This window comes from Bailinhaonella thermotolerans (genome assembly GCF_003594875.1).
Classification (GTDB): Bacteria; Actinomycetota; Actinomycetes; order Streptosporangiales; family Streptosporangiaceae; genus Bailinhaonella; species Bailinhaonella thermotolerans.
The window spans coordinates 57,437-115,107 of the sequence record NZ_QZEY01000005.1 but is presented as its reverse complement, the minus strand read 5'-3'; the positions used below and the strand labels follow the sequence as shown (position 1 = coordinate 115,107).

Here is a 57,671-nt window from a genome sequence, read left to right as displayed (position 1 = left end):
CCCGGCCGAAGAAGGCGTCGCGGGGCAGCAAGGCCTGGTCCAGCCGCAGTTCGGACGGCGCGGGGATGCGCGGCCGATGGGCCGGCGGCAACTCGCCGGCGCGCCGGCGCAGATCGTGCAACGCGGACAGCAGCCGGCCCGTCGTCTCCTCGTCGTCGGCGTGGGTGATCTGTATCCCGACCCGGCGGTGATCGGAGTGTCCCACGTTGATCCGGTGCTGTTCGCGCAGCCAGTCGGCCACCTGATAGCCGCCCGTCCCCAGCGCGTCGACGTCGAGGAGCAGTTGCAGCGGGTCGGCGTCGAAGGCCAGGCCGTCGCCGCAGAGCTCCGCCCGGCCGTACACCCGCAGTCCGTCGATCTCCCCGATGCGAGCGCGCAGGGTCGCGGCCAGGTCCAGCGCCCGGTCGAACAGCGCGCGGCCGTGCTCGGCCATCTGGCGGCGCCAGCCGTCCAGCGCCGCGTAGATCAGCACGGACGGGCTGGTGGTGCTGAACAGGTCGGCGCGCTGCTTGAGCAGTTCGGGTGCGATGCGGTCGCCCCGGAGATGGAAGACCGAGCTCTGCTCCAGGCCGGAGCCCATCTTGTGGATGCTGGTGACGCACACGTCCGCGCCCGCGTCCATGGCCCAGGTCGGCAGGCCGGGGTGGAAGGGCAGGTGGGCGCCCCAGGCCTCGTCCACGATCAGCGGCTTGCCGCGTTCGTGGCAGACGTCGGCGAGCGCCGCGAGGTCGGCGCAGGTGCCGTACGGCGTGGGGGTGACGACGAGGACGCCCCGCGCGTCGGGGTTCGCGTCGAGGGCCCGGGCGAACGCCTCGGGGGCGGGCGCGTGGGCCAGGTGCAGGCGTTCGTCCCACTGCGGATCCACCCACACCGGGCTGATCCCGGCGAGGATCAGGCCCGCCACGACCGACTTGTGGGCATCCCTGCCGATCACCAGCTTCTCGTGCGGTCCGGCCACGGACAGCATGGCCGCCTTGACCGACAGGGAACTGCCGCAGGTGGAGAAGAACGTGTGATCGGCGCCGACCGCGTCGGCCATGAGCCGCTCGGCCCGCTCCAGCACGCCGCCGGAGGAGGTGCGGTCGTCGAGGCCGCTCACCGCGAGGACGTCGGAGCGGAAGACGTCCGCGCCCAGCACGGCGCTGACGCGGGGATCGACGCCGCGGGCCTGCTTGTGGCCCGGCGGGGTGAACGGCATCTGGCCGCTGTCGTGGTACGCCTTGAGTGCTTCCAGGATCGGTGCAGCCGAATGGTCCATTTGCCGCCTTTGCCCCACTGTTCCGACTGGAAACACGGGCCCCACCGGCCACACCGGCCCCTTCCCTCTCTCATGGGCGCGACGCGCGTACGGCGACCGGGCCCCGCTCGCCGGGAGATCGCCTCGGCCGGGCGCGCCGCCGTACGGCGTGGGCGCCGGCGCCGGGTCGGCCCGTGCGGTATCGGCCGGGCGCCGGGTCGGCGGCGCCGCGTCGGCCGGGCGCCCGGCCGGCGGCGCCGGGTCAGCCGATCCCGTGGAGGAGGGTGCGGACGACGAGGGCGGCGCGGGCGTCGAGGTCGGCGGGCTCGGCGGACTCCAGGGCCTGGTAGAGGAGGGCGTAGTAGACCTGGCGGGCCCAGGTGACGTCCACGTCGGGGCGGATCAGGCCGGCCCGCTGGACCTTGGCGAGGAGCGTGTCGCAGCGGTGGACGATCTCCTCCTGGGCCCGCGCGGCGGGGGAGCCCTCGGGAGCGGGGCGGGTCAGGGCGAAGCGCCAGCCGAGCTTGACCGCGAGCACGTTCGCGGTGATCTGGTGGAGGGCCACCTCGGGCGGCGCGGTCTCGGGCCGGCCGGCCTCGATGGCCTCCCGCACCTGGCCCAGCGCGGCCAGCGTCATGGCCTCCAGCAGCGCTTCCCGGCTGGCGAAGCGCCGGTGGATCGTGGTGCGGTTGACCCCCGCCTCCTCGGCGATCCGCTCCATGGACGCGGCGGGGTCCTGGGCGAGGACGCGCTCGGCGGCCTCCAGGATCGCGCGCACGGTGCGCTCGGCGTCGGCCCGCAGCGGTCGTCCCACCTTCGTCGTCACGGCATCTCCTTCTCTGTCCCCGTAGATGCTACATCCAGTCGCCCTTCTCACGATTATTCGCAACAAGACTGTTGCGGTTAGCGAAATTAGTGCTACTTTCGTGGTGCCGAACGAGCGATGAGTGAGGGGTTGTCATGGATCTGCGACTCAACGGGAAGACCGTCCTGATCACCGGTGCGAGCCGGGGCATCGGCCTGGCGGTGGCGCGGCGGCTGGCCGCCGAGGGGATGCGCGTGGCGGGAGCCGCCCGCACGATCACCCCGGAACTGGAGGAGGTCGCGGACGTCGCCATCGCGGCCGACCTGGCGACCCCGGACGGGGCCCGGGCACTCGTGGACGCGGCGCTGGCCGCACTGGGCGGCATCGACGTGCTGGTCAACAACGTGGGCGGCGGCGACGTCGGCGCCGAGGCGATCGGCGGCTTCCTCTCGGTGAGCGACGAGGTGTGGGAGGGGTCCTTCGCGGTGAACTTCTTCAGCGCCGTCCGGGTGGCCCGCGCGGCCCTGCCCGGCCTCGTCGAACGGCGCGGCGCGATCGTCAACGTCTCCTCCAACGCCGCCCGCCTCCCGCACGCGGGCCCGGTCCACTACACGACGGCCAAGTCCGCCCTCACCGCGCTGGGCAAGGCCCTCGCCGAGGAGTTCGGCCCGCAGGGCGTGCGCGTGAACACCGTCTCCCCGGGCCCCGTCCGCACCGCCATGTGGGAGTCGGAGGACGGCTACGGCGCCGAGCTGTCCCGCGCCATGAACGTCCCGCGCGAGCACCTGGTGGCCGGCCTCCCCGCGTCGATGGGCATGCTGACCGGCCGCCTCGTCGAGCCCGACGAGGTCGCCGGCCTCGTCGCCGTCCTGGCCTCCCCGGTGTCCGCCAGCGTCGTCGGCGCCGACTACGTCGTGGACGGCGGGGCCATCAAGACCGCCTGAGGCCGTACGGCTCCCGCCCGCCGGGCCGTACCCCGGCGCGGGCCGGCGGCCGGGAGCGGGCGGGGGTCAGCGGCCGGGAGCGGGCGGGGGGCCGCCGGGCGGCCGGGGGCCCGGGACGTGCCACGTCTCGCCGGTGGCGAGCGGTACGTCCCCCGAGCACAGCCGCACGACCGCGTCGGCGACCGCCTCCGCGCCGCCGTACGGCCCCGCGGCCACGGTGTTGACCAGGACGGCGGAGGCGGCGGGGTCCCGCGCGGCGGCGCGCGTCAGCGCGATCACGGGGGCGTGCGGGCCGGTGCTCAGGTTGACGACGCGGCCGCCGGGGCGCAGCGCGGGGATCTGGTACGTCATGGCCAGGGACGTCTCCCGCGCCGGGGCGTGGTTGACCGCCGCGTCGAGCCGGCCGAAGGCCCCGAGCGTCTGCTCGACCAGCCGCCGCAGCGACGCCGGGCCCGTGGCGTCCATCGGGACCGTGACCGCGTGGCCCCCGGCCGCGTTGATGGCGGCGGCCAGCGCGGCCAGGGCCCGGCCGTCGCGGGCGGCGAGGACCAGGCTGGCCCCGGCCGCGCCCAGCGCGCGCGACACCGCCGCCCCCAGGCCGGGACCGGCCCCGGTGACGATGGCGATGCGGCCGAGCAGCGCTGCGCGCGTCATGGGAGTCCGTCCTCGATCTCTTTCGCGGGCTTCCGGTGACGCGGCCCACGCTAGGAGAGGCGGGTTCCCGGCCGTATCGGCGAAATCGCCGGTCTCGGGGGGTTTTGAGGATTTTGTCGGAAGTCGCCGAGGGTTCCTATGCTCGACCCGTGCTGGGAAGAGACGGCGAGACCGAGCTGCTCGAATCGGTGCTGCGGAACGCCGTCGAGGGGCGCGGCGGCGGGGTGCTGCTGCAGGGGGAGCCGGGGATCGGCAAGACCGCCCTGCTGTCCCACGTGGAGGAGCGGGCCGGCGCCTTCCAGGTGCTGCGCGCCGTCGGCGTCGCGCCGGAGTCCGACCTCGCCTACGCGACGTTGCACCAGCTCCTCCTGCCCGCGCTCGACCGGATCGACGATCTGCCCGGCCCGCAGGCGCGCGCCCTGCGCATCCTGTTCGGGCGCGCGGACGGGGCCCCGCCCGACCCGTTCCTGGTGGCGCTGTCCACCCTGTCGCTGCTGTCCCTGCTGGCCGCCGAGCGGCCGGTGCTGTGCGTCCTCGACGACGCGCACTGGGCGGACCGGCCCACGCTGAAGACGCTGGCGTTCGTCGCCCGCCGCCTGGCCGACGAGCCGGTCGCGCTGGCGCTGGCGGCGCGGGCCGACGAGGGCCACGCCGCGGACCTGCCCGACCTGCGCCGCGTCCCGCTCATGGGCCTGGACAGGGACGCGGCCGAGGCGCTGATCGCCGAACGCCTCGGCGGGCGGCGCCCCGCCGACGCCGAACGGGACCGGCTGCTGGCCGCCACCGGCGGGAATCCGCTGGCCCTGATCGAGCTGGCCGGCCGGGAACTGCCGCCGGAGGGCACTCCGGAGCCGCCGGCGATGACCGACGAACTACAGCGGTCGTTCCTGGCCAAGGTCCACGCGCGGCACGCCGGATCGCTGCCGCTGCTCCAACTGATCGCCGCGAACGGCTCGGGCGGCGTCGACGTCATCGAGCGGGCGGCCGCCTCGCTGCGGGTGGACACCGGCCCGCTGCACCGCGCCGAGCTGGACGAACTCCTCACCCACGACGGGGCCAGGCTGGTGTTCCGGCACCCCCTGATCCGGTCCGCGCTCTACCACAGCGTCACGGCCGAGCGCCGCGCCGCGATCCACCGCGCCCTCGCCGGCGCCTTCGACGACCCTTCCGACCAGCACCGCCGCGCCTGGCACCTCGGGCAGGCCGCCACGGGACCCGACGAGCGGGCCGCCGAGGAGCTCGAACGCTCGGCCGAGCAGGCCGCGCTGCGCGGCGGCCCGGCCGCGGCCATGGCCGCGCTGTCCAGGGCGGCCGAGCTCACCGCGGACGGCCCCCGCCGGGGCCGCCGGCTGTGGACGGCCGCGCACGCCGCCGCCCACGGCGGGTTCACCGCGACGGCCGTGGACCTGCTCGACCGCGCCGAGCGCGAGCCCCGCCTGGCCGAGGAGGACCGCATCGCCCTGGCGGTGATGCGCGCCGTCGTGGCCGTGTTCGCCGGCTCGCCCGGGGAGGCGCTGGAGTTCATCGCGCCGTGGGTTCCGCGCGCCCTGCGGCTCGACCGGCGCCGCTTCACCCCCACCATCGCGATGTACGGCGACCTCGGCACCCGCGCCAACCGGCCCGAGGTGTGGTCGGATCTCGCCGCCTGGCTGGAGGAGGCCCCGCTCGCGGCCGACGATCCGGGCGACGCGGTGCTGCTGCTCCTGCGCGACGCCTGCCGCGCCCGCGCCGGGGTGGCCCCCGCTCAGGCCGTACGGCACGGCGCGGCGCTGGAGTCGCTCACGGACCCGATCACGATGACCCTGGCCGGGGCCGTCGCCAGGGGGCTCGGCGACCACGAGCTGAGCCGGCGGCTGTACCGCGCCGCCGAGCGGATCGCGCGCGGCGGCGGGTCGCTCGGCGCGCTGGCGTGGAACCTGGAGTACCAGGCCGCCGACGAGATCGGGCGGGGCAGGCTCGGGCTCGCCGAGGCGTGCGCCGAGGAGGGCTACCAGTTCGCCGTGGAGGTCGGCCAGCTCAGCACGGCCTGCCGCAACCGGGGCCTGCTGGCGCTGTGCGCGGCCGTCCGGGGCCGCCCCGGCGCGGGCGAGCTGGCCGCCGGGGTGCTGGCCGAGGCCGGCGAGCGCGGGCTGCCCGACGCGACGACCTACGCGCGGCGGGCGCTGGGCCTGGCCGAGCTGGGCGCCGGCCGGTACGGCGAGGCCGTGCGGCACTTCGAGGCGGCCGGCGAGTGGGACACCGACGAGCCCGCGAGCCTGGTCATGGGAGTCGTCCCCGACCTGGTCGAAGCCCTGGTCCGCGTCGGCGAGCACGAACGCGCGGCCGCCGCCACCGCCCGCTACGTCCGGTGGGCCCGGCACACCGTCTCACCCGAGCTGGGCGCGCTCGCGGCGCGCTGCCGGGCGCTGGTCGCCGGCGACGGCGACGCCGACGCCCTCTTCGCGGAGAGCCTGCGGCTGCACGCCGCGGCCGACGCCCCGCTGGAGCACGCCAGGACCGAACTGCTGCTCGGCGAGCGGCTGCGGCGGGACCGCAGGCGTTCGCCGGCCCGGCGGCACCTGCGCGGCGCGGCCGAGACCTTCCACCGCATCGGCGCGCTCCCCTTCGCGGACCGCGCGCTGGGCGAGCTGCGCGCCACCGGGGAGTCGGCGGGGGCCCCGGAGACCGGGGTGCTGAGCACGCTCACCCCGCAGGAGCTGCGCATCGCGCTGGCCGTCGGGCAGGGGCTGACCAACCGCGAGATCGCCGCCCAGCTCTTCCTCAGCCCGCGGACCGTGGACTACCACCTGCGCAAGGTCTTCCAGAAGGCCGCCATCACCTCGCGGGCCGAGCTCATGCGCCTGGTCCTCGCCGAACGCCCCGCCTGAGACCCCGCCCACCTGAGACCCGCCCGCGTGAGACCCGCCCGCCTGAGACCCGCCCGCCTGGCGCTTCGCCGCGTTCGCCGCCCTGAGCGGCGAGACCGGCGAGTTCACTGATTCGGCGGTCCGCCGGTCCTTCCTAGCGTTGTCGGCGTCAGCCACCCCACCTCGGCGAAGGACGCTCTCATGTCATCCCCGGATATCGCCGCCGGCCAGCGCGCCGGTCTCCGGCAGTGGGCAGGCCTGGCGGTGCTGGTCCTGCCCGCCATGTTGCTGTTCATGATGCTCACGGTCCTGTTCCTGGCCATCCCCCAACTGGCCGCGGAGCTGCGGCCGACCAGCACCCAGACGTTGTGGATCATCGACATCTACGGCTTCCTGATGGCCGGCCTGCTCGTCACCATGGGCACGCTCGGGGACAGGATCGGCCATCGCCGCCTGCTCATCGCGGGAGCGGCCGTCTTCGCCGCCGTGTCGGTGGTCGCGGCGTTCACCTCCGACCCGGTCCTGATGATCGTCTGGCGCGCCGTGCTCGGCGTCGCCGCCGCCACCCAGATGCCCGCCACCCTCGGACTGATCTTCTCCACGTTCGCCGACCCGCGGCAGCGCGGCATCGCGGTCGGCGTCTGGTCGGGCGCCATCTCCGTCGGCACCGGCCTCGGCCCGGTCATCGGCGGCGCGCTGCTGGAGGCGTTCTCCTGGCGCGCGGCCTTCCTGATCGCGGTGCCCGTCATGGTCGTCGTGGCGATCGGCGCCCCGCTGCTGCTGCCCAACCCCCGCAACCCCGCCGCCGGTCGCGTGGACGTGTTCAGCGTGCTGCTGTCGCTGGCCACGCTGCTGCCGATCGTCTACGGCGTCAAGGAGCTCGCCCGCCCGGACTCGCTGCTCCCGGCCCTGGCCGGCATCGTGGCCGGTCTGGTGTTCGGCGCGTGGTTCGTGCTGCGGCAACTGCGCCTGCCCGAGCCGCTGCTGGACGTCCGGCTGTTCGCCAACCGCACGGTCAGCGGCGCGCTCGGCGTCTTCCTGCTGGCGGCGACCGCGCTCGGCGGGGTGTACCTGCTCTTCACGCAGTACCTGCAGCTCGTCGAGGGGCTCTCCCCGCTCAAGGCCGGGCTGTGGGTGCTGCCAGGGGCCGCCCTGCTGGTGGTCGTCTCCACCCTCTCGCCCGCGCTCGTACGGCGCGTGCGCCCCGGTCACCTGATCGCGGCCGGGCTGGCCGTACAGGTGATCGGGTACCTGATGCTCACCCAGGTCGACGCCGCCGGCGGGCTGCCGCTGCTGGTCGCGGGCTTCATGGTGCTCTACCCGGCCGTCGCGCCGTCGATGGCGCTGACCACGAACCTGGTCGTCGGCTCGGTGCCGCCGCAGAAGGCGGGCGCGGCCTCCGGGCTGGCCACCACCTGCAGCGACCTGGGCATCTCGCTCGGCATCGCCGTCATCGGCAGCATCGCCGCCGCCGTCTACCGCGCCCAGGCCGCGACCGGGATCCCCGACGGGCTGCCGCCGGGGGCCGCCGCGGCCGGCCGCGAGAGCCTGGACGGCGCGGTCTCGGCCGCGCGGGGCCTGTCGCCCGACGTGGCCGGCTCCCTGCTCGCCCCGGCCCGGGAGGCCTTCACCGGCGGGCTGAACATCGCCGCCGTCACCGCCGCGGTCATCGCCCTCGCGGCGGTGGTCCTGGCGGTCGCCACCCTCCGCCACGTCCCGGCGACCGGCCGAGCCCCCGGGTCCGGCCCGTCCGCCGGCTGACGGAGCCTCCACCCGGCCGGGGCCGCGGCCCACGCCCGCCGCCCCGGCCGGGTCCAGGACGCCCAGCGCGGGTGTTCCTCGCGGCCGGGTCGGCCTGTCCTCCGGCGTCAGGTCCGGCCCCCGGCGAGGGCCACGTCCGCCTCGGCTTCGCCACCGCGCCCGCCCGACCGGCCGAGGCCCTCGCCCGGATGGCGCTCACTCCCCGGCCCCGCGTCAGGCGCGGAGGGCCCGGCGCCGCCTGCGGCGCTCGCTCAGCCGTACGGCGGCGAAGACCGCCACGGCCAGGGCGACCAGGGCTGTGACGACGTTGGTGCCCAGGCCGACATAGGTCTCCACCAGCGACCAGTTCTCGCCCAGCGTCCATCCGGCCAGCACGAAGACGGTGTTCCAGAGGAGGCTCCCGGCCGTGGTCAGGAGCGTGAAGGCGCCCAGCGGCATGCGCTCCACCCCGGCCGGCACCGAGATCAGGCTGCGGAAGATCGGGATCATCCGGCCGAAGAACACCGTCTTGCGCCCGTGCCTGAGGAACCACGCCTCGGTCTTCTCGATGTCGGAGACCTTGAGCAGCGGGAGGCGGGCGGCCAGGGCCAGCGTGCGCTCGCGGCCGAGCAGCGCGCCCACCCAGTACAGCGCCAGCGCCCCGATCACCGAGCCGGCGGTGGTCCACGCCAGCGCCGCGAGCAGGCTCATCTCGCCCCGGGAGGCCGTGAAGCCGGCCAGCGGCAGGATCACCTCGCTGGGGAGCGGCGGGAAGAGGTTCTCCAGCGCGATCGCGATCCCGGCCCCGGGCGCCCCGAGTGTTTCCATCAGGCGAATCAGCCATTCCGTCATGCCCCCGAGACTAGGAACGACCAGGTCGCGTCCACCATGAGGAGCACGGCCGTCCCAGCCTGCGGAAAACCACAGCCCCGGGGCGTACGGCGGGCCGCCGTCACGGGCCCGGGACGGCGGGACCGGGCCGGGGGCGAGGCGGTGGGCTGGGGCTAGGGTCGGGGTCTGATCGTTCAGGAGGACTCGTGCGCATCGGATTCGCCGGCCTGGCCACCAGCCACCCCTTCAGCGACGCCCGCACCCTCGCGCGGCACGGCGAGCTGGTCGTGTGGGAGGAGGACGCCGAGCGGCTCGCCCGGTTCACCGCCGAGCATCCGGGGGCCGTGGTGGCGCCCACGCTCGGTGGCCTCATCGACGCCCGCCCGGACGGCGTCGTGCTCACCGTCCCCACGCCGCGGGTCGCCGCGGCGCTGGCGCCGGTGCTCGACGCGGGGGTCCCGGTGTTCGTCAACAAGCCGGCCGCCGCCACCCGCGAGCAGCTCACGGCGCTCGACGCGCTGGTGGCGCCGGCCGCCCACCGGGTGCTGTCCACCTCCGTGCTCAGGTTCGCGCCCGCGTTCGCCGGCCGCGCGGTGGACCCGGCCGAGGTGCTGGCGGTCCGCGCGACCGTACGGCACGACGTGGGGCTGTGGGCGACCGGCTACAACCCCTGGCAGGACACCCCGGGCGAGGGCGGCGGCACGATGGTGACGATGGGCATCCACGGGGTGGAGCTGCTGGTCGCGCTGCTCGGCCCCGGCGTGCGGCTGTCCGGCGCGGCGGGTTCGGTCCGCCGGCACGCCGGGCTGCGCTCGGAGGACACCGGGGTGATGGCGCTGCGCTGGGACGGCGGGATCACGGGGACGGTGGAGATCCTGGGCGTCACGGCCGAGGAGTCCTACACGGTCGCCGTGCACACCCGCGAGGCGACCGAGACGATCGTCATCGAGGCCGGCGCCGACCCGCTGAAGGGGCTCGGGTACGAGGGCACGGTCGAGGCGTTCCTCGCCATGGTCGGCGGCGCCCCCAGTCCGGTCCCCTGGGAGCAGACCCGCGCGATCCTCGACGTCCTCGTCACCGCCCGCGAGGCCGTGCCCACCGCCTGACGCCACGTCCGCCCGTCCCTCCCGCCGCGCGATCGCGGGGGCGGCTCCGCCGTGCCCATTGACATCCGAACCATGGCAAAGTTACGGTCTGGACCGTAAATGAGCGGACGGAGGGCATCGGGGTGCGGACGGAAGCGGAACTGGAGGAGCGCCTGGCGCGGCCGAGCGCCGGCCTCGTCGAGGACATGGCCAAGCTCGACGGCGACATTCTCGTCCTCGGCGCGGGCGGCAAGCTCGGCCCGAGCCTGGTACGGCTGGCGCTGAACGCCTCCGGGGGATCGCGGCGGGTGATCGCGGTCTCGCGGTTCTCCGAGCCCGGCCTCGCCCAGGCCCTGGAGCGCGACGGCGCGACCGTGATCGCCGCCGACGTCGCCGACGACGACGCCCTGCGCGCCCTGCCCGACGCCGCGAACGTGGTGTTCCTCGTCGGCGCCAAGTTCGGCACCCAGGGCCGCGAGCACGCCACCTGGTTCACCAACTCCTACCTGCCCGGGCGGGTCGCCGACCGGTTCCGCGGCAGCAGGATCGCCGCGCTGTCCACCGGCAACGTCTACCCGCTCGTCCCGGTGACGAGCGGCGGCTGCGCCGAGGACCACCCCACCGGCCCCGTCGGCGAGTACGCGATGAGCTGCCTGGGCCGCGAGCGCGTGATGAGCCACTTCGCCGAGACGCACGGCACGCCGCTGGCGCTCGTCCGGCTCAACTACGCCGTCGAGCTGCGCTACGGCGTGCTCGTGGACCTGGCCCAGAAGATCCTGGCCGACGAGCCGATCGACCTCACGACCGGCCAGGTCAACGTCGTCTGGCAGGGCTACGCTAACGAGGTCACCCTCCGCGCGCTGCCGCTCGCGGGCGTCCCGCCGTACGTGCTCAACGTCACCGGGCCCGAGCTGATCTCGGTACGGCAGGCCGCGGAGGCGCTCGGGGCGGCCCTGGGGCGGGAGCCCCGGTTCACCGGCGAGGAGGCCCCGACGGCGCTGCTGTCCAACGCCTCCCGCTGCCACCGGCTCTTCGGCTACCCCGAGATCACGCCCGCCGAGATGATCGAGCACACCGCCCGCTGGGTGGCGGGCGGCGGGCACCTGCTCGGCAAGCCGACCAAGTTCGAGCGGCGCGACGGCCGGTTCTGACGGACCCGCGCGAAGTCCGACCAATCCGACCTGTCCACTTGGGGGGATGTCACGTGCTCAGAACCGTGCCCGGGGAGCAGACCTCGGTCCGCGACCTGTTCCGGCGGGGCCTGGTGATCCCCGCGCATCCGCTGGCGCTCACCGAGGAGCGCCGGCTCGACGAACGGCGGCAGCGCGCGCTGACCCGCTACTACGTCGAGGCGGGCGCGGGCGGCCTGGCGGTGGGGGTGCACACGACCCAGTTCGCCATCCACGGCACCGGGATGCTGCCGCCGGTCCTGGAGCTGGCGGCCGAGACCGCGCGCGGGTACGACCGGGAGGTCGTGCTCGTCGCCGGCGCCACCGGGCCCACGGAGCAGGCGGTGGCCGAGGCCGAGCTGGCCGCGTCGCTGGGCTACCACATGGTGCTGCTCAGCCCGTTCCGCGAGCTCGACGAGGACGCCCACGTCGAGCGGGCGCGCGCGGTGGGCGAGGTGCTGCCGGTCATCGGCTTCTACCTCCAGCCCGCCGTCGGCGGCCGCATCCTGTCCCGGGACTTCTGGACCCGGCTGGCGGAGATCGAGTCCGTCATCGGGATCAAGGTCGCGCCGTTCGACCGCTACGGGACCCTGGACGTGCTGCACGGCGTCTGCCGGGCCGGGCGGGAGAACGACCTGGCCCTCTACACCGGCAACGACGACCACATCCTCGCCGACCTCATCACCCCGCACCGGGTCGTGGTGGACGGGCGCGAGGTCGAGGTGGAGTTCGTCGGCGGGCTGCTCGGCCAGTGGGCCGTGTGGGTACGGCGGGCCGTGGAGCTCCTGGAGGACGCGCGGCGCGCGCGCGGCGGCGACGACGAGGCGGTGCGCCGCCTCCTCACGCTCGACGGCCACCTCACCGACGCCAACGCGGCCATCTTCGACGCGGCGCACGGCTTCCACGGCTGCATCCCCGGCATCCACGAGATCCTCCGCCGCCAGGGCCTGCTCGCCGGCCGCTGGTGCCTCGACCCGGCCGAGGAGCTCTCCCCCGGCCAGCTCGCCGAGATCGACCGCGTCTGGGCGGCCTACCCCTGGCTCCGCGACGACGACTTCGTCGCCGAGCACCTCGCCCGCTGGCTCTCCTGACCCCGCCGATCTCCGTCGCGGCGCCCCTTCCCCCCGCGAGCCGTCCCGGCGCCCCCGGGGGCTCGCGGCCGCGCGGGCCGTACGAGACGAGGAACCCAGGAAACAGGATGAGGAAGAGCGAGACGGGCCTCCGCGGGACGACCCCGCGGACGCCGCGGGTCTCACAGGGTCAGGCGGTAGAGGGTGAGCGGGCGGCCGCTGCTGCCGCTGGTGAGGTTGCCGGTGCGCTCGGCCAGGCCGGCGAGCTCCAGGCGGTGGAGCATGCGGCGGGCGGTGCGCTGCTGCACGGCGAGGCGTTCGGCGATCTCGCGGGTGGTCAGCGGCTCGCCGGCGGCGGCCTCGCGGGCCTCCAGGAGCTTCTCCAGGGTCGCCACGGACAGGCCGACGCGGCGGGCGATCACGGCGAGGTTCTGCTCGCCGGGCGTCGCGGCGGCCACCGACTCCAGCACGATGTCGGTGTCGGCGCGGAGCGAGAGCACCGCGGCGACGTCGCCGATGCGGCGCGCCCGGGCGAGCGCGCGGCGCGCCAGGCTCTCGGCCTCGGCGGCGCTCCGGCCGAGGCCGAACCCCACCCGGACGACCCGGTTGTGCGCGGCCAGCCGGGCCAGCATGGGCAGCCCGGAGAAGCCGCCGGTCGCGTCGTGCAGCGGCCCGCGCGTGGTCACGAGCAGGTGCGTCCCGCCGCGGAAGGCGGCGACCGTGCCGCCGAGCGCGGTGGCCTCGCGGAGCAGCCCCTCCTGGTTCTCGACCTCGACGAGGCCGAGCGCGATCTGGGCGTCCTCCTGCGCCTGCCCCTCGGCGGTCAGCAGGAGCTGGCGCAGCGCGACCCGCACCGAGTGCACGGACGGCGCCAGGCGCAGGACGTGCATGTCGTCGCGCAGTTCCTCGTAGACCGAGCTGAGGCAGGTGATCACCGGATGCCTGGCCCCGCGCCGGTGGAAGGCGGCCGCCTTCATGGAGGTCATCTCCGGCCGGTAGGGCAGGACGCGCAGGTCCTCGGTGGGCAGTCCGGCCTCGGCGAAGGTGGCGGTGACGTCGGCGGCCGGGAGGGTGTCGATCGACAGCCGGGTGACGTCCTGGCCCTCCCGCTGGAGCCGTACGAGCGCGCTGAGCAGGGTCGCCCCCGTGTAGTCCACGAACGCCGCGGGCCGGGTCAGCACGTCGGCGCCCCGGGCCAGCATGTAGGGGACGATGCCGGTGAACAGCCAGCCCTCGACCGACGGCGAGTGCGCCTCCACGATCGCCGGGGCCTGCGACTCGTGGTCGTAGTCGAGCCGCAGCGCGCTGACCCCGGGCTGCTCCTCGCAGGTGGCGGCCACGTCGTCAACCAGATCGTGAGGCCCGACGACCCCGATGACGATTCCCACCGACATCTCCCTGTTCCGTATTACGGTCGAGACCGCAATCCTATCTCGCGAGGTGCCGCATGAGTCCGCACTTTCCCAGCATGGCCGAGCCCGGAGGGCGCACCCTCGGCGACGAGGAGGTGGCCGCCGCCGAACGGGTCATCCGCTCGGGCATGCTCAGCGCCGTCTGGGGGACCGAGGCGCGGGCGCTCGAACGCGAGATGGCCGAGCTGTACGGCCGGCGCCACGCCATCGCCTGCAGCTCCGGCACCGCGGCCCTCCACCTGGCGGTGGTCGCCGCGGCCCCGGATCCGGGTGACGAGATCATCACCACGCCGATCACGGACTTCGGGACCGTGGCCCCCATACTGGCGCAGAACGCCGTCCCTGTCTTCGCCGACGTGGACCCGGAGACGGGCAATCTCGACCCCGCCGCCGTCGCCCGTCTGATCGGGCCGCGCACCCGCGCGATCATGGCCGTCCACCTGTTCGGCGCGCCCGCCCCGGTGGACGAGCTGCGCGCGCTGGCCGACGAGCACGGCCTGGTCCTGCTGGAGGACTGCGCCCAGGCCTGGCTCACCGAGCTCCCGCCGCTCCCGCCGCGCCCGGCCACCCCGCTCGCCGCCGTCCCGCGCCCGGCCGCCCCGCTCGCCGCCGCCCCGCCGGGGGACGCGGGAGTACGGCTGGCCGGCACGGCGGGGGCCGTCGGCTGCTTCAGCCTCCAGCAGTGGAAGCACGTGACCTGCGGCGACGGCGGGCTCGTCATCACCGACGACGACGCGCTCGCCCGGACCATGCGGCTGTTCTCCGACAAGGGCTGGGACCGAGCCGCCGGCCGGTCGCACGCGAGCTTCGGCCTGAACTACCGCATGACCGAGTTGCAGGCCGCCGTCGCCCGCGCCCAGCTCGCGAAGCTGCCCGGCGTCGTCGAGGCCCGCCGCCGCACCGCCGTACGGCTCCTGGAAGAGCTCGGCGGGCTCGACGGGGTACGGCTGCCGCGGCCTGAAGGGCACGCCTGGTGGCTGTTCCCGCTGGTCCTGCCCGGCGGAGGCGCGCGGGAGATGGCGGCGGCGCTCGCGGGGGAGGGGATCCCGGCGCGGGCGGGCTACCTGGAACAGCCCCTCAACCGGGCGCCGGTGTGGTCGGGGCCGGTCTACGGGACGTCGCGGTTCCCCCTCGACGGGGCGGACGCCGGCCGCGGGCCCACCGCGGCGTGCCCGGAGGCCGAGCGGCTGGTCGCCGACACGCTGCTGGTCATCGACTGGAACGAGAACTACACCGACGCGCACGTGACCGCCGTCGCGGACGCCATCAGGAAGTATCGGCCCCGTCCGTAGTTACGGTCCTATTTCAGGGATTGACGGGCTGTACCCCCACCACGCTAGGTTTCGGTCGGGACCGGTATTACTGCAAGGGAAAGGATGGCGCCGATGAGGAAGCTAGCGGCAGCCGGCCTCGCGGCCGCCCTGGGAGTCGTGCTCGCCGGGTGCGGATCCGGTGGTTCGGACTCCGGGCCGGGCAAGAGCACCGTGACGATGTGGATGTACCCGGTCATCGGCGACCAGGCCAAGAGCCAGGCGTTCTGGGCGAAGGTCGAGAAGGACTACGAGGCGAAGAACGCCGGCGTGGACGTCAAGATCGACATTCAGCCCTGGGAGAGCCGGCAGGAGAAGGTCACCACGGCGCTGGCCGCCAAGAAGGGCTTCGACCTGGCGGTGCTCGGCCCCGACCAGATCCCGCAGTTCGCCCAGCAGGGCACGATCGAGGCCCTGGACGACGTGGTCGCCCCGGCCAAGGCCTCCTTCCTGTCCGGCGCGCTCACCGCGCTCACCGTGGACGGCAAGCTCTACGGCGTCCCGATCTACCAGACGATCACCGCGCCGCTGTACAACAAGAAGCTCTTCGCGGAGGCGGGCGTCACCGAGATCCCCGACACGCTCGCCGAGCTCAAGGAGGCCGCGCCCAAGCTGGCCGCCAAGAAGATCGCCGTCCTGGACTACCCCGGCAACCCCAAGGTCAGCCTCAACCAGAGCTTCTACCCGCTGCTGTGGGCCAACGGCGGCACGGTCTTCGCGCCCGACGGCAAGAGCGTGGCGTTCAACGGCCCCGAAGGCGTGGCGACCCTGCAGTTCCTGCTCGACCTCAAGAAGGCCGGCGGCCTGCCCGAGAACACCGCGAGCAAGGGCAACGAGATCGAGGGCGGCGCCCTCGCGGGCGGCAAGAGCGCCATGTACCACGCGGCGACCGCCCTCCAGGCCCCCCAGCTCGGCGCGGCGATCGGCGCCGAGAACGTCGGCGTCGGACTGCCGCTGGAGGGCACGAAGCGGGTCGCGTTCGGCATCGCCGGCGGCCTGGTGCTGGCCAAGCACTCCGAGAACAAGGACGCCGCCAAGAAGTTCGCGGCGTACGTGGCCTCCCCGGAGGTCGCCGCCGCCCTGGCCAAGGAGTCCGGCTTCTACCCCGCGCGCACCGACGCGCGGATCGAGGGGCAGGACGAGGTGTCCAAGCAGTTCGCCAAGGCCCTGGAGTTCGCCTTCCACGGCGACACCCACCCCAAGGCCCGCCAGGTCATGGCCGTGCTCGCCACGCAGATCCAGGCGGCGCTGGTCGGCGAGAAGGACGCCAAGCAGGCCCTCGACGCGGCCGCCAAGGAGGCGAACGCGCTGCTGGGCGGGGCCTGATCAGGACCGGTCCCGGCCTCCCCGCTACGGTGCGGGGAGGCCGCGCCCCGCCCGGGCGGAAGGGCACGCCCCGCCTCAGCGGAGGGGCACGCCCCGCCCGGGTGCGAGGGCGCGCCGCACGTGCGCCGGAGGGCGTGTTCGGAAAGGTGTGAACCCGTGCGTCAACGCTTGCGGGACCCGATCACGGGCCTGCTGTTCGTCCTGCCGATGCTCGTGCTCTTCCTGATCTTCCGGATCTTCCCCACGCTCGGGGCGGCGGGCATGAGCCTGACCGACTGGAAGATCAGCGGTGAGTGGAGCTTCGTCGGCGCGGACAACTACGCCCGGCTGCTGGACGACCCCAACTTCCTGGCCAGCCTGCGCGTCACGCTGGTCTACGTGGCGGTCTACGTCCCGCTCGTCGTGCTCGCGGCGCTCGGCACCGCGCTGCTGCTCAACGCGGTCGTGTTCATGCGCGGGCTGTTCCGCGGCATGCTCTTCCTCCCCTACGTGACGAGCTTCGTGCTCGCCGGGGTCGTCTGGAAGTGGATCTACGAGTACAACGGCCTGCTCAACGGGCTGCTGGCCAAGGCGGACGTCGCCCCCGTGAAGTTCCTCGAAGAGTCGTCGCTCGTGCTGCCGGCGCTGGCGCTCGTCTCGGCCTGGAAGGGGTTCGGCTACTCGATGCTGATCCTGCTGGCCGGCCTCAAGTCCATCCCCGGCTCCTACCTGGAGGCGGCCCGCGTCGACGGCGCGAACGCCTGGCAGCGGTTCCGGCGGATCGTGCTGCCGCTGCTCAGGCCCGCGCTGTTCTTCGTGCTGGTCATCGAGACGATCACGGCGTTCCAGACGTTCGACACGATCTACGTGATGACCGGCGGCGGGCCCGCGAAGGCCAGCTACACGCTCATCTACGGGATCTACGACCAGGGCTTCAAGTTCTTCGACTTCGGCTACGCGGCGACCCTCGGCATCGTGCTGTTCGCGCTCGTCCTCGTCGTGTCGCTGATCCAGCGCCGCCTGCTCGACCGGGGGGAACGATGACCGAGCGCACCGGAGTCCTCGACCGGCCGGGGACGGGCCCCGCCGTACGGCGGGCGCCCGCCCGGACGTCGCCCCGGCGGCCGCGCGGCGCGGTCGCGCGCAGGGCGGCCCTTTCGGTCCTGCTCGGGCTGCTCGCCCTGCTCACCGTCAGCCCGTTCGCCGCGATGTTCGTGGTCGCGCTGTCCCCCGCGGGGAAGCCGACCGTGCCCGCGGCCTGGCCGTCCTCGCTCACCCTCGACAACGTCGTCCGGGTGGTGTCGGCGTCGGGCTTCCTCACCTGGACGTTCAACTCGCTCGTCTACGCCGTCGTCTCCGTGGTGATCATCCTGCTCACGGCCTCGATGGCGGGGTACGCGTTCGCCAAGAAGCGCTTCCCCGGGCGCGACGCGATGCTGTGGACGTTCCTGGCCACGATGATGGTGCCGTTCCAGGCGACGCTGATCCCGATGTTCGTGCTCATCTCCGACCTCGGCGGGGTGGACACGTTCTGGGGGCTGATCGTGCCGACCCTGGCCAACTCGCAGGCCGTGTTCCTGATGCGGCAGTTCATCAGGGACCTGCCCGACGAGCTCTTCGACGCGGCCAAGGTCGACGGGGCGCCCGAGTGGGTCGTCTACTGGCGGATCGTCGTGCCGCTGACCCGGCCGGTCCTGGCGACCCTGGGCGTCTTCGTCTTCCTGTGGCACTGGAACGACTTCCTGTGGCCGCTCGTCATCGCCCAGAGCGACGAGATGCGGACGCTCACCGTGGGCCTGACCACGTTGCAGACCGAGGAGATCCAGCTCTCGATGCTGATGGCCTCCGCCGCCGTCTCGGTGGTGCCGTGCCTGCTGGTCTTCTTCGTGCTCCAGCGGTACCTGGTCAACAGCATCGCGATGACGGGCCTCAAATAGGCTGCCTCAGGTGGACATATCCGCCCAGAAACTGCGAGACCGCCTGCGCGGGCGGCTGATCGCGGCCGCCGCGACCCCCATGACCGCCGCGGGCGAGGTGGACCTCGACGTCGCCGAGACCTACTTCCGCCGCCTGACCGCCTCCGGCGCCGACGCCCTGGCGGTGCTGGCGCACACGGGCCGGGGGCCGTACCTCACTCCGGACGTCCGCGCCGGCCTGATCGCCCGCGCCGTCGCCACGGGCGTCCCCGTGATCGTCGGCGTCGGCGGAACGGCTCCCGCCGCGCCCCCCGGCACCCCGTCCCCGGGTACGGCGGCGCCGGGCGCCGGCGCGGTCTCCCCGGGCGCGGCGGGGGAGACGGGCGAGCGGGCGCGGGTGGCGGAGCAGGCGCGCGTGGCGGCGGAGCTGGGGGCCGACGGGGTGCTCGTGTTCCCCTCGGCAGGCGACCGCGTGGTGCTGCACGAGGCCGTCTGGCGTGCGGCGGGGCTCCCGATGATCGCCTTCGACCTCTACACCCTGCCCTGCCCTCCGGACACGCTGCGGGAGATCGTGCGGCATCCGGGGGTGGCGGGGCTCAAGACCGCGCTGCTGTCGGACGCGATGGGCTGCCAGGAGACGATCGCGCTCACCCGGGAGGCGGGCCGGCTGGCGATCACCGGCGAGGACCGCATGTTCGGCCCGTCCCTGCTGTGGGGGGCCGAGGCGGCGCTCGTCGGCATCGCGGCGGCCCGGGTCGAGGTGACGGCCGGAGTCCTGCGGGCGTTCGCCGGATCCGACCTGCGCGCGTTCGAGCGGGCCTCGGCCGAGCTGGACGCGCTCGCCGCGGTCACCTTCACCGCGCCGATGGAGGGCTACGTGCGGCGCATGCTGTGGCTCGCCGCCGCCGAGGGCCTCATCCCGGAGACCCACGCCCACGACCCCTTCGGCCCGCCCCTGGGGGAGCGGGAGCACGCCGCCCTCGCGGCCGTTCTCCCCTGACCCACGCCGCCGGCCCTCATGCCGACGGCCCTCATGCCGACGGCCCTCATGCCGCCGGGCCTCATGCCGCCGGGCCTCGCGTCATCGGCCCTCGCGCCATCGGGTTCCGCGTCCGCCGTCCGCGTCTCGCCCGGGCGGCGGACGCCGGGCGGCGCCGCGGGGGTGGCTGTGCCCCGTCGCGCCGCCCGGGCCCGGGTCAGATCGCGATCCTGACCAGGTTGCGCCGCCGGATCGTGTAGAGGGCGTCGGCATCGATCGCGAGCTTGGGCTCGCCGCCGAACCACTCTCCCGCCAGCCCCTCGGCGATCTTCTCCGCGGTGAACCGGCGCAGGTCGATCCGGTACACCGCGTCCAGGTCGCTCGTGTACGCCCGCCGGCCCCGGATGATCAGATCGCCGCCGCGGGCGCTCACCTTGAGCGTCCGCGTGACCTCGCGGGACCTGAGGTCGTACTCGAACAGGATGCCGGTGTTGGCGATCCCGTAGACGGCGTGCGGCGTGGTGGCCAGGCCGGAGATGTAGCGCGCCCCGGGCACCGGCTCCAGCTCCCACAGCTTCCTGCGCGCCCGCAGGTCGAACGCGGCCAGCCGGGCCGTGGCCGTGACCGGCGGCAGCCCCAGCCCCTCCTGGATGAGCGTGCCGAGGTACGCCGTGCCGTTCCGGGCCGCGACGCTGTAGACCGTCTGGCGCTCCACGACGGGCCGGAGGGTCTGGTGCGTCCCCGTGCGGCGGGAGTAGAGCGTGAGCGCCCCGTTCATGTGGCCGGGCTCCGGCTGCGACGGCATGATCACGAGACCGGTCCGGGAGTCGTACGCCAGGTCGCGGGGCCGGTCCTGCTGGTTGCCCGCGCGCAGGAGCAGCTCGGCCTCCTTGTCGCCGCCCCGGTGCGAGTAGAGCGCGGCCTGCGTGTAGACCCCGATGTAGGTGGTGCCCTCGACGGTGAGCAGCGTCTTCGGCTCGCCGGCGATCGCCAGCCTGGTCACGTCGCCCGAGGCCAGGTCGTGCAGGTCGGCGCCGCTCTTGCCGCCGACGTAGACGCGTGCGCCGTCGGAGTGGACCGACATGGGCTCCTCCGGCGCGGCCCGGAACCCGCGCTGCACCATGTTCCGGTACTCCAGCGCTCCGGTCGCGGGGTCGTAGACGAAGACCGCGTTGTCCTGGATCCCGTAGACCTTCCCGCCGTGCGCGAGCAGCCGGTGGGTCGCCGCCTCGAAGTACGGCACGCCGACCGCCTCCAGTTCCCCGCTGTCGAGCCGGTAGCGGTAGAAGGTGCCCGAGGGCCGCCCGGCGAAGTAGACCGAGCCGTCGTGGATCAGGACCGAGACGATGTACTTCTCGCCGGGCGCCGTGGCCTTGACGATCCGGTACGCCGAGGGGTCGGCCTTGGGCATCACGATCAGCTCGGCGAGGGGGTTCAGCCCCGCCGCGATGTGCGTGCCGGAGACCGACATGCTCGCCACCCAGTCGCGGTCCACCGCGGCGGGGAGCAGGTCCTTCTTCTCGCCCGTCCGCCGGTCGATCGCGACGAGGTGGGCGTTGGCGCCGACGCCGCAGTAGACGTACGCGTCGTCGGCCTGGATGGCGCGGACGTACGCCTCGCCGGGCGCGGGCTGCCCCAGGTCGCGGCTGCGCCCGGTGGCCGGGTCGTACTCCCAGACCCGGCCCGGCTCGGAGCAGCCGAGGTAGACCTTGCCGTCGGGGGAGGCGGCCATGGTCCAGATGAAGTGGTCGGGGTACTGCGCGACCCTCGTCACGGTCCCCGCCACCGTGTCGATCCGGTAGAGGTCGGACCGGGAGTGGGTGCCCGCGTAGACGTCGGTGCCCACCACGCACATCGCCCAGATCCCCACGCCGGTGGGATGTCGTGGTGCGCGGTGACGGCGTCCTTCCCGAGGTCGTACGCGCCGACCACGTTGGGCGACAGCCCCCGGGAACCGGCGTAGAGCACGTCGCCGACGAACTCGCCGTTGCCGAGCGGGCTGGCCACGCTGGCCGGCCCGAGGTCGGTGATCGTGCCCGCCGCCGGGCCGTACGCCGCTCGCGCGGCGGCGCCGGACGAGGAGGCGGCCGCGGGCGGGGACGCGACGGCGGGCAGGGACGCGGCGGCGCCGGTGACGGCGGCGGCCTGGAGGAATCGGCGGCGGGGGATCATGGGGCTCCTCTAGGTCGTGGTGAGGTCCAGGTCGAAGAGCTCGGCGGCGTTGCGCCAGGCGACCCGCTCGGCCGTCTCACCGGTGAGCCCGGCCGCGGCCACCGCGCCGAACGCCGACGCCGGGTCGATGAGGGTGGCGTCGGTGCCGAAGAGCAGCCGCCGGTCGTCCACCGCCGCCGCGACCTCGGCGAACCGGCCCGCAGGGGCGTGCGACCAGCAGGGTTCGAGGTAGAGGCGGTCGCAGGCGCGGGCGGCCTCGATGGCGTGCCGGTGGCCGTCCGCGCCCATGTGCCCGGCGATCGCGCGCAGCCCGGGTACGGCGAGGCAGGTCTCGGCGAGGTCCAGCACGGTGCGGCCCCAGGTGTGCACGAGCGCGGGGCGGCCGAAGGACGCGACGAGTTCGAGCGCCTCGCGCATCTGGGGGGAGGTCACCGGCGAGCCCGTGTAGTCCGTATGGATCTTGACGCCGACGAAGCGGCCGGTGGGGAGGTATTCCCGCAGGTCGCGTTCGGCCTCCTCCAGCCGGCGCGGGTTGACCGTGACGTAGCCGTAGAGCCGGTCCTGCCCCTCCAGCGCGGCGGCGAGCGCCCGGTTCCCCGCCGGGGCGTCGTAGATCACCGCCTCGGTCGCCGACACGATCGCCAGGTCGATGCCGTAGCGGTCCATCGTGGCGAGGTTCGCGCGGGCCACGTCCATCGTGAAGAACCACGGGCCCCAGTGGGCGTGCACATCGATGATCACGTCAGCAGCCTCCTCGCGTTACCCCCGGCCACGGCCTCGATCTCGGCGGGTTCCAGCCCGCTCGTGGCCAGCCGCAGCAGCGGCACGACGGTCTCGGCGTGCGGGGTGCGCGAGCCGAACAGCAGGCGCTCGGCCCCGATGCGCGCGGCGGCGGTCTCCACCGCGTCCGGGGAGTTGAGCAGCCGCGTCGAGGTGTGGAACCCCGGCTCGTCGGCGGCCGCCACCAGGAAGTCGCCGAGGTGGTAGAAGTGCGTGTCCAGGAAGACCACGGACCCGCCCAGGCCGGTGAACGGCCGCCAGAACCGGCGCACGTCGCCCCCGGTCAGCACGGTCAGCCCGAGCGCGGCGGCCCGCCGGGCCACGTGGCGCACCGAGGGGAAGTCCGCCTCGGCGCCCTGCTCGTCGGGGAACAGCCGCACCCCGCGCACCCCCGCGGCGGCCAGCCGTTCCAACTCGGCGGCGGACCCGAGGGGGTCGCGCAGGTCGACCGCCCCGATCGGCACGACGGCGTCCGAGGCGCGGGAGAGCGCGAGCACCTCGTCGTTGCCGGAGACCATGTCGAAGAGCGCCGCGCGCAGGCTCGCCACCGCCCCGGCCCGGACGCGGTGCGCGCCCAGGACGCCGAGCACCGACTCGGGCGTGCCGGGCGGCCCGTCGCGGTCGGGGTAGGCCCCGACGAGCACGTCGGCGTCCAGGGTCACCGTGAGATCCCCGGTCAGGGCCCCGGCGTCGAACGCGGACACGGCGCTCCTCCCTTCTGATGATGAATAGCGGTCCTGACCATAATCCTGGTCTGAGTCATGTTCAAGCCTGGTTTCCATTGACTTCCCCTGATCGAGTACTTACGGTCTGAGCCAAAATTGGCCAGCCCCCAGGAGGTACGGCGTGCGTCCGCGCCTGGCAGTTCTCGCAATCATGGCCGGGCTGGTCCCGGCGCTCCTCACGCCCCCGGCCTCCGCGGCGGCCGGCCCCGCCCCGCCCTCCGCTCTGGCGCCCGGATCGGCTTCCGGATCGGCACCCGCGTCGGCGCCCGGATCGGCTGCGGCATCGGCTTTGGCCGTACCGGCTCGGGCGGACTGCTCGGGGCCCGGCTACGAGACCTTCGGCCCCGCCTCGGTGACCGGCGCGATCGTCGGCGCGACCGTCCACGAGGGCCGCGCCTACGTCGTCACCCGCGGTCTCAAGCCCCCGCTGCTCGCCGAGATCGACCTGGCCACGCGCAAGGTCGTACGGCACGTGCGGCTGCCCGACGGCCCCGCGGCCGGCGAGCCCGAGGGTGGCTGGGCGACGACCGTCGCGGGCGGCAAGATCTACGTCGGGACGTACCCCTCGCCCGACCTGTACCGCTTCGACCCCGCGACCGGCCAGGTCGAGCACCTGCGCTCCTTCGGCCGGTACGGCGGGTTCGTCTGGAGCCTGGCCGCCGCGCCCGACGGCACCGTCTACGCCGGCACCTACCCCGACGGCCGGGTCTGGGAGTACGTCCCCGCGACCGGCGCGGTGCGGAACTTCGGCGTCCTCGTGCCCGGCGAGCGGTACGTCCGCGCCGTCGCCGCCGACGCGACCACCGTGTACGCCGGCCTGCTCGACAAGGGCAGGCTGATCGCCATCGACCGGGCCACCGGGGCCAAGCGCGAGCTCGCCCAGGGGCCGACGGGCGTCGGCGTGGTCGAGCTCCACGGCGACCGCGTGCTGGCCGTGAGCGGGACGCAGCTCATCGACGTCAAGAAGGACGGCACGGACCCGCGGCGGATCGAGGCGCCCTCGGGCAGCTTCGACGCCCTCACCTCCACCGCCGACGGCACCGTCTACGCCACCTCCCGCCCCGACGGGACCGTGTACCGCTACCGCACCGGCGACGCCGCCCTGACCAAGGTCGCGGACCCGCCGTCAGCGGGCGACGAGACCCGCCGGATGGTGCTCACCGGCCCGGACACGCTCGTCGGCTTCTCCGGCAGCGGCGGCATGTGGTGGCTGAACCCGCGGACCGGGAAGTCGGAGTTCGCCGACCTGATCGAGGCCGGCCTGCCGCCCGGCCCCGAGCGGCCGCAGAGCATGCTGCTCGTCCCCAACCGCGCGGTCTACATCGGCGGCCACTTCTCGATGGACGTGCGCGACCTGCGGACCGGGGAGAAGCGCCGCTTCCGCGTGCCCGGCGAGCCCAAGGACATGGTCCGGCGGGGCAACAAGATCTACGCCGCCATCTACCCCAGCGGCCAGATCGTGTCGATCGACATGAAGACCGACGAGGTGCGCGACCTTGGCTTCCTCGGCCACGGCCAGCAGCGCCCGTGGGACATCGAGTACGACGAGCGGACGGACAGGCTCCTGGTCGCCACGGCCCCGCTCGGCGCGAAGCTGGAGGGCGCCCTGGCGATCGTGGACCCCGACACGGGTGAGAAGGAGGTCCACGTCGGAGTGATCCCCGGCCAGAGCCTGATGAGCCTGTCCCTGGACTCCGCGCGCGGCGTCGTCTACCTCGGCGGCGACGTGCTGGGCGGGGGAGGCACCCCGCCGACGAAGACCTCGGCCTCCGTCGCGGCGTTCGACCTGGCGACCCGCAAGGTCCTCTGGCAGACGGACCCGCTGCCGGGCCACCGCACCTTCCAGGACGTCAAGGTCCACGGGGGCCTGCTCTACGGCGTCTACAAGCGGGAGTCCGGAACCTGGATCGCCCTCGACCTGGCCACCAGGACGGTACGCCACCAGGGCAGGCTCTCCGGCTACGGCGAGCTGACCGTCCACCGAGGAAAGGTCTTCGCCGCCACGTTCTTCGGCGGCGGCAACGCCTACGAACTGAACACCGAGGCCAAACCCCTGGCGACCGGCCTCGGCGACGACTGGTACACCAACCCCCAACTCCACTTCGAACCCGGCACCTGGACCGCCTGGACCCTCATAGGCCGCAACCTGGCCCGCGTCCGCCTGAACCCCCACTGCCCCCCGACAACCCTCCCACCCACCCCTGACCACACCCCCGCGAATCCCTTCAAGACAACCTGAAGCCTGCTCCACCCAGGACCTCACCCGAACGTGCTCCGGCTCACGCCCGAGCCGGGGCACGCAAGGACACCCAGCAAGCAGAGCCAAACAACCAGGAAAGTCCGCGAGGACAGCACCCGGAATTCCGCCGCATGCGCGAGCTCTGCCTCCATCGCGGCGAAGACAACCAGGCCGTGGTGCTCATCCCGCTCGCCGTGGACGGCTCCTCCATCGTCTCGATGCCCATCCAGCTGGTCACCGGTACTGCTCGCGGTCATTCTCGTGGAACTGCTGGCCTTGGGAGCGAGCTCGAATAGCATTTCGAGCTCGCCGATTTCAGCTGGGCAGCGGGTGGCGCGGGCGTAAGCGTTCCTCCTGGAGTGGAAGCTCGACTCTCCTGGATCTTCGCTTGCCCGCTAGCTCGCCACACTTGGCTTCTGAGGACTCGGGCGGGTAGGTGACTTCGGTCTCAGATTCGCTGGAGGCGGCGGTGGACGTGGGTGAGGTCCAGGCCACAGTGGGCCGCGAGCGCTGCCTGGACCGCTTTCTCGGCTGCTGACACGGTGATGCCGTCCTGCTCGGTGACGATGACGAGCGGTCTTTCAGGCATGGTGACCGCTTTATTGAGGGCAGCCCAGATGAGGTCTCGGAAGGTGTTGGGACGGCCCCAGCAAACGTAGCGTGACGTGTCTCCGTTTGCCGCCAGACAGTGCATGGGCTTGTCGTCCACGCTGTTGGAGACAACGATCCACTCGGGCCCGAGCGCCTGCCGGATCAAGACATCGGGTCCAGGGAAGCGGCTGCGGGCGTACTTGGCGGTGCTACCGAAGCCCTCCTGCGCCCGGGCGTACTCCTTCATCGGTGTGTCCTTGATCCACGTGCCCATCCGATGATCGTCGTAGAAAGCCCGGAGCACGCCGCCAACCCTGGGGTCTTCGATCCACTTCTGGTATTGGCGCTTCTTCTCACCCGCGCTGAGCAGCTCCCAGTTCAGCTCGTCCGCCTGGCGGTAGAGCTCGGTGATGACTTGCTCGCGGATCGCTTCGGGAATCTCGGACACGGTTACCAACCAGGGAGGACGAACGGATCGGGAAATTGGAGACGAGCGTCATCGTATGCGGTCTCCAAGGACGCGGCGTCCTTGATCCATTCGTTCATGAGGGAGTCGACTCGCTGATCGGAGAACTTGATGGAGGAGCGACCGAGGTCGGCGATTACCTCGATGTCGTCGGCTTCGAGCTCGCGACGGAGGTGGAGGGCGGCAGCGATGCGGCGCAGGTCGCTGACGAAGTCGAGGACGGCGACGCGTTCTTTGCCCTCTCGTAGGCGCAGTCCTCGTCCTAACTGCTGGACGAAGATGCGCCGGCTGTGTGTCACTCGGGCGAAACAGAGGATGTTGACATCTGGTACGTCGACGCCTTCGTTGAGGACGTCGACTGAGGTGAGGATGGGAACCTGGCCGGACCGGAAGGCCAGCAGGCGGGTCTGGCGTTCGCGCTTAGGCAGCCCAGCATGAATGGCCAGGACCTTTGGCCACGGGGCGTTGCGGCGCAGGAGATCAGCTAGTCGCTCGGCGTGTTCGATGGTGCGGCAGAAGACGAGCGCGCGAGGGCGTGGGACGCTTCCCCAAACGGACGCCAGCTCGTCGCGGATCGCCTCATCACGCTGCGGTAGAAAGAGCCTGGCGTTGAGATCACCGATGCTGTACGAGTTCCTGCTGGCGTCGTGGACCGCGTCCCAGTCGATATTGTCGACGAAGAGCCGGTAATCCACTTGAGCCAGGTAGCCCTGGCGCATGCCTTCCTCAATGCCAAGGGTGAATGACGCTTCGCCGAAGCGGTGCGTGATGTCGTATTCGTCGCCGCGCCAAGGTGTCGCGGTGACGCCGAGCTGGCGGGAGTCGGCGAGAGTGTCGAGTAGTTGGCTGTATTGGCCGTTCTCCCCGACATGATGACATTCGTCCACGACGATCAGGCCAGGTCGGTAGCCGCGCCGTACGGCGTAGAGCGCGCTGGCGAGCGTCGCGCAGGTGACCCCAGAGAGGTCGTCCGGGCGCTCCTCGCCGGTAAGTAGCCGGGTCTTCACGCTCTTGGGCAGGTGTCGCCAGAGCGCTCGCTCCAACTGGTCCACCAGGTCCTTGGTGTGCGCGACGACGAGGATCTGGTCACAGGGGAACTGCTGGAGATGCTCGTTGATGACTTCACCGCTGACCACCGTCTTCCCCATCCCGGTGGCGAGGATGAGCAGAGCGCGACCAGTCTCGTCGAGTGAGCGGTTCAGCGCCTGGCATGCCTCGGCCTGGTACGGGCGCAGGCGGATCTCAGTGAAACGGTCAGGGGCTTTGCCGAAGGCCTGTTGCAGGGTCAGTCCTGGCCAGAGGTTGATCCGTGGAGCGAGCAGAGCGAGCTGATCGATCCGGCGGATGGCGTCGGCGCTGATCCGCGTGTTGGTGACGACCGCAGCTTTGGCCGCGCGGTAGGCGTCACGGGCACGCGCCACTTCATCGACGGCGGCCGCGCCGACCGCGCCGTTCTTCTTCCACTTGCACTGGAGCACCCAGTCCTCGGTGCCGCGCCTGCCGAGAAGATCGCCGCCCTCGTCGCCGGAACCGTCGATGTTCGCGACATCCGTGAAGCCGAGGTGCCAGAGCAAGCGTTCGATCTGTCTCGGGAACTGGTTCGGCCCGAGCTCCAGCAGGAAGGGAGGATCGAGGAAAGAGGAACCCGTCATTGGCGGCCTATTCCGTATCGCCGAGGTCGGCTTCCACGAGCAGGCAGCTCAGCTGGACGCGCTTGAGCTCGATGGTGCCCAGCCGGGGCTGGCGTTCCATCAGAGCGAGGTCGCTGACGTAGCCCACCAGACGCGAGACAATGAGCGAACGAGAAGTGTCGTCCGTCAGCTTGACGTAGGGGCGCTTGAATACTTTGCCGTCTAGGAACGCGTCGGGGCGCTTCTCCAGGAGGCGGACTAGCGCGCTTGCAGGAAGATAGAGGACGAAGTCGCCCGATTCGACGACGGTCTCCCACGGGGTGTCGCCGGCTTCGATCGCGAAACGCTGCTGCGTAAGCGTCCGCTCCGACTCTTGAAGCATATCCCAGTACGCCGAGGGCGCCCCTTTGATCTCGCGCTGCATGGCGTCGCGCAAACGGTCGAGGAGTCGGCCCGCGCGGCTGGCGAGGATAGCGGGGGTGAGCTTCTGATCGACCGCTCTGCTCTTGATTTCGAAGAGCGCAGCGGTGAGCGGCTTGGGGTCTCGGCCAGCGGGCGCGCCTCGGACCCGCATGTACTCCGCGACTTCGATCATCGCGAGGTCCCGCGCCTCGATGCCGTAGTCCGTAAGTAGCGGGTGGTTGGTCGCGATGAAGATCTCCAATTGGGGGGCGCGCGTCATCTGGCGGAAGACAGGGACCACGTTTCCGGCGGGGTCGGTGAGTTCTCGTTCGCGTACTGCCCAGACGGTCAGCTCCACAGATCCGAGGTCAGGAGCCTCGTAACGACCTGATAGGTCGACGATCTGGGTGGCGTTGCTCCTGTAGCGCTCTAGCCGCTGATCGAGTGTCTCCACGGGATCTGGTGGCGTCGGCGTGGGGTCGGGCGCAGGCGTGGTGGATCCACCCGTGGATTCACCCTGCTCTTCAGAGCCGGCCTCGATGGGATCACCGAGTCCCATCTCTTCGAAGGGGTCCGCGGGCTTGTTCGTGGGCTCCGGGACTACCGGATGATCATGCTGATAGGCGGCGTCGTACCAGATTTGGTCTGTCTGGTAGTCGGGGTGACCGTCGCGGAACTTCTTGGCCCACTCGACGGCCTTGTCGAACAACGCCTGCCGACCGTCGCCAGGGACCAGGTATTTTAGCCCTGGGTCTTCGCGGCGATATCCCGTGAAGAGCTTGGCGAGTGGGCTTTCGTTCTGAGGAAGGCCGAGTCGCTTAGCGATCTTTTCGCGGAGCGGACTATCCCCTCGGATGGTGCGGACAATCCTGCGCCACTCGGGACTATCGTACTCGAATGCGTTTTTCTGGTAGTTCACCTGGACGTGGTCGCAGTGGATCTCGCCGATGATTCGGCCGCGTCCACGCTGGGAGTCTATGGGGTACTCCAGCTCCTCTTCGAGAGTGTCTGGGTCTTCCCAGAAGAAGGGGCGTTTGCTCCTAATGAGGATCTTGCGGCCGTTGCGGAGAAAATCAATCCCGTAGTCGCTCTTGTGGAGGTAGCGCTGCACGCCGATCCAGCCCCAGATCCGCCGACCACGGAGTTCGAGGCGGGTGCTCTGGCAGTCATCGCACTCGTCGACCCAGTCCTTGTTCCAGCGGCCGCAATCCATGCACGCCTTGGCCGGAGGAAGCGGCTCGTCGATCCTGATGACCGCCGGGATCTCAACGCCGCTCCTGATGACCGTCCGGGACTCATCCCAGACGCACGGGAGGCGCGGGGCGACCTTCTTGCCGTTCACGGTGATGACGAATCCGTGCTCCCGCAGGAGGTAGCTATAGACGTCGCCGAGCTGCTCGCGGATCTTGATTTCCTGCTTGGAGAGCGCTTGCCGCTGATCCGGCTTCAGCTTGCCGATGATGATCTGCGTGCCGTGTTCGCCAATGTCGTCCTTTGGTTCGTGTCGTACCGGCACCAGGTAGTCGTCGCCGCTGGCCAGCTGATCTAGGTTCAGGGTGATGACCGTCCATGACGGATCGCCCGCGCGGGTGGTCTTGATGGTCGTCAGCCGCCCGAGGCGGGCCGTCGCGATATTGAAGCCCATGCCGTATAAGCCGAGTGAACCGTAGCGGCTGTTGCTAGTCCACCCCGCGCGTACGGCATTGGTAAGCGTTTCGAGGTCCATGCCCCGCCCGTTGTCACGGATCCAGACCTCGGCAGTGCGCACCTCGCTGTTCCGCCCAGGCAGTGACACCGTGACAGTCGGGCGTTCGGAGACATAGGCATCCGAGCCCTGAGAGAGGAAGTCGTCGAAGGAGTTGTCGATCAACTCGGCGAGGCACTGCCACTGAGAGAACTCGATGTCACCCAAGACAGACAAGATCCTGCCGTGTGGGCGCACGTTGACCTGAAGCGACACCGGGTCTCCCTCGTAAGCGGAAGGTGCTGATGACGTGCGCTCGCTCCGGCGGCTCGTGTCCCGGCCCGCAGGGCAATCGCGAGGTCCGACAAAAATTGCCTATCAATAGGGTATCAATAGGGGTCTCCGTGCCTCCAGAGATTCCCGCTACCCTCTCGGCCATGACCCTTCCCCCGCTGGCTTCGACGGACATACGTCCGAAGTTCGATCCGCTGAACCTCGACCAGCTGAGCCGGAATCTGCGTGAGGCGCTGGACGGCCAGCGCAGAGAGCCTCTGGAGTCCTTGGAGGAGTTCCCTGGCGCAGGACTATATGCCTTGTACTACAAAGGGGATCATCCGCTCTACGCCGAGCTCAAGAGTAAGGATGTCCCGATCTATGTGGGCAAAGCGGAGGCCGGCAACAGCAGCTATGGTGATCCTCCGGATGAGACCAAGCCTGCCCTCTTCGCCCGGGTCGGTAAGCACGGGGCGAGCATCGCCGAGGCTTCCTGCAACCTCGCGGTGACCGACTTCGACATCCGTCTCCTTCCCCTGGATGACGTCTGGATCGTGCTCGGGGAGCGGGCACTGCTGAGAGCCTACGCCCCCGTCCTGTGGAACACGTTGATGCCGGGATTCGGCGCCAATCCGGCGGGGACCGCGCGGGACAACGCCAGGTCCATCTGGGATTCGATCCACCCGGGGCGCCCGCGCGCGAAGGGACTGCTGTGCAACAGACGATTCACTCGCGCGGAGATGGAGGCCCGGATTCGCGCCGGGATCGCGGTCTTCTCGCTGGAGGAGAGCGATCCGTCGAGGGAGACAGAGCTGAGACGGCTCCGTGGCCAGCGGGCGAACATGATCTGGTCGCCGGCCAAGAAGGGAGCGGCCGACCGACGGCTGCGCGTCTACCGACCGGATGCGTTTCTGTCGGAGAACGCGGCCTTCGGGCTAGACCTGACGGAGGTGCGATGGGTCGCGGTGGGGGACACGTCAGACGCGCTCCCCGATCCCGAAGAGGTCGCGGAGGTGAACACCCTGGCGGCCGAGCAGAGCGGCGTTTGACTTAGCTTGACGGAAGCTAGTCTCGAACTGATTTCCGAAAGCCCTTGAAGATCACAAAGTCCGCGGTACACTTTGAGGATGTCTGAACAGCCAGAAGGCCTCGAACAGGATCGCACGGCGGTCGAACTGTTCGCGGGTGGTGGTGGCCTGGCGATGGGTGTCCAGCGTGCGGGCTTCCGCCCCTTGCTGTTCAACGAGTTCGCCAAGCGGGCGTGTGAGACTCTCGCCATCAACGGGGAGAAGCCGATCCCTGTGGACATCGAGGCCGCTGAGACCGAGGGTGACTCTGACTGTCTCTGGATTCCTGGGCCGGGCGAGCGGCCCCCGCTGGCCGTCGGTGACATCCGGAAGGTCCGGTTCTCGTACCTAGAAGGCAAAGTGGACGTTCTCGCGGGCGGCCCGCCGTGCCAGCCGTTCAGCTTGGGTGGAATCGCTAAGGGGGACGAGGACAAGCGAAACATGTTTCCCGAGATGTTCCGCGCGATCCGCGAGATGAAGCCGAAAGCGGTCATCTGCGAGAACGTCCGTGGTCTACTTCGCCCCTCCTTCAAGCCCTACTTCGACTACATCGTGCGCGAGATGGAGCTCCCCTTCGAAGAGCGGGGCGGCGACGTGCTCTGGCAGGAGCACGATGAGGTGCTTCGGCGAAAGCTCGCCGAAGGGACCGTTGATCCGGCTCAGCGCTACCAGGTCGTGGTGACCCAGGTGAACGCGGCGGACTACGGCGTCCCGCAGGTACGGCAACGCATCATCATCGTTGCCTTCCGGGCGGACCTGAATGTCGATCTGGAGGCGTTCCAGTACAGGGTGCGGCCTACACACTCAGAGGACGCGCTCTTCCAGTCGATGCTCGACGGGACTTATTGGGAGCGCCATGAGGTACCCGCTGGCGTTCGCAAACATGTCATGGCTCGGATTCCCAACACGATCTCACGGGCGGACAGGCTCCAGCCGTGGCGGACCCTGCGGGACGCGATTAGAGGCATCGAGGAGAACGAGGGCAAGCCGTTGCCTCCCATCCCGCCGGAATTCCTCGACCGCAGAGAGCGCAATCTGGGCAACGTCACTGATCACATCGGCTGGCCGGGTGCCCGCATCTACGCGGGCCACACTCCCAACGAGCTTGACCGCCCGGCCAAGACGGTCAAAGCTGGCGTCCACGGGGTCCCAGGCGGCGAGTCGGTCATGCTTCTCGACGATGGGACACACCGCTACATGACCGTACGCGAAACGGCCCGGGTCATGACCTTTCCCGATAGCTGGCGACTGGAAGGCCCTCGTGGTGAGCAGATGCGGCAACTGGGCAATGCCGTTCCGGTCCGGCTGGGCGAGGTCTTCGCGAAGGCGGTAGCGGAAACGTTGCGTGAGTCTGAGGCACGAGGATGACCTCAGGAGAAGGGCGATGGAAGGACAAGCCGCCTCCTCCACGGGCCTGGAAGGGGCGTGCCCGCACCCGTGAGGGACGCTCGGCGGAGCAGGACCGTGCCGCTGGTGGCCACGAGGCGCGGTATGTCGATCTCGGTGATGGGCGTCGCGCGTGCGCCTCCATCGAGCTCAAGGTCTACACCAAGACTCGTCGTATTCGCGCCTATCTCCGCTGGTCGGACAAGGGCAAGTCCCCGGCTCTCTATGTGGGCGAGGTCGATCACGAAACCCGCGCGGAGAATCTCGCCGCGGCGTGGCGGGCGGCGCATGCCCAGGGGCTGCTCGCGCCGCCATCGGCGTCACCAGTGGAGTTCTCCTGGGCATCCAGTCCAGCTGTTCGGCAAGCGATGAAGGCCAACCGGAGCCGAGACACCAGACCCGAGCGTCGGCTACGCTCCGCCGTACATGCTCTCGGCCTGCGCTACCGGGTCGCCCGCCGACCGCTCGCGGAGGTCCGGCGTACCGCCGATCTGGTATTCACCAAGGCCAAGGTCGCAGTCTTCGTCGATGGTTGCTACTGGCACGGCTGCCCCGAACCCGCCCATTACCGGCCGTCGCAGAAGAACTTCGACTTCTGGCACGAGAAGATCTCCGCCAACCAACGGCGCGATCAGGACACCAACATGCTGCTCGCCAAAGCGGGCTGGACCGTCATCCGGATCTGGGAGCATGAGGAGGTGTCGGCGGCCGCCGCTCGCATCGCGGCAGTCGTGCGAGGCGCGTCGTCCACCCGGTCATCATCGACAAATCGGTCTTCGACCAGATCGAGAGAAAATTCATCTCCCGGCGCTGCCGGACCGGCGGAACCAAGGCCTGGAAGTAGACCAAACGGCTGCTGAGCTCTCCGCCGAGCTGATCATGCCCCTGCTCGTCCTGCACATCGACGAGATCCAGGTCTTCACCACCAACGAGCGGCATGGCAAGGGCATCGTCCGCCTGCTGTGAGACCTGGTCTCTCTCGGGCGAACCTCCGGCATCGTCGTCTCGGCGGCCACCCAGCGACCCTCTGCGGACGTGGTGCCCACCAAGCTGCGCGACACCCTGTCCGTCCGCTGGACCTTGCGCTGCACGACCCCGCAAGCCTCGGACACAATCCCCGGCCAGGGCTGGGCGAGCCGCGACTACAACGCCGGAGCCCTCGACCCCACTCAGCGCGGGAACGGGGTGCTGCTCGCAGAGGGAAGCATGCCCACGCCGCTGCGCGCCCACTTCATCAGCGACAACGAGGTCACCGCCATGACCCGCGCGCAGGCGGAGGATTGGAGGACCGCGCCCATACGGGACGGTTCGACGTACATGTCGGCGGGAAGGCGGAGGACGTTGACGTGGGGCGGGCGGGGGCGGGGGGTGGAGGTCCGAGTCGGCCTGGCCGCTCTGATCGGTCGGGATCTCCGGCCCGGTCATCTTGTCGGCTGGGGGTCCGTCCACCCTGATCAGGCGCGTGACCTGGTCCTCGCGCAGACCGGCGGCGAGTGGCGGCTCGCCCTGACCGACGACGCCTGGCCTTGGTGTTCGCCTGCCTCACCCGTGAGCGCCCCGCCGTCCTGGGCCGTGACGGAGCACGCGGCGGGCCGTCGAACTCCACCTGACCCAGGCCGACCTCACCGCCCTCGCCGCGAATCCCGCAGTCTCCCGCCCCTGGCGGGCCATCGTGGCGAACCTGGCCGCGCAACACGAGGCGTGGCGAGCCGCCGGCTTCCCGCCGCCGGACCCGGGCCAGGCCCACCGCCGCCTGCCGCGACCACCGCCTCAAGCACGAAGGCGGATGGCCGGGGCCCGCCTCCCCGACAACGCCCTTCGCTGGACCTCGTGCCTGGCCCACTCCTACGACGTCCTCTACACACGATCACTCCGCCCCTTCCGCGATCCCGTCCTCCGCGACCCCGATCCACCGGCGTACGGCGCCTGCCCTTCCCCTCCCCACCTGTCCCAGGACACCGAGTCCGGCTGCCATGACCAGCTACGCCCACAACCCCACCCCCACCCTCCCGACCGGGACTCCACCCCACCCCCGGTTCTGAAAACCGGGCGTCCAGGCACCCCGCGCCGCTCACCCCGCCATCCTCCGCCAGGTGCCTCCCGCCCCCGCACTCGCGACTGCCCAAGCGCCGATCACCTGTTTCGCGCAGGTCCGCCGGTCGCCTGTGCCCATCCAGCCGCTGCCCAGTCGCTCTCCTCCATCGACAGGCCCACCGTCATGACCCCTGCTCTTGAGAGGATGTACGGCCCACGCCGGTGAATCAGCGAAACGCCCCACCGCTCCCGGAGCATCGCGATCGCCTCGACCGCGCTGCCACGATGTCACAGAGGAGGCCCCCGATGCCCCGCCCACGGATTCGCCCAGTCCGAACCGCTCCCGGGCCGAGCGAAGAAAGGTTCCCTGATACCAGGCCGTCCTCGTCGGCGTAGACAAGCCATCCGGCCCCGCCGGTGCCGATCCCTTCTTCGCGCCGCGGAATTCACCGACCGACAGGTGAAATCCGGCCTCCATCCACCACCGCGTCACCCAGACCGAACAGCCCCGGCTCGACGTACGCGCCCCCGCTTCATCCCGCCCCTTTCCGGGCTGAAAGGCGCGTGGGGCCACACCTGGCCCCGTGAGCAGGAGGCGGAGGTCGTCGGGGGCGCGCAAGAATGTTGCGTCCGAGCGGGAAAACCGTCAAACGCATCCACATCTGGCGTAACTACGCTTTCCCTGGCCGCCGCGCACACGGGCGGTGGCCGTACTTCGATCGGGAGGGTGCCATGTTCGACGATCTCGACCTCGATTTCCTGCGGGCGCGCGAGGGTGTGAAGTGGAACGCGGTGGGGCCCGACGTGCTGCCCGCCTGGATCGCGGACATGGACTTCCCGGTCCCCGCCGCCGTCCGCGAGGCCATCGCGCGGCACGCGGACCGTGAGCTGGGCTACCCGTCCTGGGACTCCGAGGACGTCGCCAACCCCCTGGGCGAGGCGTTCACGGCCCGGATGGACAGACTGTACGGCTGGCGCCCCGACCCGGCGCACACGCGGGTGTTCACCGAGCTGATCCAGGCGCTCCAGGTCGTGCTGTTCGCCGGGACCGAGCCGGGGGACGGTGTGCTGATCCACACCCCGGCGTACCCGCCGTACCTGGGGACCCTGGAGCTCATGGGCCGGCGCACAGTCCCGATCCCCATGATCGACACCCCGGACGGCTGGAGCTTCGACGCCGGGAGGCTCGCGGAAGACGCGGCGGGCTGCCGGGTCCTCGTGCTGGTCAACCCGCACAACCCGACGGGCCGCGCGTTCCGGCGGGACGAGCTGGAGGCCATCGCGGAGGTGGCCGAGCGCCACGACCTGCTGGTCGTCTCCGACGAGATCCTGTCCGACCTGGTGTACGCGCCGCACGAGCACATCCCGTTCGCCTCGGTCGGCTCCGGCGCCGCCGCCCGGACGGTCACCCTCAACTCCGCGAGCAAGGGCTTCAACCTCGCCGGGCTGCGCTGCTCGGTGGCGCACGTCGGCCACGAGGGCCTCCGCCGCGCCCTGGCGGACTACCCGCCCCAGCTCTTCGGCGACGTCAGCGCCCTCAGCGTCACCGCGACCATCGCCGCCTGGGAACAGTGCGACGACTGGCTCAAGGAGGCGCTGGCCACACTCGACCGCAACCGCGCCCTCCTGGCCGACCACCTCCCGCCCGGCGTCCGGTTCCGCACCCCCGAGGCCGCCTACCTCGCCTGGCTCGACTGCCGCCCGCTCGCCCTGGACCGGGACCCGGCCGCCTTCTTCCTGGACCACGCGGGCGTCAAGCTCGTACCCGGCCCCAGCTTCGGCCCCGAGGGCGAGGGCTTCGCCCGCCTCAACTTCGGCACCCCAGCCCCGGTCCTGCGACAGATCCTCACCCGCCTCACCGCAGCGACCCCCACCCCCCGCCCGTCCTGACCGTACGCCTGAGGCGAGGGGTCCCGTCACCGCGTCGGGGGAGGCGTGACCACCGGCGGGCCTGCGGAGCTCATCGCAGGACGCTCGCCGTCCCTGACGGGCCCGTACCCGCGTCGGTGACGTACACCGCCGCGCAGGCACACGCCGCGGCGGCGAAGAGCACCCCCACGAACACGGGCCAGGTCTGGACTTGCACCAGGTTGTGCACCAGTCCCGCGATGACGGCGAGCTGGACCGCCGCCGTCAGCTCCGGCCGGTCACCGATCACCTGGGCGGTCATGAGCAGCAGCACCAACAGGGCGGGCGCGTACAGCGGGGCGTGCGGATAATCCGAGCCGCTCGCCTGCGGATAGAAGACGCACACGTCCACCAGGACCAGGAGCGTGGCCGCAGCACTCAGCAGCAGCGGCGCGCGTGCCGGCTCCGTCCGCCACACCCGGAGCACGCGGCCGGCGAAGAACCCGGTCAGGAGTACGACGGCCGTGAACACCGCCAGCCATGACGGTTCCTCGAAGGGATCGTCCTTCACACCGTGGGGGTTCTGCTGGTTGATGACGATCGCGACGAGCGTGAGCGCGCTCCCGACGCCGCCCGCGACCTTCCACCATCCGCCGTCCGGCTGGGCCAGGGCCGTCTCCACGAACGCGATCAGCAGGATCACCAGGCCGGCCACCAGGATGAAGATCCCCTTCACCAGGCTGCTGTAGCCGGTCGTGTCGAGGTAGGCGAGCATCCCCAGGTGGAGCCCGGCCAGACCCGCGCCCGCGCCGAGGCTGGCGTCGCGCCAGCGGCCTTCGGGCAGCAGCGCGATCCCGAAGGCCGCCGCGGTCAGGAACCAGAGCCAAAGGATGTGCTCGGCCAGTATTCCCGCGAGCTCGCCGACATTCAGCTCGCGGCCTCCTGAGCTGAGTATCAGGAGCAGCCCCGCCAGCAGCGCCGGAACCCGCGACGCCAGGGCCGGCCACGACCGCCTGCCCGCCGTACCGGGGGCTGCGTCCCCTGCCACGGGGTATCCGCTCCGGGACTCCCCGGTCTTCACAGAGGTGACGGCCGGGAGCGCCGCATCGGTGCCACCGTCGGCCGTGTCGCGTCCTTCGCCCGCGATCGCCGCACGGCCGGGCGCCCTCTCAGGCGATACGGCCGTCGAGGCAGGGCCCTGGCCCGACGTGCTCCGGGCGCTACGGCCGTCACCCGTCCCGCCCCGGGTACGGTCGTCACTCGCCCCGCCCCGGGTACGGTCGTCACTCGCGGCACCCGGCGTGGTGGACGTCGCCGCGGTGGCTTGAGAGGGCGGCGCGGCCGGGTGCGGGGAGGAGGCCGTCCGTTCGACGCCTTCGGCGGAACGGCCGAGCGCGCGGGCGGCCGCCGCGGACACCGACCGGCTGTCGTCGTGGGCCAGCCTCTCCAACGCCAGCCGCGCCGCCAGCGCGAGCCCGGCGTGCCTGCTGTGCCGCAACCGCTCCAGCTCGTCGATCGCGCCCGCTCTGATCTTGGCGATCGGGTGGTCGACGGCCTCCTGCAGTTCGCTCGGCAGCGGCGCGGGCCGGTCCACGGGACGGCTGCGCCGCGCGATGATCAGTTCGCCCTGCACGTCGAAGGTCCACTTGCCCGGCGTCTGCTTCGGTGTGATGGCCCGCACCCGGTCGTAGACGTAGTCGTACAGCTCATGGATGCCCACGTAGCCGTCCTGGTCACGATCGGCCTCGCCGGTCTTGAGTCCCTCCACCAGGGCGCGGGTGAACACCGACGGCGACCCGGGCTCCTGCGCGTCGGCCAGGTCGGTGCCGTCGAAGGCGTATTCCAGGGCGTTGGAGGCCGTGATGACCACCCTCCCACGGCCGCCGAACTGCTCCTCGACGTAGACGGCCGCTCCCGCGCGGGGCAGCGCCCCGCGCGCGAAGGCGCCCGCATAGCAGCAGTCCAGTAGCAGGACGATGCGCCGGCATCGGCTGCGGCTCATCTGCCGGTTGACGAACTCCGCCGACACCCCGGTGGCGGCGAGCCTGTTGAGCTTGGTGCTGGGCGTGGCGAGGTACAGCTCTCCGTTGTCGTCCTTGACGCCGTGGCCGGAGAAATGCAGCAACAGCAGGTCGTCGGGGTCACGGTCGGCGAAGAAGTCCTCCACGGCCTCGTTGACGACGGCCGTGGGCTCGTTGAGCATCGTGCGCACGTCGAACCCGCCGATGGCTTCGTCGCTCAGCACCCTGGCCAGGGCCTCGGCGTCCAGCGCCGGCGCGCGCAGCCGCCGCAGTCCCGGGTCCTGGAACTCGTCGCCGGCCACGATCAGCGCCAGGCGCCGGCCGGTCCGCGCGGGCGCGACCGGCCGGTCGCGGCGCCGCAGCCAGACCTCGGTGAGTCGACGTTGCTCCTGGGAGGGTATGCCGGTCAGTTCCAGAACGTCGCCGTCGATGTCCAGCTTGACGGAACGGTGCTGGTGGCGATTGAGCCAGGCGATCACGCCGTTCACGATCGAGGCGAGCAGTTCGGTGCCGGCCAGCGCGATCACCAGGCCCCCGAGCGTGAACGACAGGACCGCCCGGGCGCCCGGAGGGCTCTCTCCTCCCTCCGCGGCGCTGACGACCGCGTCCAGATCGAGCAGTTCCTCTCTGAGCCCGGAGGTGACCTCGTCCAGTTCCTGAGCGTCCGCGGCGGGATCGACCACCTGTAACCGCAGTTGAACCCTCTCGTCCACCATCTGCCCCCTCCTGGGAGGGACGACGGGAAACCGGCGCCCTAACCGATATCGCCGACGATCACAGGGGTGCTACCTGAGTCGCGTCAGGAGGCATCAGGATCCGTTGCGGCCGCAACCCGGTGCTCGGCCCACGCGAACCCGCCGCTCGTGAGATGGGGCCGTTTGGTGAAGCGAGCAGGCCAAGCCGGTGATCTTGGGGAAGCATGAGTCTGTTGGGGCTGATACCCAGTCGCTAATCGCGGGCATGTCCGGTGGCTCATGATCTTTTGTGGGTCGATGGTCGAGAGCCTCGACCTGGACCCGGCTAGGAATCCCGAGAAGTACGTGATCTAGGAACCCCAAGTGGACGCGGGACACGCCATGCACGCCCAACTGAAAAACGGACAATCGACGCATGTGTTTCGATGGAAGTGCCATGATCTCCTTACGGTGTGCGCTTCTCCCTGATCGCAGACCACAGCACCGGCCCTCCGAGACCGGTGAGGATCGCAACCTTGGGTCCAAGGGCAACAAGGGCCTGGCGCGGGACTGCAGCACCGGCCCTCCGAGACCGGTGAGGATCGCAACAATGAGGCAGCATGAGCGTCCTCAACAGCGCAATCGCCGCGGCGTCGGGCCTCTGGGACCGGTGCGGCGCCGATGTGAGCCGGCCGCCCTTGTTGGCCGCCACCCGCCGACGAACGCCTGGGCGGCCTGTACATGACCGTCCTCTACCCCCCGGGGGGCGGCGGCAGCGGCGAGTCGGCGACGGCCGCCCACGTCGCCCACCGGATCGCGGCGGCGTTCTTCGACGGCCGGCTCCACGCCGAGCTGCTCCGTACCACTTGGGCCACCCCCGGTTCCCTGGACCATCCGCACGATCAGCGCCTTGACGGGCCGGTGGGTGCCGGGCTGTCTGTCGGTGCCGGCGCAAGGTCGTCGCGAGGCGGGCCGCCGTCCCCTTCCGCGACGCTCTGCGGTCGCTCGCTTCGCAGAGGGCGTCCGGCCGTGCCTATTCGGCGGCGGCCGGCGGGTCGCAGAACTCCTGCTTGACGAGGGCGTCCACAAGCCCGAGGAAGTCCTTCACCGGACCTCTGGTGGCCGAATCCACCCAGGTCACCGAGGCGGTCAGGGTCTTGCTGCCGTCGGGCGAGCTGTACATCAGCGCCCCGTAGCCGTGCGGTGGGCTGCCGTTGTGCTGGTAGACGGTGCCGCAGCCGGGGCCCAGGTCCTGGGCCCAGATGCCGAGGCCGTAGCCCTGCTGGGGGAGCGGGGTGGGGATCGCCGTGCGCATCTCGGTCAGCAGTTCGGCGGGCAGCAGCCTGCCGCCGTTCAGCGCGGAGAAGAACGTGGTCAGGTCCTGCGTGGTGGAGATCAGGTCGCCGGCGCCGGTCAGCAGGGACAGGTTCTGGCGGGAGAGGTCGATCACCTTGCCCTGGTACTGGTAGTAGCCGTGGGCGTGCGGCCCGGGGAGTGTCCTCGTGCGGTCGCCCGCCGCGAGGGTGTCCCGCAGTCCGAGCGGGCCGGTGATGCGCCGCTTCAGCTCGGTGGCGTAGGAGCGACCGGTGACCTTCTCGATCATCAGCAGCGCCACCGTGTAGTTGGTGTTGGAGTAGCTCCACTGCGTCCCGGGTTCGAAGCGCGGCTTCTTGGACAGCGCCAGCCGTACCAGCTCCTCGGGCTTGTAGCTCTTGAACCGGTAGGGCACCCACGCGTCCCCGTTGGCGGGGACGCCCGGCTCGTCCATGGTCCCGTCGGGCTTGTACTCGCCGGTGTAGTTGAAGAGCCCGCTGGTGTGCCGCAGCAGCATGCGTACGGTGATCCGCTCGTCCAGCCCGTAGCCGGGCAGATAGTCGGCGGCGGGGCGGTCCAGCGCGATCCTGCCCTCCGCCACCAGTTGCAGAATCATGGTCGCGGTGAAGGTCTTGATGATGCTGCCCGTCCAGAAGCTCCCGTTGGTCGGGGGTTTGGCGGATAATCCCAGTTTGCGCACCCCGGCGCTGGCGGCCCAGTCGCCCTGCCGATCGCGTACGCGTAGCTGGATCCCGGTGAAACCGGCGTCGACGAAGGCGTTCATCGCCTTGCGCAGCTCCGGGCGATCCGGCCCGGTGGAAGTGGCCGTGGCAGGGGTGGCGGTCACCGCCAGCGCCGCCGTTGCGAGCGCTGCGACGGTCGTGCGCCGGCTGATCGTCGTCTTCATGATTTCCTCGTTTCCGGGGTCGCTGTTGTCAGTTCGTGGTACGGCCGTCGCCGAACACCGCGTCCATGAGCCGCTGTGTCGCCTGCTGGAACGCCGCCGCCAGGGACAGGCCGGCGTCGTCCACGTACGTCATCGAGGCCGTCATCGTCCTGCTGCCGTCGGGCGTGCTGTACATCAGCGCCGCCGAGCCGGCCATGCCGCCGTTGTGGTGGTAGACGGTGCCGCCGTTCTCGCCCAGGTCCTGCTCGAAGATGCCCAGGCCGTAGCCGATCTTCGGGTCGGGCTTGCGCATCTCGGTCAGCAGTTCGGCGGGCAGCAGCCGGCCGCTGTTCAGCGCGGAGAAGAACGTGTGCAGGTCCTGGGTGGTCGAGATCATGTCGCCGCCGGCGGAGATCCATGAGGGGTTCTGGCTGGTGACGTCCACCGTGTGCTCCCGGCCGCCGTCCTCGTACCGGTAGTAGGCGTGGGCGTGCGGCCCGGTGATCTCCGTCGAGGTGCCCGGCGCCTCGGTGCCCGTCATCCCCAGCGGGCCCAGGATCAGCCGCTGCAGTTCCTCGGCGAACGGGCGGCCCGTGACCCGCTCGATCAGCAGCCTGGCCAGCACGTAGTTGGTGTTGGAGTAGCTCCAGTCCGTGCCCGGCTCGAACCGCGCCGGCTTGGACAGCGCCAGCCGTACCAGCTCATCGGGCCGGTAGGTGCGGAAGCGGCCCTCCACCCACTCCTTGCCCGACCACGCGATTCCCGGCGCGAACGTCCCGTCCTCGTAGTACTCGCCGGTGTAGTTGAAGATCCCGCTGGTGTGCTGCAGCACCATCCGTACGGTGATCCGCTCGTCCAGGCCGAACTCGGGCAGCCAGCCGGCCACCGGGCTGTCCAGCTCGATCCTGCCCTCGGCCACCAACTGCAGCACCAGCGTCGCGATGAACGCCTTGGTGGAGCTGCCGACCCGGAACCGGCCATCGGCCGGCGGCTGCTCCGGCGAACCCAGCTCGCGCGCCCCGGCAGTGCCGACCCACTCGCCGCGCTCGTCGTTCACCCGCAGCGACACCCCGACGAAACCGGCGTCGATCATCTCCTGGAGGATCTTCTCCAGCTCCGGACGGTCCTGTCCGGCCCCCATGACGGCCGGCGCGCCGCCCCCGGGGGCGGCGTCGAGGGCCGCGGTGATCTTGCGGGCCATCTCCGTCATGGTCGGGCCGGCCTCGCCCCGGGCGGACGCCTCGACGGCGACCAGGACGGTACGGCGGAAGTTCGCGGCCTCGGCCGGGTCCCGCTCCTGGAGCAGGCTCGCGGACTCCGCCAGCGCGGGCAGCACCTGGTCGGCCAGCTCGGCCACGCTCCTGCCGTACTTCACGCCCTTGGGCGCCTGGGCCAGCACGTGCCCGACCAGGCCGGTCGCGGACGTCAGGGCGATGGACCCCTCGGTGGCGGCCTTGTGCGCCGAGCCGGCGGCACCGGCCGCGGACATCAGCGACACCGCGCCCCAGGCGGCGGTCCGCAACGTGAGCTGGTCCTGCTCGGAGAGGATGATCGACATGGCTGTGTGCTCCTTCAGAAAGATTCGGTACGAAAAGTCACGTGAACGCACGGACGCTGGAGTGCGGGTATCTGAACGCCTCAGGCCGGGTCGCCCGAGAAGATCGTCCTCGGGCTCGAGGCCGCCACTGCCGAACCGTTCATGGCATCCACGATCACCGGCCGCCCTGATAGCGGGCCGTTGCCGTCCTGACGCGGCCGCTGACGCGGCCCTGCCCTGTCGGTGGCAGGCGCGCAGGTTGGTCAGCGGGGACCAGGACACCCGTGCGAGGGCCGGGCGTCCGTGCTCGCCGGCGGGGATCGAGCCTTCATGATCTCCGTCGGCTACGGTGGCCGCCGTACGGCGAAGCTGGGCGCGTAGTCCTTCAGCCTGACCAGGTGCGCGTGGGCCGTCTCCCGGCTGCCGGCGGTGTTCGTGTCCGGCGCCTCCCGGAAGGGGATGCCCAGGAAGATCCGGTCGGCCCCTTCGCGTCCCATCTGCTGATGCTCGGCGACGAAGCCGCGCATCTCCCGCTCGTAGGCGGCGAACGCCGTTGTGTGCTCGCCGCCGGCGAGGGCCAGCTCGCCGGCCAGGATGTAAGCGCCGATGAGCGCCTGGGAAGCGCTCTGGCCCGAGGTCGGCGCCGCGCCGAATCCGGCGTCCCCGAGCAGCACCACCCGGCCCGAGGACCAGCGGTCCATCTCCACCTGGGCGTTGACGTCGAAGAAGAAGTCCTGCGCCCTGCTCATCTCCCGCAGCAGGCGCGGGATCGGCCCGCCTTCGCCGGCGAACCGCCCGGCCACGATGCGCTTGCACTGCGCGACGTCGTCACGGTCATAGGCCAGCGGGCAGGAGGTGAAGTACAGCTCCGCGCGGGCCTCGGCGTCGTCGCGAATGCCGAGAATGACGGCCGCCTTGCCCGGCATGCTGGGGAGCCGGCTGATGCCGGACAGGCCGAGGTGGCCGGGCAGGCCGAGGTGGCCGGGCAGGCCGAGGTGGCCGGACAGGCCGAGGTGGCCGGGCAGGCTGAAGGTCGCGGTGTAGATGCCCAGGTGCCGGACGAACCGCTCGGGCGGCCCGAAGACCAGCGAGCGGGTGTGAGAGTGGAGCCCGTCGGCGCCGGCCACCAGGTCGAAGCGGCGCGGCCGGCCGCGTTCGAAGGTGACCCGCACACCGTCGGCGTCCTGCTCCAGCGTGGCGATCGAGTCGCCGAGGACGTACTCGACCTCCTGGCGGGTGGCCTCGTGCAGCAGGCCGATCAGGTCCGCCCTGAGGATCCGCGGGTCGCCCGCGAAGACCACCGCGGGCGGGGCGGCGCCACCGTCCGCCTTCGCCGCCCCGCCCATGAGCGGGTTCAGCGCTTCGACCCGCTCCAGCAGGGCCATGCGGTCCAGCACGTCCAGGGCCTCGCCGCGCAAACCCATCACGCCCCCGCCCGCACGCACCCGCGCGGCCCGCTCCACCACGGTAGGAGTGAAATCGTGGTGGCGCAGCCAGTACGCCAGAGCGGTCCCGGCCACGCCGGCGCCGGAAATGAGGACGTCCATCACTTGCTCCATCGAATGAACGATTCGGGGCGATTCATGCGATTCGAGGATCAAGTACGGTGAACATCCACAACAACGGTGAATCCTGCAAGATCACCTTCAGCGTGAGTAAACGGAGCAGGTCAGGCGTGGAACTACGCGACATCGAGATCTTCCTGACCCTGGCCGAGGAGCTGCACTTCGGTCGTACCGCCGCCCGGCTGTGCCTGTCGCCCGCTCGCGTCACCCAGGCGATCCAGAAGCAGGAGCGGCAGGTCGGCGCGCCGCTGTTCGAGCGCTCCAACCGCACGGTCCGGCTTACGCCGGTCGGGCGGCAGCTCCGCGAGGACCTGCGGCCGCTGTACGCCGGGCTGAAGGACAGCATGCGGCGCGCCCAGCTCGCCGCCCAGGGCATCACCGGCACGCTGCGGGTCGGCATGCTGCCCGCCAACACCTACGACCTGCGCCCTTACTGGGATGTCTTCCACCTGCGGCACCCGCAGTGGAAGCTGCGCATCCAGCGCACCCCGTTCAGCGACTCCTTCGGCGCGCTGCGCCGCGGGGACATCGACGTCCTGCTCGCCTGGCTGCCCATCGACGAGCCCGATCTCACGGTGGGACCGGCCCTGCTCGCCGAACCCCGGGTACTGGCCGTCTCCACCGACCACGAGCTCACCCGCCGCACGTCGGTCTCCCTGGAGATGGCCGCCGACTTCCAGCACCCCGAGGCGGGCACCGTGCCCGGCTACTGGTACGACGCCTACATCCCGCGCGAGACCCGCCGCGGCCGCCCGATCGAGCGCGGCCCCGTGATCCAGGACACGGAAGACGCCATCATCCTCGCCAGCATGGCCGAGATCGTCGTGCTCTTTCCCGCCCACATGGCCCGCTACTGGGTACGGCCGGACCTCACCTACCTGCCGGTCACCGACATGGGGCCGCTGCCGTACGCCCTGGTGTGGCGCAGCGACGCGGAGAACGACCTCGTCCGGGCCCTGGCCGAGGTCGCCCGCGATCTCGGCCCCCTCGGGGCAGAGAGCTGATCGCCGAACAGCACGGTGACCCACAAGCGTCCGGCGGACCGGACGCCATCAGGCGCAGCGCCGGCCCGCCGCCGGACGGCTGCGGAGTACCCGGTGATCGTGGCCCAGGGACGGGTGTACCGGTTTAATCGTCGTGCTCGGTGCGGCCGAAGAAGTGCAGCCGCCCCAGCCAACGGACCGGATGGCCGGCCGGAAGCCGCCCGTGCGCCAAAGACGGCAGGAACACCCGGGACCAGTCGAGCGCCGGACCGCCGGCCGGGTCTTGCCGAAGCACCTCGGCCAGCTCCGTTCCGCCGCTCTGGCCGCCGGGGACGTGGGTCCACACCCCGAAGTCTTCGTCCAGTCCCTGGCCACGGCCGTCCAGCCATTCGGCGAGATAGTCCTCCGCCGCGCTCCGTACGGCGGACGCGTCGTTCAGCAGCCAGACCTGCCCCTTGGCTCCTCCGCTATGGCCGACCAGGCGGGTCATCTCCAGCAGGTGGAATCCGTAGGGATGGCGCGTGGTGATCCTTGCCGGGGGATCGGGAAGCACGACGTCCTCCAGTTCCTCCACACGCGCCCTGGCGATGTCGTCGTGAGGGTCGATACGCAGCGCCTCACGGTAAGCGGCGGCCGCCGATTCGTCCTCGCCCAGCCAGTGCAGTGCGCACGCGAGCGAGAAGGCCGCGAGGTTGTCGTCCGGCTGAAGTCCGAGGGCATGTCGCGCGGCCTCCACCACCTCTCCCGCCAGCTCCTGTCCGAGCTCGTCGTCCTCGTCCAGCCCGGCCGGCGGATCGTACTGCGACTCGAAGTGATCCTCGCCGCCGTCGGAAACCTCGTTCAGGTGGGCCCGCAGTTTCCCCAAGGCCAGCACCGTCAGGCACACGGCGCTGGTGGGGTCGTCGGGAACAGCCTCCTGGATGGCCGCGCAGGCGTCCCTCACCTCGTCCTCGTCCTCGTCCTCCAGGTCATCGAGCGTGCCGTACTCGGTGGCCTCCCAGAAGTACTGAAGGGACGCACCGGCCGCCCTGCGCGCCGACTCGATATCCGTCATGTCGCTCATGACCACGACACGATAATGATCAGAATTCGCGTACATGGGCGTCTTGCTCATCTGGCTCGCACTTGATCCGAGAAACGGGCTGTCGTCGCCCGAGATCTGTGCTCACTCCAGTTGGGCCTGATCTCGGTCTGGAACGATCAGGTATGGCGCCCGGCGCCGGGAGGCTCTGGCTCTTACCCCGGAGCTGAAGGACCCGCGACGTGCCGCCACCGCGGAACGATGAAGAGGAACTGACCGGCGGGGACGTCAACCACCTCCTCCGGATCGGAGGGGGCGTCAACCACGTCGTCCGGATCGGCGGGGGCGTCAACCACCTCGTCCGGATCGGCGGCACGGTCCGACGGCCTACCGGCCGCTGGACACCGGCCGTCCACGCCCTGCTGGACCACCTCGCGGCGGCCGGGTTCACCGGCGCCCCCCGCCACCACGGATTCGACAAGGACCCCGACGGCAGCACCACCCTTTACCTGCCCGGCACCGAGATCAAGACCACCAGCACCGGGACGCTCAGCGCCACCCGCTACTACGGCAGCGACGGCGCGATGGTGGCCCACCGCCGCAGCGGCGACAGCGCCCCGGTGTGGACCGGCGGCGACCATCAGGCCTCCACCCAGATCACCGTCGAAGGCTGGTCCGGAAAGGTCTCCCGCCAGCGCTATCTGCCCTACGGCGCACACCGCGGAGGCCGCGACGACATCCTCACCACTCAGCGCGGCTTCGTCGGTCAGACCGAGGACGACTCCACAGGCCTGGTCCACACTGGCGCTCGCTACTACGACCCGGCCATCGGCCGCTTCATCAGCCCCGACCCCATCCAGGACCTGGCCGACCCGCAACAGCGCAACGGCACCTACAGCTACGCCAACAACAACCCCATCACCTTGTCCGATCCCGGCGGTCTCGCACCCCTGGGCGCCGGCGACGAAGGCTGCACCGACTGGAGGTGCTACAGCAACCCGCGAGGCAAAGGCTCCCTCGCCAACCCGAAACCAGGGGCGACAGGGCAACAACTTCCGTACAGGCAACCGGGAACACGTCACCACGAGATACGCCAAGCGACGCGTGGGCAACATCTACGTCCCGGAGAAGATCGACATCAATGCCTTCCGCAAGGCCTTCTACACCCGCTACGTGAAGGCGGTCGTCAACCGCTACTACAGCCCGGCAAACTTCGAGACCGAGCTGTACCACCAGCAAGTCGCACTCGCCATGAGCATCTGCTCCGACATGGCCGACACCTGCGGCGACTGGCGGGGCATGCTCTTCGACGAGTACACCAGGACGCACGACCCCGTCACCTTCAGCGCCTCAGGCCGCGCTCCTCGCCTGCCTGTCAACGTTTGGAGCAAGGGCCTGCGCGAAGCCTTCAAGAAGGCGCTCGCAGCCGGGTGCGGAGACAGCTTCGTCGCCGGCACCCGCGTCCTCCTCGCCGACGGAACCGCCAAACCCATCGAGCAGATCAAGACCGGCGACAAGGTCCTCGCCACCGACCCCTACACCGGAAAAACGCAAGCCAAGACAGTCGTCGCCACCATCACCACCGACGACGGCAAGGACTACGTCCAACTCACCATCGACACCGACGGCCTAGGGCGTGTTTTGTGGATCAGGTGGGGTGGTGTCAGGGGTGAGTTGGGGATTCGGCTGCGCGGGCTGGTGGTTCGTGGCGTGATGGGTGTGTGGTTCGTCGTCATGAGCTCAGTGATGCGGCGTGGGAGCGGATCGCGCCGTTGCTGCCGCCGGATCCGCCGCGGGGTGGGCGATGGCGTGATCATCGGCAGGTGCTGAACGGGATCGTGTGGAAGATCCGGACCGGGGCCGATTGGCGGGACGTGCCCGAGCGGTACGGCCCGTGGCAGACGGTCTATCAGCGGTTCCGCCGCTGGAGCGCGGACGGTACCTGGGATCGGCTGTGGGAGCATGTCCAGGCGCACGGGGATGCGGCCGGGGTGGTGGACTGGTCGGCGGTGTGCGTGGACTCCACGATCGTGCGGGCGCATCAGCACGCGGCCGGAGCTCGTAAAGGGGGCCGGCGGGCGGCGCGAATGCGGGCGAATGCGGCCCGGGCGGCCAGGCGCTGGGCCGATCCCGGGGCGGGCTGACCACCAAGGTGCATCTGGCCGTGGACGGGACGGGGTTGCCGCTGGCGGTGCTGGTGACGGGTGGGAACATCAACGACTGCACCCAGGCCATTGCCCTGCTGCAGACGGTGCGCATCCCCCGGGCCGGGCGCGGGCGGCCCCGCACCCGGCCGCAGCGGGTGATCGCCGACAAGGCCTACAGCTCGGCGGCGATCCGCGGCTATCTGCGCCGCCGGCACATCGCCGCCACCATCCCCGAACGCGCCGACCAGGTGGCCAACCGCGCTCGCCGCGGCTCGGGCGGGGGACGGCCGCCCGCCTTCGATCCCGCCGTCTACCGGCGCCGCAACGTGATCGAGCGCTGCATCAACCGGCTCAAGCAGTTCAAAGGCATCGCCACCCGCTACGACAAACTCGCCATCCACTACCGGTCCGCGCTCACCATCGCCTGCCTACTGCTCTGGCTCCGACGAGATCCATAAAACACGCCCTAGCGGGAAGCGTAACCGGTGCGATCCTCGCCACTGACCATCATCCCTTCTGGGCTGCCTCAGTAAAAGCCTGGACCAATGCTGGCGACCTTCGGCCTGGGGACCGCCTGCGAACCCTTGAAGGCGAACTGGTCGCGATCGCTGACATACAGCGTTGGACGGCACAACAGCGCACCTACAACCTTACTGTCGCAGGCGTACACACGTATTATGTGTTGGCACGCGAGACGCCAGTTCTGGTACACAATTCAAGCGGATGCATTCACGCGTCTGTTGCGTATCAGGATTGGGCTACCAAGGGAGCTCATGTTCACATCGGGAACAATGAGGTGAGAATTTTTCCCGACGGTCAAGGCGGGATTGGGGCTGAGCCTATTCGCCTTAGGTCTGGCACGGCCAGTTCGAAAGAAGTTCAGATGGTCCTGGATGAGATACACTCGAACCCTAGCCTGAGGGCCGATATAATTGTCAAGGCCAAGTCTGCTCGCGCCAGTACGAATGCTGCAGAATTTGGCATGCGCTCAAATCGGGCTGCCGAGATGCATTCCCCCATCAAGGTATTGGAGAAGATGGGTGACTAGTATCAGCTTCTTCCGCGATGTATCTATGGCTGGCCAGGTTCGAGGGCTGGGGTTGGGGTCCAGTCTTGAGCAATGGAGTCAGGCTCTCGGTGACGAGTATGTCGATGACGTGCGCAAGGGCCGCATGCGTCGAGACTATGGCCTCGTAGAGCTGTCGTTCCTCAAAGTCGAAAGTTTATGGGAATGTGCGGGGATAACTATTCAGGCGCATCGTTTGTCGCTGCCTCATAGAGATGTGATTCCCGAGACGCTAGTGCGAGAATATGGAAATTTTCCAAATAGAGTCCCTCTCCCTGATTTGCTGCAATCCATAGCTGAAATTGGCGGCAGAGCGGAATTGATTGACGATGCCACTCGGTCGCGATATAGGAGATTCTGGGTGTCTGGATCCCGTGCGATCATCCATGCAACGGATGATCATCCAAAAGAGTTTACGCTTTCGAAAGTGGAGGAAGTGTGGTCCATTGCTCTGTCCTGTGACGCGGAGATTTGGAGGGCTCCGCTTCAATAGATCCCTGAGATTCTTCGTCTTGCAGTCAAGATTGTTCGCATAGGACCGGAGGTTCCTTCTCTCCCGCCCCGTACCGATGGCTCTGGAGGGAGCCGGCGACCTGACGGACGATGAGCCGCCGGAGGCCGTTTGGGTCATGGTCGAGTTGCTGGACGACTGAGACATCATGGACAGGGGGCGGTGAGATGAGGGTCACAGGCTGGGCCTACGGCTGCACCGCCTTCGTCATGTCGACCGTGGACGGCTCCGTCTTCGTGCAGGGGACCATGTGGCAGGACTCCATCGGCACCGCGGTCCTGCCCGCACCGCACCATTCGAAGACCCTGCGGGAGATCGCCCGCAAAAGTGTGGGCAAGGCCCTACCGGACCGCGGCGGAGAACGAGGACACGCTGGCCTGGCTCCCACGTGGGGACGAGGCCGACGCGTAGGAGCCTCGGCGGCGGGTGCGACCCCTTTTCGAGCCGCACGCGCCGTGCTGCCCACACGCGCTCGCGGGTGTCTAGCCGCTGGGCATCCTTCGTGAAGAGGGCCTCGTATAGGCGGAGATGGCTGCGCCCACCTCGCGAGTAGTGCTCGCCGTTGACCTGCGGTCGAGGCTTGTTACGACGGTCCGGCTCCGTCGGCTCCTCGTTAGCCGAAGAGGTTGTCGGGTGGCCAGCCCTGGTCGAAGAACTCAGATGAACTGGGCCGGCCCCATCTGGGACCGGCCCGTGGACCTTCTCCTGCTGATCGACAAAGAAAAGAGGGAGATCGGTCGTCACCCATCGTAGGCATGGGCGGTGACGGTGGTGGGGTTATCGGCGGCGGGCGTTCTGGCAGTCGCGTTGTTTGCCGAGGTAGACCTCGCAGAGCTGCACCGTCTTGAAGGTGATGCCGAACCACATGTCCTTGGAGGCGCAGCGGCCGTCCCGGGGTTCGAGGGTGCCGCGCATGCCGATGGAGTTGGTCCAGTGGGTGCGGACTCGGTAGGCGTCGCCCTTGATGTGGTCGCACACGTCGAGGGTGGTGCGCGGGGAGGTGGTGTGGGCGCTGCCGATGACGCGGCCTTCGCGGATCATCTCGGTGCCGATGCCTGCGGCACGGGCCTGCTGCTGGCCTGTGAGGAGGGCCGCGAGAACGAGGGTGAGTCCCAGGGCCGGCGCGGTGATGGGGTGGGTGTTCACAGGGCGTCCTCCAGGTCCGTGTGGGCGAGCTGGCGCGGGGCCGCGGGGTGGGGCCAGACCTGTGTGAGGCGGGCGAGGCGGCGGCGGGGGGCTTTGGTGTGGAGGGGGAGCCAGAGGTCGGCGGCGGGGCCTTCGTTCAGGGGGCCGGTCAGCGCGGAGCGGCTGGCGGTGGCGATGGGGAGGGCTCCGGCGGCGGGGTGGGCCTGGAGGCGTTTGCGGAGGTTGGCTTCGCGTCGGTCGCCGGTGAGCCAGAACAGGATGGGGGTGGCGATGCCGGTGGTCTGGTGGAGTTGGGTGTAGCGGTCGAGCTTGCGTACTACTCGGTCCAGGGTTTCGGTGCCGGTGTCGTATTCGAGGAAGAAGTCGATGGTCTCGCCGTTCTCGGTCCAGCGGCCGTAGGCGTCGGGTTGGGCGATGTCGCCCCAGTGCTGGGTGCAGCGGTGTTCGGGCCACCAGGTGATCAGCCGCGCTGTGCTGACGCGGTTGGCGTGGGCGGTGAGGGCGGTGAAGAAGCCGTTGACGCCGACGGTGTGGGCGAGTTTGTGGCTGTAGGCGATGGCGATCGCGCGGTCGCGGCGGTAGCCGAACTCGGCTGTGTCGAGGCCGTCTTCGGCGGCGAGTACGGCGGCGCCGTATTCGCCGAGGACGTAGTGGTACGGGGCGGTGCCCAGGCCGGGTGGGAGGCGGGGGGCGAAGCGTTCGAGGACGCCGAGGCGGTGGAGTGTGAGGAGGCGTTTGCGGGCGGTGTCGTCGGAGTCGAAGGCGAGTTGGGCGATCTGGGGGCTGGTGAGGACGCGGTGTTCCCAGATCAGGTGCATGAGGGTGCGGTCGCGGTGGGTGAGGCGGACGGCGAGGCCGGCCAGGACGGCCGGGTTGTGCTTGGTCATCGGTCTTCTCCTTCGGTCGTGGTGATGAGGCGGAGGCCTGGGTTGAGGCGGGGGTCTGGGGTGAGGCGGGGGTCGTCGGAGCGGGGTGCGCAGGCGTGTGCCGTACGGCCGTGGGCGGCGGAGGCGGCGGCGCGGATGCGGTCGGCGCGCTGGCGGTCGGGCTGGGGCAGGGGCTGGGTGCGCAGGGTGAACGGGGGAGCGTCGGCGGCGTGGACGACCAGGCGGGCGGCGGCCTGGTAGGCCCCGAGGTTGGCCAGGTCGTGAGCGGTCAGGTGGGGTGCGAAGTGGCGTTCGACGGCGCCGGCGTCTTCGGGCGAGAGGGAGAAGTAGATCTTGTTGCGGGCGTCGGAGCTGAGGGCCTGACGCAGGTCGCGGGGCAGTTGGGCCAGGTGCTGGTGGGCCAGGGTGAGGGAGACGCGGTAGGCGCGGGCCTCGGCGAGCATGTCGGACAGGGCGTGCGGCAGGGTGAGGAAGTTCTGGCACTCGTCGACGTAGACGGCAGCGGGGGCGCGGTGGCGGCCGAGGCGGGCGCGGGCGGCGGCGGCCTGCCAGACCTGGGCCAGGACGAGGGAGCCGAGCAGGCGGGCGCTTTCGTCGCCGAGGACGCCCTTGGGCAGGCGGACCAGGAGCAGGCCCCCGTCGAGGATGTCGCCGACGTTGAAGGTGGAGCGGGCTGAGCCGAGGACGTCGCGGACGAACGGGCGCAGCAGGAAGGCGCGGAGTTTGTTCATGATGGGGCCGGTGACGTGGGCCTGGGCCTCCGGGGTCAGGTGTTCGTACCAGGACCAGAAGCCGCGCAGCAGCGGGTCGCCGAGGCCGCTGGTGAGGCGGTGCCGGTAGAGGCGGTCGGTGAGCAGGCGGGGTACGTCGGCCAGGGTGCCGTCGGCGCGGGCCAGGGTCAGGCAGCAGCCGCGCAGGATGTCGTCAGTGCGCGGTCCCCAGAAGTCGCGGTAAATCTGGTGGAAGATCCCGACCAGGTTGTCGGCGGCCATGTCCCGGTCGTCGCCCTGGAGCACGTTCAGCGCCGGGCGCGGGTGGCGGTCGTCGGGGTCGATGAGGACGACGCGGTCGGCGACCTCTTCGGGGATGAGCCCGAGCAGGTCGGTGATGAGGTCGCCCTTGGCGTCGATCACGGCCGTGCCGCGTCCGGCCAGCACGTCCGACAGGATCATGTGGGCCAGCAGGGTGGACTTGCCGGTGCCGTTGGGGCCCAGGACGTGCACGTGGTGGAAGGAGTCGGCGACCCGCAGGGCGACCGGCCGGGCGTGGCCGGCGTCGGCTTCGCCGAACGGCTTGGCCCAGGCGCCGCCGTAGGCGATCTGGGGTGAGGGCGGGACGCTGTTGGCGCCGGCGCGGCGGAGCCCGGGCACGGCCCCGTCGGTGGGGATGTGGGCGAGTGCGGCCAGTTCGGCGACCGACATGAGCTGGCCCCGGCTCAGGCTGCGAGCGTCCAGTACGGCGGCTGCGCGGCGCAGGCGGCGCCGTTCCAGGCGGTTGTGCCCGGCGAAGACGGCGAACGCGGAAGCCAGCGCGTGGGCCCGGCCACGGATCGCGTGCCGCCGTACGAGATCTTGCTCGTGGTCGTCGGCGGTTTCGGCGGCGACGGCGTAGCGGATGGCGACTTCGTAGCGGGGCTGGAGGGCTTTGTCGTGTACGGCTCGCGCCTGAGCGGTCTCCTCCAGCCGCTCGGCCCGATCCGCCGGGGCCGGGTGGGCGGAACGGGAGGAGGGCGCGTGGCCGGGGCTGATCAGGTCGAGCAGTTCGCGGGCGAGCCAGGTGAGGGCGGTAAGGCCGCGGGCGGCGGACAGGCGGCGGCCGGTGGCGGGGCGGGCCAGGATCTGGATGGCGGCGTGCTGCCAGGGTGGCATGCCGGTGGCGGCGCCGAGCAGGGCGCGCAGCGGGTCGGTGTCGAAGCGGTGCCGCAGCGGCAGCGCCTCGGGCCGGGCAAGGACGAGGCTGCCGCCGGTGGCGTACCCCTCCAGCGGTACCGGCGGCACGGGTTCGATCGTGTGGGTGCGGGCGGAGGGCCAGGCGGCTTCGACGGCCTGCTCGACCAGGTGCTGCGGGACGACGCCCGGCACCCAGAGGCAGATGCGGGCCCCGGTGGAGTCGAACAGGTACTCCAGGCTCAGGTGGGGCTGCCCGAGCAGCAGCCGTTTCCAGGCCGGGCGCAGCAGCCCGATGAGGTTGGACCACAGGGCGGTGGCCTGGGTGAGGGTGGCGGTGGGCGGGGCGAGGATTTCGATGTAGCGGGCGTCGCGCGCCAGGCGGCGGTGGCGCAGCCGTACGGCCAGCAGACGCAGCCCCTCGGCGGCTGCGAGGGCGGCGATGACCTGGGGAAGGTGGGCGTCCAGCCAGCTCAGCGCATACTTGAGCGCGCCCCAGGGGTCCTGGTGCCAGTCGGGGATCACAGCGACTCGTCCTCCTCGTTGAAGTCGGTGAACTCGTTCAGGTCGTCCGCGTCGCCGAGGCCGGCCAGTTCGGCGGGGGATGAGGTGGCGACGCGGTGTTCGGCCGGGCTGGCGATCACGTCGAAGGCGACGCGGGCGGTTCCGGCGGTGAGCAGGCCCTTGCCGCGTTCGGCCGACAGCAGGAACTGTCGTTCGCCTTCGGACAGGCGGAAGGCGTCGGCGACGGTGTCGATGGCCTGCGGGGCTTGGCGGAGCAGGATCTGGGTGGCGGCGTTGGCGACGATGGCCTGGCCGAGGTCGGTGCCGAGCAGGTCGGCGGCGTCCTGGGTGATGACCGAGAGGCCGGCCCAGTGTTTGCGGGCGGCCTTGGCCATCCGGAACAGGAACCTGGCCCCTGCTTGGTCGCGCATGAGCAGCCATGCCTCGTCCACGATGACCAGCCGCGGGCGGCGCTCGCGCGGGTCGGACACTCGCCGCCACACGGCGTCCAGGGTCAGCAGGGTCCCGGCGGGTTTGAGCTCGTCGGGCAGGTCACGCAGGGAGAAGACGATCAGGTGGGAGTCGGGCCGGGTGGTGGTGTGCCCGTCGAACAGACCCTTGTGGGTGCCGGTGACGTACGGCGCCAGCCGCGCGGCGAGCTGCCTGCCGGCCCCGTCGTCTTCGGCGAGGGCCTTGGCCAGGTCGGACAGCAGCGGCGGGCGACGCTTCCACGTGCGCGGGTCGGTCGTGATCCCGGCCTGCCGGTAGGCGGCCATCAGCGCGCGGTCGAGTACGGCCTTGGCCGCCGGGTCGAGGTGTTCGCCGAGCAGTACGGCCAGCAGCGTGTGCAGGAACAGGGCCCGCCGGGTCAGCGCGTCCCGCCCGCGCGGAAGGTCGAACGGGTTGAGCCGGACTCCGGGGGCTCCGAGTCGCAGGTGCGCGCCGCCGACGAGCTCGGCCAGGCGGCCGTACTCGTCCTCGGGGTCGATGACGGCGACCTCGACCCCGGTGAACAGGTTGCGCAGGGCTTCCAGCTTGGCCAGGTAGCTCTTGCCGCTCCCGGACCGGCCCAAGGTGGCTGAGTTGTGGTTGTCCTGGGCGAACCGATCCCACAACACGAGCGAGGAGGAGTCGGCGTTCGCGCCGTACAGCACCGGGTGCTCACCCAGCGGCGCGATCAGATCCGGTGAGGTGAAGGGGAACGCCGCCGCCAGCGCGGCCGTGTCCACGGCGCGGGTCAGCCGCAGCTCGTCCACGCCCAGCGGCAGCGTGGTGATCCAGCCTTGCAGGGTGCGGAAGGTGGCTGGCTTGGCGTCGAGCAGCAGGGACGCGGCCAGCGCCCGGACCCGGGCGGTCTCGACCTCCAGCGCGGCGAGGGTGGGGGCGTGGACGGTCAGGTACAGGCCCAGCCGGAACAGCCGCCCCTGCCCTCGCGCCAGGTCGTGGGCGAGCTGGTGGGCGTCGTCGGCGGCGGCCTCGGCCTCGAAGTCCTCCAGCCGCCCCCGCGCCGCATCCAGCCGTGAGGAGGACTCCAGTCGGGCGAGCTGCCGCCGCAGCAGGTCGGCGGCCACCAGCGGCGCGATGGGTTCGACGTGCAGCGACACCTGCAGCCGCCCCGGGTAGGTCAGCAGCGGTTCCAGCCACCCGCAGCCCACCTCGCGCGGATAGCCGACCACGGCGAAGGAGGCGCACACCCCGCCGTCCAGCCCCAGATGCCGCGCCCCCACCTCCACGGAGGAGGCCGGCAGCCGCGAGGGAGACGAGCGGCGGCGATTCCACGAGGTCATTTCCGCTCCTCCTCAGCGCTCTGATCGCCGGTGATGGGCAGGTCAGGCGGAGCCAGCCGGGCCAGCCCGGGCGGGACACCGGGGTCGGCACAGGCGGCCAATACGGCGCTCGCCCCCTCGGCATCCAGCAACCGGGCCGAGACCGCCGAACCCGCCAGAGCGCGCACGCTGTCCTCGGCGCGCCGCAGCACTCGCCTCGCGGCCCCGTCGAGGTCGCCATCGGCGTACGGCTCGCGCAGCACAAGCAGCACGCGGCGGCGCAGCAGGTCGCGTGAGGTCGTGAGCCGGGTGAGGAATTCGGCGTGGTCCAACGCGGCGCGCTCCAGCGCCGGATGCGGCAGCGCGGGCGCGTCGGCGCGCAGCCGGGTGATCGCCGGGGCCAGATCTAGCGGCTCGGCGATGGCCACGAGCTGGATCGGATGGGAGAGCGAGTTCAGCCACCGCCCGAACGCGGCCACCAGCGCCCGCTGCTCCTCAGCCGTGCGCAGCGCGAACGACACCGTGTCGCAGTCCACCAGCACGGCCACGCCGTACGACCCCAGGTCCAGCACGCCGTCCGGCCGCACGGTCCGCACCGGCAGCTCCAGCACCCCCACACCCTCCGGAGGGCGCGCTCCGGTAGGGGCGGACACCTGCCAGCGGGGCGCGGCGGTCTGGTCGAAGGCTGCCAGCAGCAGCCGGTCCAGGCTCACCCCGTCCCGCCGCACCAGCGCCAGCGCGGCGGCGAGGCCCAGGAGCGGGAGAACGCACGCGGCGGCGACCACGGCGGGCAGCAGCCGTGCCAGGAGAGTGAAGATGATGTAGCCGAACAGCGCGGCCACGGTGAGGATCGCCAGTTGCCGCGCGGTCAAGCCCGCCAGCACCCGATCCTCGCGCTCGACATCGGCGGGGATCTTGACGCGGTCGCGGTCGCTCACGGCCGCCCCCTGCGGTTCCGCCTGCTGCTCATGTGCCGGACCGCCGACATGACCTGCTGGAAGATGACCAGCCGCACCACCTGGCGTAGCGGCCCGTGCCGCTGCCCGCCCCGCCACACCTGGACGCTGATCCAGGCCGGGATGCGGATGAGCAGGTACAGCAGGCACAACACGATCAGCAGGTCCCAGCTCTGGGACGCCTCATCGGCGAACAGCTT

At 71.1% G+C, this 57,671-nt stretch carries 44 protein-coding genes and 1 pseudogene (2 of these 45 running past the window's edge); 21 read left to right on the top strand and 24 right to left on the bottom strand.

Going from position 1 to position 57,671, the window contains the following annotated elements:
- Positions 1 to 1,258, bottom strand: the 5' portion of a protein-coding gene (locus tag D5H75_RS15870) for an aminotransferase class I/II-fold pyridoxal phosphate-dependent enzyme (RefSeq protein WP_119927243.1). Its footprint begins 212 nt before the window's first position; 1,258 of the gene's 1,470 nt are visible here — the first part of the coding sequence; the start codon lies at positions 1,256 to 1,258; its stop codon lies beyond the left edge, outside the window.
- A gap of 241 nt (positions 1,259 to 1,499) precedes the next feature.
- On the bottom strand, positions 1,500 to 2,063 hold the full coding sequence (locus D5H75_RS15865) for a TetR/AcrR family transcriptional regulator (protein WP_202638203.1): 564 nt from the start codon (positions 2,061 to 2,063) through the stop codon (positions 1,500 to 1,502).
- 134 nt (positions 2,064 to 2,197) lie between these two features.
- On the opposite strand from D5H75_RS15865, the gene D5H75_RS15860 reads away from it, so the two are divergent.
- The gene (locus D5H75_RS15860) at positions 2,198 to 2,986 is read left to right on the top strand and encodes an SDR family oxidoreductase (protein WP_119927242.1); all 789 of its coding nucleotides are present in this window, start codon (positions 2,198 to 2,200) and stop codon (positions 2,984 to 2,986) included.
- A gap of 66 nt (positions 2,987 to 3,052) precedes the next feature.
- On the opposite strand, the gene D5H75_RS15855 is transcribed toward D5H75_RS15860, so the two are convergent.
- Positions 3,053 to 3,640 (bottom strand): SDR family NAD(P)-dependent oxidoreductase, encoded by a 588-nt coding sequence (locus tag D5H75_RS15855; RefSeq protein ID WP_119927241.1) that lies wholly within the window; start codon positions 3,638 to 3,640, stop codon positions 3,053 to 3,055.
- 149 nt (positions 3,641 to 3,789) lie between these two features.
- Here D5H75_RS15855 and D5H75_RS15850 point away from each other — a divergent pair, with 149 nt between their 5' ends.
- Together D5H75_RS15850 and D5H75_RS15845 are read left to right on the top strand one after the other, a co-directional pair.
- Positions 3,790 to 6,507, top strand: coding sequence for a helix-turn-helix transcriptional regulator (locus D5H75_RS15850; RefSeq protein ID WP_147425167.1), 2,718 nt, complete (start codon positions 3,790 to 3,792; stop codon positions 6,505 to 6,507).
- A gap of 180 nt (positions 6,508 to 6,687) precedes the next feature.
- A complete protein-coding gene (locus tag D5H75_RS15845) occupies positions 6,688 to 8,247 on the top strand; it encodes an MFS transporter (protein WP_119927239.1) in 1,560 nt (519 codons plus the stop codon).
- 213 nt (positions 8,248 to 8,460) lie between these two features.
- Here D5H75_RS15845 and D5H75_RS15840 read toward each other — a convergent pair whose 3' ends face one another.
- Positions 8,461 to 9,078 (bottom strand): DedA family protein, encoded by a 618-nt coding sequence (locus tag D5H75_RS15840; RefSeq protein WP_119927238.1) that lies wholly within the window; start codon positions 9,076 to 9,078, stop codon positions 8,461 to 8,463.
- 185 nt (positions 9,079 to 9,263) lie between these two features.
- On the opposite strand from D5H75_RS15840, the gene D5H75_RS15835 reads away from it, so the two are divergent.
- The 3 genes from D5H75_RS15835 (at position 9,264) to D5H75_RS15825 (ending at position 12,402) form a co-directional block, all read left to right on the top strand.
- Positions 9,264 to 10,163, top strand: a complete 900-nt coding sequence (locus tag D5H75_RS15835; RefSeq protein ID WP_119927237.1) for a Gfo/Idh/MocA family protein — start codon at positions 9,264 to 9,266, stop codon at positions 10,161 to 10,163.
- A 122-nt stretch (positions 10,164 to 10,285) separates the two neighbouring features.
- Positions 10,286 to 11,293 (top strand): NAD-dependent epimerase/dehydratase family protein, encoded by a 1,008-nt coding sequence (locus tag D5H75_RS15830; protein ID WP_119927236.1) that lies wholly within the window; start codon positions 10,286 to 10,288, stop codon positions 11,291 to 11,293.
- Positions 11,294 to 11,346: 53 nt separating this feature from the next.
- Positions 11,347 to 12,402 carry a dihydrodipicolinate synthase family protein gene (locus D5H75_RS15825; protein WP_202638202.1) on the top strand — a complete coding sequence of 352 codons (1,056 nt, stop codon included), beginning with the start codon at positions 11,347 to 11,349 and terminating at the stop codon, positions 12,400 to 12,402.
- 161 nt (positions 12,403 to 12,563) lie between these two features.
- Here the strand turns inward: D5H75_RS15825 and D5H75_RS15820 are convergent, their stop codons facing one another.
- Positions 12,564 to 13,769 (bottom strand): response regulator, encoded by a 1,206-nt coding sequence (locus D5H75_RS15820; protein WP_242454270.1) that lies wholly within the window; start codon positions 13,767 to 13,769, stop codon positions 12,564 to 12,566.
- 80 nt (positions 13,770 to 13,849) lie between these two features.
- Here D5H75_RS15820 and D5H75_RS15815 point away from each other — a divergent pair, with 80 nt between their 5' ends.
- From D5H75_RS15815 to D5H75_RS15795, 5 genes are all read left to right on the top strand, one after another.
- A complete protein-coding gene (locus D5H75_RS15815; protein WP_242454269.1) occupies positions 13,850 to 15,085 on the top strand; it encodes a DegT/DnrJ/EryC1/StrS family aminotransferase in 1,236 nt (411 codons plus the stop codon).
- Positions 15,086 to 15,178: 93 nt separating this feature from the next.
- The gene (locus D5H75_RS15810; protein WP_202638201.1) at positions 15,179 to 16,429 is read left to right on the top strand and encodes an ABC transporter substrate-binding protein; all 1,251 of its coding nucleotides are present in this window, start codon (positions 15,179 to 15,181) and stop codon (positions 16,427 to 16,429) included.
- A gap of 156 nt (positions 16,430 to 16,585) precedes the next feature.
- Positions 16,586 to 17,452: a carbohydrate ABC transporter permease gene (locus tag D5H75_RS15805; RefSeq protein WP_119927233.1), complete on the top strand. Its 867-nt coding sequence runs from the start codon at positions 16,586 to 16,588 to the stop codon at positions 17,450 to 17,452.
- Positions 17,449 to 18,345 (top strand): carbohydrate ABC transporter permease, encoded by an 897-nt coding sequence (locus D5H75_RS15800; RefSeq protein ID WP_119927232.1) that lies wholly within the window; start codon positions 17,449 to 17,451, stop codon positions 18,343 to 18,345. The genes D5H75_RS15805 and D5H75_RS15800 overlap by 4 nt, the downstream gene beginning before the upstream one ends.
- 10 nt (positions 18,346 to 18,355) lie before the next feature.
- Entirely contained in the window at positions 18,356 to 19,324 is a 969-nt protein-coding gene (locus D5H75_RS15795) for a dihydrodipicolinate synthase family protein (protein WP_242454268.1), read from the top strand.
- A gap of 196 nt (positions 19,325 to 19,520) precedes the next feature.
- Here the strand turns inward: D5H75_RS15795 and D5H75_RS15790 are convergent, their stop codons facing one another.
- Genes D5H75_RS15790 through D5H75_RS15780 form a run of 4 tightly spaced genes read right to left on the bottom strand, consistent with a single transcriptional unit; the run spans position 19,521 to position 22,959 of the window.
- Positions 19,521 to 21,173, bottom strand: coding sequence for an NHL repeat-containing protein (locus tag D5H75_RS15790; RefSeq protein WP_202638200.1), 1,653 nt, complete (start codon positions 21,171 to 21,173; stop codon positions 19,521 to 19,523).
- Positions 21,074 to 21,475 carry a twin-arginine translocation signal domain-containing protein gene (locus D5H75_RS41585; RefSeq protein WP_202638199.1) on the bottom strand — a complete coding sequence of 134 codons (402 nt, stop codon included), beginning with the start codon at positions 21,473 to 21,475 and terminating at the stop codon, positions 21,074 to 21,076. Before D5H75_RS41585 ends, D5H75_RS15790 begins: the two co-directional genes overlap by 100 nt.
- 9 nt (positions 21,476 to 21,484) lie before the next feature.
- On the bottom strand, positions 21,485 to 22,216 hold the full coding sequence (locus D5H75_RS15785; protein WP_119927231.1) for an amidohydrolase family protein: 732 nt from the start codon (positions 22,214 to 22,216) through the stop codon (positions 21,485 to 21,487).
- Positions 22,213 to 22,959 carry an amidohydrolase family protein gene (locus D5H75_RS15780; RefSeq protein WP_242454267.1) on the bottom strand — a complete coding sequence of 249 codons (747 nt, stop codon included), beginning with the start codon at positions 22,957 to 22,959 and terminating at the stop codon, positions 22,213 to 22,215. Before D5H75_RS15780 ends, D5H75_RS15785 begins: the two co-directional genes overlap by 4 nt.
- A gap of 310 nt (positions 22,960 to 23,269) precedes the next feature.
- Here D5H75_RS15780 and D5H75_RS15775 point away from each other — a divergent pair, with 310 nt between their 5' ends.
- Positions 23,270 to 25,219 carry an outer membrane protein assembly factor BamB family protein gene (locus D5H75_RS15775; protein WP_242454266.1) on the top strand — a complete coding sequence of 650 codons (1,950 nt, stop codon included), beginning with the start codon at positions 23,270 to 23,272 and terminating at the stop codon, positions 25,217 to 25,219.
- A 448-nt stretch (positions 25,220 to 25,667) separates the two neighbouring features.
- On the opposite strand, the gene D5H75_RS15765 is transcribed toward D5H75_RS15775, so the two are convergent.
- Genes D5H75_RS15765 through D5H75_RS15755 form a run of 3 tightly spaced genes read right to left on the bottom strand, consistent with a single transcriptional unit; the run spans position 25,668 to position 30,269 of the window.
- Positions 25,668 to 26,258, bottom strand: a complete 591-nt coding sequence (locus D5H75_RS15765; protein ID WP_119927227.1) for a hypothetical protein — start codon at positions 26,256 to 26,258, stop codon at positions 25,668 to 25,670.
- A gap of 2 nt (positions 26,259 to 26,260) precedes the next feature.
- Entirely contained in the window at positions 26,261 to 27,928 is a 1,668-nt protein-coding gene (locus tag D5H75_RS15760) for a DEAD/DEAH box helicase family protein (RefSeq protein WP_119927226.1), read from the bottom strand.
- A gap of 7 nt (positions 27,929 to 27,935) precedes the next feature.
- Positions 27,936 to 30,269, bottom strand: a complete 2,334-nt coding sequence (locus D5H75_RS15755; protein WP_119927225.1) for an ATP-binding protein — start codon at positions 30,267 to 30,269, stop codon at positions 27,936 to 27,938.
- A gap of 161 nt (positions 30,270 to 30,430) precedes the next feature.
- On the opposite strand from D5H75_RS15755, the gene D5H75_RS15750 reads away from it, so the two are divergent.
- The 4 genes from D5H75_RS15750 to D5H75_RS15735 all read left to right on the top strand — a co-directional run bounded on the left by D5H75_RS15750 (position 30,431) and on the right by D5H75_RS15735 (position 36,643).
- Positions 30,431 to 31,315, top strand: a complete 885-nt coding sequence (locus D5H75_RS15750; protein WP_202638198.1) for an Eco29kI family restriction endonuclease — start codon at positions 30,431 to 30,433, stop codon at positions 31,313 to 31,315.
- A gap of 78 nt (positions 31,316 to 31,393) precedes the next feature.
- Positions 31,394 to 32,701, top strand: coding sequence for a DNA cytosine methyltransferase (locus tag D5H75_RS15745; protein ID WP_119927223.1), 1,308 nt, complete (start codon positions 31,394 to 31,396; stop codon positions 32,699 to 32,701).
- Positions 32,698 to 33,579 carry a very short patch repair endonuclease gene (locus D5H75_RS44515; protein ID WP_119927222.1) on the top strand — a complete coding sequence of 294 codons (882 nt, stop codon included), beginning with the start codon at positions 32,698 to 32,700 and terminating at the stop codon, positions 33,577 to 33,579. Before D5H75_RS15745 ends, D5H75_RS44515 begins: the two co-directional genes overlap by 4 nt.
- A gap of 1,906 nt (positions 33,580 to 35,485) precedes the next feature.
- On the top strand, positions 35,486 to 36,643 hold the full coding sequence (locus D5H75_RS15735; RefSeq protein ID WP_119927221.1) for a MalY/PatB family protein: 1,158 nt from the start codon (positions 35,486 to 35,488) through the stop codon (positions 36,641 to 36,643).
- A gap of 70 nt (positions 36,644 to 36,713) precedes the next feature.
- Here the strand turns inward: D5H75_RS15735 and D5H75_RS15730 are convergent, their stop codons facing one another.
- The 4 genes from D5H75_RS15730 to D5H75_RS15715 form a co-directional block, all read right to left on the bottom strand.
- Positions 36,714 to 39,338, bottom strand: coding sequence for a caspase family protein (locus tag D5H75_RS15730; RefSeq protein ID WP_147425166.1), 2,625 nt, complete (start codon positions 39,336 to 39,338; stop codon positions 36,714 to 36,716).
- A gap of 991 nt (positions 39,339 to 40,329) precedes the next feature.
- Positions 40,330 to 41,517: a serine hydrolase domain-containing protein gene (locus D5H75_RS15725; protein ID WP_119927219.1), complete on the bottom strand. Its 1,188-nt coding sequence runs from the start codon at positions 41,515 to 41,517 to the stop codon at positions 40,330 to 40,332.
- A 28-nt stretch (positions 41,518 to 41,545) separates the two neighbouring features.
- Complete coding sequence (locus tag D5H75_RS15720; protein WP_242454265.1) at positions 41,546 to 43,054, bottom strand: serine hydrolase domain-containing protein; 1,509 nt, start codon at positions 43,052 to 43,054, stop codon at positions 41,546 to 41,548.
- A 323-nt stretch (positions 43,055 to 43,377) separates the two neighbouring features.
- Complete coding sequence (locus tag D5H75_RS15715; RefSeq protein ID WP_119927218.1) at positions 43,378 to 44,580, bottom strand: FAD-dependent monooxygenase; 1,203 nt, start codon at positions 44,578 to 44,580, stop codon at positions 43,378 to 43,380.
- A 128-nt stretch (positions 44,581 to 44,708) separates the two neighbouring features.
- On the opposite strand from D5H75_RS15715, the gene D5H75_RS15710 reads away from it, so the two are divergent.
- Positions 44,709 to 45,602 carry a LysR family transcriptional regulator gene (locus D5H75_RS15710; RefSeq protein WP_119927217.1) on the top strand — a complete coding sequence of 298 codons (894 nt, stop codon included), beginning with the start codon at positions 44,709 to 44,711 and terminating at the stop codon, positions 45,600 to 45,602.
- Between the two features lie 124 nt (positions 45,603 to 45,726).
- Here the strand turns inward: D5H75_RS15710 and D5H75_RS15705 are convergent, their stop codons facing one another.
- A complete protein-coding gene (locus D5H75_RS15705) occupies positions 45,727 to 46,644 on the bottom strand; it encodes a hypothetical protein (protein ID WP_147425165.1) in 918 nt (305 codons plus the stop codon).
- Between the two features lie 542 nt (positions 46,645 to 47,186).
- Here D5H75_RS15705 and D5H75_RS44750 point away from each other — a divergent pair.
- From D5H75_RS44750 to D5H75_RS44620, 4 genes and pseudogenes are all read left to right on the top strand, one after another.
- A pseudogene (locus D5H75_RS44750) lies at positions 47,187 to 47,486 on the top strand (RHS repeat-associated core domain-containing protein); the annotation flags it as partial.
- A 220-nt stretch (positions 47,487 to 47,706) separates the two neighbouring features.
- Positions 47,707 to 48,432, top strand: coding sequence for a polymorphic toxin-type HINT domain-containing protein (locus D5H75_RS43090; RefSeq protein WP_242454321.1), 726 nt, complete (start codon positions 47,707 to 47,709; stop codon positions 48,430 to 48,432).
- A protein-coding gene (locus tag D5H75_RS15685) for an IS5 family transposase (RefSeq protein WP_119927214.1) occupies positions 48,324 to 49,207 on the top strand; the annotation gives its coding sequence in 2 pieces (ribosomal slippage) (positions 48,324 to 48,674 and positions 48,677 to 49,207; 882 coding nt in all). Before D5H75_RS43090 ends, D5H75_RS15685 begins: the two co-directional genes overlap by 109 nt.
- Positions 49,174 to 49,797, top strand: coding sequence for a polymorphic toxin-type HINT domain-containing protein (locus D5H75_RS44620; protein WP_422674022.1), 624 nt, complete (start codon positions 49,174 to 49,176; stop codon positions 49,795 to 49,797). The genes D5H75_RS15685 and D5H75_RS44620 overlap by 34 nt, the downstream gene beginning before the upstream one ends.
- Positions 49,798 to 50,513: 716 nt before the next feature.
- On the opposite strand, the gene D5H75_RS41570 is transcribed toward D5H75_RS44620, so the two are convergent.
- From D5H75_RS41570 to D5H75_RS40880, 7 genes are all read right to left on the bottom strand, one after another.
- The gene (locus D5H75_RS41570; RefSeq protein WP_202638197.1) at positions 50,514 to 50,663 is read right to left on the bottom strand and encodes a hypothetical protein; all 150 of its coding nucleotides are present in this window, start codon (positions 50,661 to 50,663) and stop codon (positions 50,514 to 50,516) included.
- A 440-nt stretch (positions 50,664 to 51,103) separates the two neighbouring features.
- A complete protein-coding gene (locus D5H75_RS15675; protein WP_119927213.1) occupies positions 51,104 to 51,472 on the bottom strand; it encodes a hypothetical protein in 369 nt (122 codons plus the stop codon).
- Positions 51,469 to 52,359: a replication-relaxation family protein gene (locus tag D5H75_RS15670; protein WP_119927212.1), complete on the bottom strand. Its 891-nt coding sequence runs from the start codon at positions 52,357 to 52,359 to the stop codon at positions 51,469 to 51,471. The genes D5H75_RS15675 and D5H75_RS15670 overlap by 4 nt, the downstream gene beginning before the upstream one ends.
- A complete protein-coding gene (locus tag D5H75_RS44130; protein WP_119927211.1) occupies positions 52,356 to 54,770 on the bottom strand; it encodes a type IV secretory system conjugative DNA transfer family protein in 2,415 nt (804 codons plus the stop codon). Before D5H75_RS44130 ends, D5H75_RS15670 begins: the two co-directional genes overlap by 4 nt.
- Positions 54,767 to 56,536, bottom strand: coding sequence for a VirB4 family type IV secretion system protein (locus tag D5H75_RS15660; protein ID WP_119927210.1), 1,770 nt, complete (start codon positions 56,534 to 56,536; stop codon positions 54,767 to 54,769). The genes D5H75_RS44130 and D5H75_RS15660 overlap by 4 nt, the downstream gene beginning before the upstream one ends.
- Positions 56,533 to 57,453 carry a PrgI family protein gene (locus D5H75_RS15655; RefSeq protein WP_147425164.1) on the bottom strand — a complete coding sequence of 307 codons (921 nt, stop codon included), beginning with the start codon at positions 57,451 to 57,453 and terminating at the stop codon, positions 56,533 to 56,535. The genes D5H75_RS15660 and D5H75_RS15655 overlap by 4 nt, the downstream gene beginning before the upstream one ends.
- Positions 57,450 to 57,671, bottom strand: the 3' end of a protein-coding gene (locus D5H75_RS40880) for a TrbL/VirB6 family protein (protein ID WP_147425163.1). 801 nt of this gene lie beyond the right edge of the window; 222 of the gene's 1,023 nt are visible here — the last part of the coding sequence; its start codon lies beyond the right edge, outside the window; the stop codon is at positions 57,450 to 57,452. The genes D5H75_RS15655 and D5H75_RS40880 overlap by 4 nt, the downstream gene beginning before the upstream one ends.

Bases quoted from the DNA above. Each gene is read 5' to 3' on its own strand.
- D5H75_RS44515 (WP_119927222.1), top strand. From the start codon at position 32,698: ATGACCTCAGGAGAAGGGCGATGGAAGGACAAGCCGCCTCCTCCACGG.
- D5H75_RS15845 (WP_119927239.1), top strand. From the start codon at position 6,688: ATGTCATCCCCGGATATCGCCGCCGGCCAGCGCGCCGGTCTCCGGCAG.
- D5H75_RS15800 (WP_119927232.1), top strand. From the start codon at position 17,449: ATGACCGAGCGCACCGGAGTCCTCGACCGGCCGGGGACGGGCCCCGCC.
- D5H75_RS15760 (WP_119927226.1), bottom strand. From the start codon at position 27,928: ATGACGGGTTCCTCTTTCCTCGATCCTCCCTTCCTGCTGGAGCTCGGG.
- D5H75_RS15660 (WP_119927210.1), bottom strand. From the start codon at position 56,536: ATGACCTCGTGGAATCGCCGCCGCTCGTCTCCCTCGCGGCTGCCGGCC.
- D5H75_RS15705 (WP_147425165.1), bottom strand. From the start codon at position 46,644: ATGAGCGACATGACGGATATCGAGTCGGCGCGCAGGGCGGCCGGTGCG.
- D5H75_RS15840 (WP_119927238.1), bottom strand. From the start codon at position 9,078: ATGACGGAATGGCTGATTCGCCTGATGGAAACACTCGGGGCGCCCGGG.
- D5H75_RS41585 (WP_202638199.1), bottom strand. From the start codon at position 21,475: ATGATCCCCCGCCGCCGATTCCTCCAGGCCGCCGCCGTCACCGGCGCC.
- D5H75_RS15720 (WP_242454265.1), bottom strand. From the start codon at position 43,054: ATGTCGATCATCCTCTCCGAGCAGGACCAGCTCACGTTGCGGACCGCC.
- D5H75_RS15735 (WP_119927221.1), top strand. From the start codon at position 35,486: ATGTTCGACGATCTCGACCTCGATTTCCTGCGGGCGCGCGAGGGTGTG.
- D5H75_RS15670 (WP_119927212.1), bottom strand. From the start codon at position 52,359: ATGACCAAGCACAACCCGGCCGTCCTGGCCGGCCTCGCCGTCCGCCTC.
- D5H75_RS15810 (WP_202638201.1), top strand. From the start codon at position 15,179: ATGAGGAAGCTAGCGGCAGCCGGCCTCGCGGCCGCCCTGGGAGTCGTG.
- D5H75_RS15730 (WP_147425166.1), bottom strand. From the start codon at position 39,338: ATGGTGGACGAGAGGGTTCAACTGCGGTTACAGGTGGTCGATCCCGCC.
- D5H75_RS15750 (WP_202638198.1), top strand. From the start codon at position 30,431: ATGACCCTTCCCCCGCTGGCTTCGACGGACATACGTCCGAAGTTCGAT.
- D5H75_RS15855 (WP_119927241.1), bottom strand. From the start codon at position 3,640: ATGACGCGCGCAGCGCTGCTCGGCCGCATCGCCATCGTCACCGGGGCC.
- D5H75_RS15725 (WP_119927219.1), bottom strand. From the start codon at position 41,517: ATGAAGACGACGATCAGCCGGCGCACGACCGTCGCAGCGCTCGCAACG.
- D5H75_RS15745 (WP_119927223.1), top strand. From the start codon at position 31,394: ATGTCTGAACAGCCAGAAGGCCTCGAACAGGATCGCACGGCGGTCGAA.
- D5H75_RS15860 (WP_119927242.1), top strand. From the start codon at position 2,198: ATGGATCTGCGACTCAACGGGAAGACCGTCCTGATCACCGGTGCGAGC.
- D5H75_RS15815 (WP_242454269.1), top strand. From the start codon at position 13,850: ATGGCCGAGCCCGGAGGGCGCACCCTCGGCGACGAGGAGGTGGCCGCC.
- D5H75_RS15715 (WP_119927218.1), bottom strand. From the start codon at position 44,580: ATGGACGTCCTCATTTCCGGCGCCGGCGTGGCCGGGACCGCTCTGGCG.